This is a genomic window from Streptomyces sp. NPDC006372, assembly GCF_040612515.1.
In the GTDB taxonomy this organism is placed as follows: Bacteria; Actinomycetota; Actinomycetes; order Streptomycetales; family Streptomycetaceae; genus Streptomyces.
Genome location: NZ_JBEXQJ010000044.1, coordinates 1 through 55852 on the forward strand (window position 1 = coordinate 1; position 55852 = coordinate 55852).

Annotated in this window: 48 protein-coding genes and 1 pseudogene; 23 read left to right on the top strand and 26 right to left on the bottom strand. The window is 71.0% G+C overall.

Features of this window, described 5'->3' with window-relative positions; translation table 11 throughout:
* Both ABZ016_RS38015 and ABZ016_RS38020 read right to left on the bottom strand, forming a co-directional pair.
* The coding region (locus ABZ016_RS38015; protein WP_356921317.1) for a helix-turn-helix transcriptional regulator at window positions 1-1156 on the bottom strand (1156 nt) is incomplete at its 3' end.
* Window positions 1157-1231: 75 nt separating this feature from the next.
* Window positions 1232-1831, bottom strand: a complete 600-nt coding sequence (locus ABZ016_RS38020; RefSeq protein ID WP_356921318.1) for a DUF998 domain-containing protein — start codon at window positions 1829-1831, stop codon at window positions 1232-1234.
* 150 nt (window positions 1832-1981) lie between these two features.
* Between ABZ016_RS38020 and ABZ016_RS38025 the strand changes: the two genes are divergently transcribed.
* From ABZ016_RS38025 to ABZ016_RS38045, 5 genes are all read left to right on the top strand, one after another.
* The gene (locus ABZ016_RS38025; protein ID WP_356921319.1) at window positions 1982-2980 is read left to right on the top strand and encodes an inorganic phosphate transporter; all 999 of its coding nucleotides are present in this window, start codon (window positions 1982-1984) and stop codon (window positions 2978-2980) included.
* 58 nt (window positions 2981-3038) lie between these two features.
* Window positions 3039-3842: a DUF817 domain-containing protein gene (locus ABZ016_RS38030; protein ID WP_356921320.1), complete on the top strand. Its 804-nt coding sequence runs from the start codon at window positions 3039-3041 to the stop codon at window positions 3840-3842.
* A 125-nt stretch (window positions 3843-3967) separates the two neighbouring features.
* Entirely contained in the window at window positions 3968-4798 is an 831-nt protein-coding gene (locus tag ABZ016_RS38035) for a PP2C family protein-serine/threonine phosphatase (RefSeq protein WP_356921321.1), read from the top strand.
* Between the two features lie 51 nt (window positions 4799-4849).
* A complete protein-coding gene (locus tag ABZ016_RS38040; protein ID WP_356921322.1) occupies window positions 4850-5860 on the top strand; it encodes an MASE1 domain-containing protein in 1011 nt (336 codons plus the stop codon).
* Window positions 5861-5870: 10 nt separating this feature from the next.
* The gene (locus ABZ016_RS38045; protein WP_356921323.1) at window positions 5871-6380 is read left to right on the top strand and encodes a molybdenum cofactor biosysynthesis protein; all 510 of its coding nucleotides are present in this window, start codon (window positions 5871-5873) and stop codon (window positions 6378-6380) included.
* 21 nt (window positions 6381-6401) lie between these two features.
* Here ABZ016_RS38045 and ABZ016_RS38050 read toward each other — a convergent pair whose 3' ends face one another.
* The 3 genes from ABZ016_RS38050 to ABZ016_RS38060 all read right to left on the bottom strand — a co-directional run bounded on the left by ABZ016_RS38050 (window position 6402) and on the right by ABZ016_RS38060 (window position 9325).
* Entirely contained in the window at window positions 6402-7064 is a 663-nt protein-coding gene (locus ABZ016_RS38050; RefSeq protein WP_356921366.1) for a YceI family protein, read from the bottom strand.
* A 180-nt stretch (window positions 7065-7244) separates the two neighbouring features.
* Window positions 7245-8063, bottom strand: a complete 819-nt coding sequence (locus ABZ016_RS38055) for a transferase (protein ID WP_356921324.1) — start codon at window positions 8061-8063, stop codon at window positions 7245-7247.
* Window positions 8060-9325 (bottom strand): glycosyltransferase family 4 protein, encoded by a 1266-nt coding sequence (locus ABZ016_RS38060; protein ID WP_356921326.1) that lies wholly within the window; start codon window positions 9323-9325, stop codon window positions 8060-8062. Before ABZ016_RS38060 ends, ABZ016_RS38055 begins: the two co-directional genes overlap by 4 nt.
* A gap of 219 nt (window positions 9326-9544) precedes the next feature.
* Here ABZ016_RS38060 and ABZ016_RS38065 point away from each other — a divergent pair, with 219 nt between their 5' ends.
* Window positions 9545-11266, top strand: coding sequence for a VanW family protein (locus tag ABZ016_RS38065; protein ID WP_356921327.1), 1722 nt, complete (start codon window positions 9545-9547; stop codon window positions 11264-11266).
* 127 nt (window positions 11267-11393) lie between these two features.
* A complete protein-coding gene (locus ABZ016_RS38070) occupies window positions 11394-12785 on the top strand; it encodes a Tat pathway signal sequence domain protein (protein WP_356921328.1) in 1392 nt (463 codons plus the stop codon).
* A 46-nt stretch (window positions 12786-12831) separates the two neighbouring features.
* Here ABZ016_RS38070 and ABZ016_RS38075 read toward each other — a convergent pair whose 3' ends face one another.
* The 6 genes from ABZ016_RS38075 to ABZ016_RS38100 form a co-directional block, all read right to left on the bottom strand.
* The gene (locus tag ABZ016_RS38075) at window positions 12832-13614 is read right to left on the bottom strand and encodes a carbonic anhydrase (RefSeq protein WP_356921329.1); all 783 of its coding nucleotides are present in this window, start codon (window positions 13612-13614) and stop codon (window positions 12832-12834) included.
* 164 nt (window positions 13615-13778) lie between these two features.
* Window positions 13779-15995, bottom strand: a complete 2217-nt coding sequence (katG, locus tag ABZ016_RS38080; protein ID WP_356921330.1) for a catalase/peroxidase HPI — start codon at window positions 15993-15995, stop codon at window positions 13779-13781.
* A gap of 51 nt (window positions 15996-16046) precedes the next feature.
* The gene (locus ABZ016_RS38085) at window positions 16047-16484 is read right to left on the bottom strand and encodes a Fur family transcriptional regulator (protein WP_356921331.1); all 438 of its coding nucleotides are present in this window, start codon (window positions 16482-16484) and stop codon (window positions 16047-16049) included.
* Window positions 16485-16641: 157 nt separating this feature from the next.
* Window positions 16642-17577, bottom strand: coding sequence for a CoA ester lyase (locus ABZ016_RS38090; protein WP_356921332.1), 936 nt, complete (start codon window positions 17575-17577; stop codon window positions 16642-16644).
* On the bottom strand, window positions 17567-18784 hold the full coding sequence (locus tag ABZ016_RS38095; protein ID WP_356921333.1) for a CoA transferase: 1218 nt from the start codon (window positions 18782-18784) through the stop codon (window positions 17567-17569). The genes ABZ016_RS38090 and ABZ016_RS38095 overlap by 11 nt, the downstream gene beginning before the upstream one ends.
* Window positions 18785-18894: 110 nt before the next feature.
* A complete protein-coding gene (locus tag ABZ016_RS38100) occupies window positions 18895-19818 on the bottom strand; it encodes a LysR substrate-binding domain-containing protein (protein WP_356921334.1) in 924 nt (307 codons plus the stop codon).
* A 130-nt stretch (window positions 19819-19948) separates the two neighbouring features.
* On the opposite strand from ABZ016_RS38100, the gene ABZ016_RS38105 reads away from it, so the two are divergent.
* Entirely contained in the window at window positions 19949-21286 is a 1338-nt protein-coding gene (locus tag ABZ016_RS38105) for a citrate:proton symporter (protein WP_356921335.1), read from the top strand.
* Between the two features lie 7 nt (window positions 21287-21293).
* On the opposite strand, the gene ABZ016_RS38110 is transcribed toward ABZ016_RS38105, so the two are convergent.
* Window positions 21294-22190 carry a hypothetical protein gene (locus ABZ016_RS38110; RefSeq protein WP_356921336.1) on the bottom strand — a complete coding sequence of 299 codons (897 nt, stop codon included), beginning with the start codon at window positions 22188-22190 and terminating at the stop codon, window positions 21294-21296.
* Between the two features lie 156 nt (window positions 22191-22346).
* Between ABZ016_RS38110 and ABZ016_RS38115 the strand changes: the two genes are divergently transcribed.
* Window positions 22347-23792 carry a glyceraldehyde-3-phosphate dehydrogenase gene (locus ABZ016_RS38115; RefSeq protein ID WP_356921337.1) on the top strand — a complete coding sequence of 482 codons (1446 nt, stop codon included), beginning with the start codon at window positions 22347-22349 and terminating at the stop codon, window positions 23790-23792.
* 54 nt (window positions 23793-23846) lie between these two features.
* Here ABZ016_RS38115 and ABZ016_RS38120 read toward each other — a convergent pair whose 3' ends face one another.
* Window positions 23847-27014 (bottom strand): glycoside hydrolase, encoded by a 3168-nt coding sequence (locus ABZ016_RS38120; protein ID WP_356921338.1) that lies wholly within the window; start codon window positions 27012-27014, stop codon window positions 23847-23849.
* A 206-nt stretch (window positions 27015-27220) separates the two neighbouring features.
* Between ABZ016_RS38120 and ABZ016_RS38125 the strand changes: the two genes are divergently transcribed.
* Genes ABZ016_RS38125 through ABZ016_RS38140 form a run of 4 tightly spaced genes read left to right on the top strand, consistent with a single transcriptional unit; the run spans window position 27221 to window position 32729 of the window.
* Window positions 27221-28762 carry an ABC transporter substrate-binding protein gene (locus ABZ016_RS38125; protein WP_356921339.1) on the top strand — a complete coding sequence of 514 codons (1542 nt, stop codon included), beginning with the start codon at window positions 27221-27223 and terminating at the stop codon, window positions 28760-28762.
* Window positions 28763-28775: 13 nt separating this feature from the next.
* Entirely contained in the window at window positions 28776-29702 is a 927-nt protein-coding gene (locus ABZ016_RS38130; protein WP_356921340.1) for an ABC transporter permease, read from the top strand.
* A gap of 14 nt (window positions 29703-29716) precedes the next feature.
* Window positions 29717-31735, top strand: coding sequence for a dipeptide/oligopeptide/nickel ABC transporter permease/ATP-binding protein (locus ABZ016_RS38135; RefSeq protein ID WP_356921341.1), 2019 nt, complete (start codon window positions 29717-29719; stop codon window positions 31733-31735).
* Window positions 31728-32729: an oligopeptide/dipeptide ABC transporter ATP-binding protein gene (locus ABZ016_RS38140; RefSeq protein ID WP_356921342.1), complete on the top strand. Its 1002-nt coding sequence runs from the start codon at window positions 31728-31730 to the stop codon at window positions 32727-32729. The genes ABZ016_RS38135 and ABZ016_RS38140 overlap by 8 nt, the downstream gene beginning before the upstream one ends.
* Window positions 32730-32784: 55 nt before the next feature.
* On the opposite strand, the gene ABZ016_RS38145 is transcribed toward ABZ016_RS38140, so the two are convergent.
* The gene (locus ABZ016_RS38145; protein ID WP_356921343.1) at window positions 32785-32958 is read right to left on the bottom strand and encodes a CsbD family protein; all 174 of its coding nucleotides are present in this window, start codon (window positions 32956-32958) and stop codon (window positions 32785-32787) included.
* Between the two features lie 7 nt (window positions 32959-32965).
* Window positions 32966-33685, bottom strand: a complete 720-nt coding sequence (locus ABZ016_RS38150) for a TetR/AcrR family transcriptional regulator (protein ID WP_356921344.1) — start codon at window positions 33683-33685, stop codon at window positions 32966-32968.
* 27 nt (window positions 33686-33712) lie between these two features.
* Between ABZ016_RS38150 and ABZ016_RS38155 the strand changes: the two genes are divergently transcribed.
* Together ABZ016_RS38155 and ABZ016_RS38160 are read left to right on the top strand one after the other, a co-directional pair.
* Window positions 33713-34426 (top strand): 2-oxoglutarate/malate transporter, encoded by a 714-nt coding sequence (locus tag ABZ016_RS38155; protein ID WP_356921345.1) that lies wholly within the window; start codon window positions 33713-33715, stop codon window positions 34424-34426.
* A gap of 69 nt (window positions 34427-34495) precedes the next feature.
* A complete protein-coding gene (locus tag ABZ016_RS38160) occupies window positions 34496-35140 on the top strand; it encodes a hypothetical protein (RefSeq protein WP_356921346.1) in 645 nt (214 codons plus the stop codon).
* A gap of 9 nt (window positions 35141-35149) precedes the next feature.
* On the opposite strand, the pseudogene ABZ016_RS38165 reads toward ABZ016_RS38160, so the two are convergent.
* From ABZ016_RS38165 to ABZ016_RS38175, 3 genes and pseudogenes are all read right to left on the bottom strand, one after another.
* Window positions 35150-36838: pseudogene (locus ABZ016_RS38165) on the bottom strand (hypothetical protein).
* 138 nt (window positions 36839-36976) lie between these two features.
* Window positions 36977-37468 (bottom strand): hypothetical protein, encoded by a 492-nt coding sequence (locus tag ABZ016_RS38170; RefSeq protein ID WP_356921347.1) that lies wholly within the window; start codon window positions 37466-37468, stop codon window positions 36977-36979.
* Entirely contained in the window at window positions 37465-39870 is a 2406-nt protein-coding gene (locus ABZ016_RS38175; protein ID WP_356921348.1) for a nitrate reductase, read from the bottom strand. Before ABZ016_RS38175 ends, ABZ016_RS38170 begins: the two co-directional genes overlap by 4 nt.
* A gap of 241 nt (window positions 39871-40111) precedes the next feature.
* Between ABZ016_RS38175 and ABZ016_RS38180 the strand changes: the two genes are divergently transcribed.
* Complete coding sequence (locus ABZ016_RS38180) at window positions 40112-40939, top strand: SAM-dependent methyltransferase (RefSeq protein ID WP_356921349.1); 828 nt, start codon at window positions 40112-40114, stop codon at window positions 40937-40939.
* A gap of 49 nt (window positions 40940-40988) precedes the next feature.
* Here ABZ016_RS38180 and ABZ016_RS38185 read toward each other — a convergent pair whose 3' ends face one another.
* Together ABZ016_RS38185 and ABZ016_RS38190 are read right to left on the bottom strand one after the other, a co-directional pair.
* Complete coding sequence (locus ABZ016_RS38185; RefSeq protein WP_356921350.1) at window positions 40989-41903, bottom strand: helix-turn-helix transcriptional regulator; 915 nt, start codon at window positions 41901-41903, stop codon at window positions 40989-40991.
* 149 nt (window positions 41904-42052) lie between these two features.
* The gene (locus ABZ016_RS38190; protein ID WP_356921351.1) at window positions 42053-42283 is read right to left on the bottom strand and encodes a DUF397 domain-containing protein; all 231 of its coding nucleotides are present in this window, start codon (window positions 42281-42283) and stop codon (window positions 42053-42055) included.
* Between the two features lie 175 nt (window positions 42284-42458).
* On the opposite strand from ABZ016_RS38190, the gene ABZ016_RS38195 reads away from it, so the two are divergent.
* From ABZ016_RS38195 to ABZ016_RS38220, 6 genes are all read left to right on the top strand, one after another.
* Complete coding sequence (locus tag ABZ016_RS38195) at window positions 42459-43037, top strand: ATP-binding protein (protein ID WP_356921352.1); 579 nt, start codon at window positions 42459-42461, stop codon at window positions 43035-43037.
* A gap of 28 nt (window positions 43038-43065) precedes the next feature.
* Complete coding sequence (locus ABZ016_RS38200; protein ID WP_356921353.1) at window positions 43066-43611, top strand: hypothetical protein; 546 nt, start codon at window positions 43066-43068, stop codon at window positions 43609-43611.
* Window positions 43612-43771: 160 nt separating this feature from the next.
* Window positions 43772-46507, top strand: coding sequence for a SpoIIE family protein phosphatase (locus ABZ016_RS38205; RefSeq protein WP_356921354.1), 2736 nt, complete (start codon window positions 43772-43774; stop codon window positions 46505-46507).
* Window positions 46508-46732: 225 nt separating this feature from the next.
* Entirely contained in the window at window positions 46733-48097 is a 1365-nt protein-coding gene (locus ABZ016_RS38210; RefSeq protein WP_356921356.1) for an FAD-dependent oxidoreductase, read from the top strand.
* Between the two features lie 141 nt (window positions 48098-48238).
* On the top strand, window positions 48239-48733 hold the full coding sequence (locus ABZ016_RS38215; protein WP_356921357.1) for a lamin tail domain-containing protein: 495 nt from the start codon (window positions 48239-48241) through the stop codon (window positions 48731-48733).
* Window positions 48734-48828: 95 nt separating this feature from the next.
* Window positions 48829-49803 carry an alpha/beta hydrolase gene (locus ABZ016_RS38220; protein ID WP_356921358.1) on the top strand — a complete coding sequence of 325 codons (975 nt, stop codon included), beginning with the start codon at window positions 48829-48831 and terminating at the stop codon, window positions 49801-49803.
* Between the two features lie 2 nt (window positions 49804-49805).
* On the opposite strand, the gene ABZ016_RS38225 is transcribed toward ABZ016_RS38220, so the two are convergent.
* The 5 genes from ABZ016_RS38225 to ABZ016_RS38245 form a co-directional block, all read right to left on the bottom strand.
* The gene (locus ABZ016_RS38225) at window positions 49806-51311 is read right to left on the bottom strand and encodes an FAD-dependent monooxygenase (protein ID WP_356921359.1); all 1506 of its coding nucleotides are present in this window, start codon (window positions 51309-51311) and stop codon (window positions 49806-49808) included.
* 87 nt (window positions 51312-51398) lie between these two features.
* Window positions 51399-51773, bottom strand: a complete 375-nt coding sequence (locus ABZ016_RS38230) for a hypothetical protein (protein ID WP_356921360.1) — start codon at window positions 51771-51773, stop codon at window positions 51399-51401.
* Between the two features lie 53 nt (window positions 51774-51826).
* A complete protein-coding gene (locus tag ABZ016_RS38235; RefSeq protein WP_356921361.1) occupies window positions 51827-52354 on the bottom strand; it encodes a roadblock/LC7 domain-containing protein in 528 nt (175 codons plus the stop codon).
* A 38-nt stretch (window positions 52355-52392) separates the two neighbouring features.
* The gene (locus ABZ016_RS38240) at window positions 52393-53193 is read right to left on the bottom strand and encodes a hypothetical protein (protein ID WP_356921362.1); all 801 of its coding nucleotides are present in this window, start codon (window positions 53191-53193) and stop codon (window positions 52393-52395) included.
* Complete coding sequence (locus tag ABZ016_RS38245; RefSeq protein WP_356921363.1) at window positions 53190-53594, bottom strand: hypothetical protein; 405 nt, start codon at window positions 53592-53594, stop codon at window positions 53190-53192. The genes ABZ016_RS38240 and ABZ016_RS38245 overlap by 4 nt, the downstream gene beginning before the upstream one ends.
* A 1060-nt stretch (window positions 53595-54654) precedes the next feature.
* On the opposite strand from ABZ016_RS38245, the gene ABZ016_RS38250 reads away from it, so the two are divergent.
* A complete protein-coding gene (locus tag ABZ016_RS38250; protein ID WP_356921364.1) occupies window positions 54655-54963 on the top strand; it encodes a hypothetical protein in 309 nt (102 codons plus the stop codon).
* Between the two features lie 115 nt (window positions 54964-55078).
* On the opposite strand, the gene ABZ016_RS38255 is transcribed toward ABZ016_RS38250, so the two are convergent.
* Window positions 55079-55288, bottom strand: coding sequence for a DUF6243 family protein (locus ABZ016_RS38255; RefSeq protein ID WP_356921365.1), 210 nt, complete (start codon window positions 55286-55288; stop codon window positions 55079-55081).
* Window positions 55289-55852 lie beyond the last annotated feature (564 nt).

A 55852-nucleotide genomic window follows, 5' to 3' on the forward strand; every position in this document is an offset into this window, starting at 1 on the left:
GCGCACAGTCCATCGGGTGTTCGCCCAGCGACCCGGGCCGGTGTTCCCGGTGCCGTCTGCCCGAGTCGTCCGGCTCACTCGCGCGGGTCGGCGGGTTGAGGGCGGTCATCAGTTCCAGGCCGGTGACCGCCGTCGAACCGCACGGCGTCAGCACCCGCGCCGCGTAGGTGCCCAGCACCCGGGCCAGTTCGGCCGGCTCCAGCTCCGCGGCCTGCCCCCAGGAACGGGCGTCGAGCGCACCCCAGGAGGGGACGCACAGTTGCACGCAGTGCCGCCGACCGCCCTCAGCGGGGCGGTAGATCCGTGCCCAGGGTCCGAGCCCGCGCCGGGTCAGCCGCCAGTTCGCCTTGTCCAGTTGCCTGCAGACCTTGTGCTCGTCCGGGAGCCGCCCGGAGAGGCGTTCCGAGTCCGTCAGCCGGACAGGAAGTCCGTAGCGCTCCAAGGCAGCGGCGGTGAGCACCAGCAACGGGTCCGTGTCCCTGCCGGAGCCGTGCAGCTTCTCCGCACCGAGTTGTGCCTCCTTCAGCGTCCACTCCACCAGGGCGGGCAGCGACCTGGCGGGCACGTCCGTCACCAGACCGCCGATGCCGTAGCCGGTCACGCGGCGATCGGCGTCCGCGTCGAGGACCAGCAGGGGGCCGTTCGCGAACCGGGGGGCGTCGTCCGGCCGCGGAGGGCCCGCCTGGGCGTTCGGCTTCCGCGCGGCCGGATGCGGGGGCGCCGGTGAGGGGCCGGAGTCGGCCGGACGTGCGACGGGAACCGTCCGCCGCGGGGGGTTCTTCCTCGTGTCAGCATCGTCGGGGGGCGGCGGTGACGTCGGCGTCCGAGTGGTCAGGTCCCTGGGCGCCTTTGGTGCGGGAGCCTCGGGCGTGAGCGCCTCGGGTGCGGGAGTGTCCGCTGCGGGGGTGTTCGGATCGGGGGGATAGAGCTGGGCCAACTGCTTCAGCAGGCGCGCGTACGCGTCACGTTCCGGCGGACGCGGTTCCGTCTTGCCGGCCTCCCAGCCGCCCACCGTCGCTCTCCGGACCCGCAACGCGGTGGCCACCTCGTCCAGGGTCAAGCCGTGCGCCAGACGCAGCCGCTTGCGCTCCGTCGGCGGTGGCAGTGGCGAACGGGACGCGACGAGTGCGTCGACCGCCTCGAACAGCTCGGACATGCAGGACCTCCCGTTCCGCAACCGTATCGTGAAGCGCACTTTTCGCGTACGGAACACGCACCCATCGCATGGACGTCAAGTGGGGAACTCTTCGCGCGCGGACCCGCGCAGGCAGGAGAGGACGACCATGAGAGGCCAGAGCGACTGAAGAGTCGTCACCGTGCGCTCGGCCACGCCCGCGACGCCTTGGAGGTGCAGCTCGATCAGGAACCACGCCGCGCCCACCGCCATCACGGCGGTGGCCGCCAGGCACGAGAGGGGACGCAGCGCCCAGGGCACGGCGCCGCCCCTCCGGGCGGCCAGGACCGGCCAGGCGGCGAGGAGGATGAAGCCCGCGGTGGCCACCGAACCGTGGCTCAGGGAGCCGCCGCTGCTCGGTGCCGGGAGCCCCGCCACCGCGAGCGCAGCGACACCGCCGGCCGCCAGGGCCACCCGTCCGGGAATCGCGGCCGGGCGAAGGCCCCAGGCGGTGAGGAGGTGGCAGGCGCCCACGGCGACGAACGCTCCCGTCATCACCCAGGACCCCGAGCTTCCGGGAGCCGCCAGGACACTGATCGTCTGGGCGGCGGGGTCGTAGGCGGGGCCTTGCAGTGAGGCCGCCACCAGCCAGCCCAGGATCAGCGCGGCAGGCGCACAGCTCGACGGCAACAGGACCCATTTGGCAACAGAACGCACCAGGACACCGTAAAACGCCTCACCGTACCTCTCGTCCCACCCGTGCGGCTCCGGGCGGGTCTCCCGGAGGGTTTCGCGGCACGATGGGTCCGTGCGGCTGCGGCGGCCGTGGACGTCGGCGCACTGTCCGCGTGGGAAAGGTGATCAGGCATGGAGCTCACTCTGGTGGTGCTGATCATCGTCGTGGGGCTGACGTTCGACTTCACCAACGGTTTCCACGACGCGGCGAACGCCATCGCCACCTCGATCTCCACCAGGGCCCTGACGCCGCGCGTGGCACTGGCCATGGCCGCGGTGATGAACTTCTTCGGCGCCTTCCTGGGGACCGGGGTCGCCGAGACCGTCGGCAGTGGCATCATCGGCGCGCCCGAGGACGACTCGGGCCTGTTGCTGGTCCTGTGCGCGCTCCTCGGAGCCATCGGGTGGAACCTCTTCACCTGGTGGCGGGGGCTTCCCACCTCGTCCTCGCACGCGCTGATCGGTGGGCTGGTCGGTGCCGCGCTCGCCGCCTCCGCGACGGTGCACTGGTCCGGCATCGTGGACAAGGTCGTCCTGCCGATGGTGCTGTCCCCGCTGGTCGGCGTCTTTCTGGGGTACGCGCTGCACACGGCCATCCTGTGGGTGTTCCGCCGCGCGAACCCCCGCCGCACCACGCACCGCTTCCGTATGGCGCAGACCGTGTCCGCCGCCGCCATGGGGCTGGGGCATGGGCTTCAGGACGCGCAGAAGACCATGGGCGTCATCGTGCTCGCCCTGGTCACGGCAGGGTGGCAGGACGGCTTCTCCGTCCCCGTGTGGGTGATCGCCGCCGTGGCGGCCGCCATGGCGGCGGGTACCTACACGGGCGGGCGTCGCATCATCACCACCCTCGGCCGGCGCATCGTGCACCTCGATCCGCCACGCGGGTTCGCCGCCGAGACGGCGGCCGCGACCGTGCTGTACACCACCGCGTTCCTGGTGAAGGCGCCGATCTCCACCACGCAGACGATCACTGCGGCCATTCTGGGCGCCGGCGCCACTCGGCGTGCGTCGGCGGTGCGCTGGCAGGTGGCGCGCTCGATCGTCACCGCCTGGGTCCTGACGTTCTTCGGCGCCGGGATTCCCGCGGCCGTGATCTACCTCGCCCTGCACGCCCTCACCGGAGTGTGATGCCCCGGAGGCCGGCCGGCGCAACCGCCGGCGGTGCGGGCCCGTCCTACTGGGCACCATGATCCCTTCAGGTCTCACCGGCTCCTGGGCCGCACCGGTCCGGCAGCTGCTCGACTTCGCCTGGACACAGACACGGGCGTGCGCGTTCGCCATCGCGCTGCTCTCCGGCGTGGCCGTGTCCACCCTGCTGCCGGAACTTCCCCTGGCGCGGTACGACTTGCTGGTGGTCTACGGCGTGCTGCTCACGCTGCTGTTCTGGCTGCGCGGCTGGGAGAACGGGCGGGACGTCGCCGTCATCACGGCGTGTCATGTCATCGGGCTGGCCTTCGAGCTGGTGAAGGTGGCTCTCGGTTCGTGGAGCTACCCCGAGCCTGCCGTACTGAAATTCGCCGGCGTGCCGTTGTACGGAGGGTTCCTGTACGCGGCTGTGGGCAGCTACGTGTGCCGGGCCTGGCAGCTGTTCGATCTCGGACTGGTGCGTTACCGGCCGCGGGCGACGGCGGTGGTGGCCGCTGCGGTGTACGTGAACTTCTTCAGCCATCACTGGCTGCCCGACGTGCGCTGGGTGCTGGCCGGGCTGCTGCTCGCCGTCACCCTCGGGACGTCGGTGTGCTTCACGGTGCGGGGTGTGCGCCGCAGGATGCCGTTGGCGTTGTCGTTCGTGCTGATCGGGTTCTTCCTGTGGGTGGCGGAGAATCTCGCCACCTTCCTGGGCGCCTGGCGCTACCCCTATCAGGAGCACGGCTGGGAGCCGGTCGGGGTGGAGAAGTTCGGCGCCTGGGCATTGCTGATCAGCGTCACCTTCGTTCTGGCGGCGGTCGGACGGCGTACGGACTCCGAGGCGGACCACTCGGTGGAGTGACGGAGGTCCGGGATGCGCGACTCGTCGCCGGGAGCGTCGCTTGCGTATCATCCTATGGACGTAAATTAGGTGATTTGCCTTCGAGGGTGTTTCACCGACCGTGGCCATCCTCGCCGGAGTGATCAATGTCCCGCACGGGCACGACGGACGACGGCGACGAGCTGCTGACCAGGCTCGGAGCCCTGACGGCACAGGCGCGCGCGCAGGCCGAGATGCAGCGGTCCCGGGTGGAGCTGGCCATCGCGCTGCAGCGCGGCATGCTTCCGCGGGATCTGCCCGTCGCCGACCGGCTGCATCTGGCCGTCCGGTACACGCCCGCGTGCCAGGGGCTCAACGTGGGCGGCGACTGGTACGACGCCTTCACCCTGGGCGACGGCCGTATCGGCCTGTCCATCGGTGACGTCCAGGGGCACAACATCGAGGCGGCCGCCTTCATGGGGCAGGTACGGGCCGGGCTGCGGGCCCTGGCCTCCGTCACCGGCGAGCCGGGCGAGGTCCTGGCCCGGACCAATGAGCTGCTGCTCTCCCTGGGCTCCGACCTGTTCGCCACCTGTACGTTCATGCGACTCGACCCGTGTGCCGGAGTGCTGGAGAGTGCGCGGGCGGGGCACCTGCCCTGTGTATGGGCCACGGCGAACGGGAAGTCCGGTGTCACCGAGGACGAAGGCGGGCCTCCCCTGGGCATCCAGGCGGGCATGCCGTATCCGGTGACCCGGTACGAGCTCACCACAGGCGGGATGTTCGTGCTGCTCACGGACGGTGTCGTGGAGGGGCCGTCGATGCGGCTCGAGGAGGGCCTCGACCAGGCGGTGCGGCTCGCCGGCATCGCGGCGGTGGCGGGCATGGACGTGGACGCGCTCGCTGCGGCCCTGATCAAGGGTGCCGAGCGGGTGGGGCACGACGACGACGCCGCCGTGCTGGTGGTCGGCCTCGACGGGCCGGACACTAGGCCATAGGGCCGCAAGGACCGCGCCGTCACCTCGCCGAGACCACGGCCTCGGTGTCTGATGGCTGCTGTGGAGGCTAGCCAGGATCTGCGCACGCCGGTCGTCCTCGCTCTGCAGACGCTGGCCGTCGCCGCCTGCTACTACGCCTCGGGGCAGCTGGGCCTGTTGCGGGAACTGGTCGTCGAGGGCTCGGTCGTCACCCCGATCTGGCCTCCCACCGGTGTGTCGGTCGCCTTCCTGCTCATCCTGGGGCTGCGCTGCTGGCCGGGGATCGCACTGGGGGCCTTCGGCGTCATCCTGTCCCTCACCTCCCCCACCCCTTCGGCGTTAGGCGTCCTGGCGGGAAACACGGCCGCGCCGATCGTGGGGTACCTGCTGCTGCGCCGGGCCGGTTTCCGCACCGATCTCGCGCGCCTGCGGGACGGTCTCGCGCTGGTGTTCCTGGGCGCGTTCACCGCCATGCTGGTCAGTTCGACCGTGGGGGCCGGGCTCCTGCTCGTCACGGGCAAGGTCGAGTGGACGAGTTTCTGGGCCGTGTGGCTGGCCTGGTGGGTGGGGGACGCGATGGGCGTGCTGATCGTCACCCCGGTGCTGCTTCTGCTGTCCCGCGTCCGCCGGCCGCTGCGGCTGTCGCGCTGGAAGGAGGCCACCGGCCTGGCGCTGATCGCCTGCTGCCTCGTGCCGCTTGCCGCGCACAGCTCGATCAGTGTGCTGTTCCTCGTCTATCCCCTGCTGATCTGGGCGGCTCTGCGCTTCCAGTTGGCGGGCAGCATGCTGGGCGCGCTCTTCGCGTCCGTCCTGGCGACGGTGGCGGCGACGGACCGGGTGGGGCCGTTCGAGCGGCTGACCCGGGTGGAGGTGATGATCAAGCTGCAGGCCTTCAACGGGGCGATGGCCCTGACGGCGCTGATCCTGTCGGCGGTGATCACCGAGCAGATCAACACGCGACGGTCGGTGCAGCAAGCGTGCCAGGAACTGGTGGAGGTCCTGGAGCATCTCACCGCGGGCGAGTCGGCGGACGGCCGGGCGCCTGTGGAGGAGGGCGGGTACGGACGCAGGCAGGACGAATAGGGTGGTCGTCATGACCGAGGCGGAGGTGCTGCAGCTGCTGGTGTCGCCCGCGCACCGGCTGGCCGGACGGCCCTCGGACGGGCCCGCGGCCGGCCCGCCGGACGAGCGGGTCCCCCTGGTGGAGGTACGCCGTGGCCTGGGAATCGTGGGCGACCGCTACTACGCACGGCCCGCCCATCGGAATGCGGCGGTGACCCTCATGGCCGCGGAGAGGCTCCCCGTGGACATCGACGGGTCCGCCGATCTTCGGCACACCCGCCGGAACGTCCTGCTCAAGGGCGTCGACATCGACGCCTGCGTCGGTGCGACGATCGCGCTCGACTGCGGCACCGGGCCCGTCGTGTTCGCCGTGAACCGTCCCGCCCGGCCCTGTGCGTGGATGGACGTGACCATCGGCCCCGGGGCACAGCGCGCCCTGCGAGGTGGGGGCGGTGTGCGGTGCACTCCGCTGAGCGACGGGGTGATCACCCTCGGCCCGGCGACGTTCCGTGTCGCGGCCGGGCCCGACGACACGGCATGAGCCGTACCGCCGCGTAGGGCGTCAGCCGCCCGACGGGGCCAAGCGGATCGCCGCGATGTCGAGTTGCAGGCGTACCTTCTCACTCACCATCGCGCCGCCCTCGGCCAGCCTGCTGTTGTAGGTCAGGCCCCAGTCTGAACGGTTGATGGTGGTGGTGCCGTCGAAACCGACCCTTTCGTATCCGAAGGGGTCGGTGACATGTCCTATGTAGGTCATGTCGAGTACGACGGGACGCGATACGCCTTTGATGGTGAGCTCGCCCGACATGCGAAAGAGGTCGGCGCCCGTGTGTTCCACCGCGGTACTGGTGAAGCGCATACGCGGATAAGTCGCGGCATCGAGGAAGTCACGGCCGACCAGGTGCGCGTCGCGTTGTTCCACCCCGGTGTCGACACTGGAAGTGAACAGTGTGATGTCGGCCCGTGACCGTGCGGGGTCGTAGGCGTCGAAGTAGAGCCTGCTCTCGTACTCGAGGAAACAACCGCGCACGGTGGTCACCATGGCGTGGCGGACGGAGAAGCCGATCCTGCTGTGCGCGGGGTCGACGACCCATTCACCGGTGAGATTCGCCAGGCCGGGGTCGGGCAGCACGGCGGTGGGGGTGGCCGCCGCGCCGGCGGGACGCTGTGGGGGGACGGGCGGCGCCTGCCGACGGGACGGCACGACGCGGTTGAACAGGTTCATGGTCCACCTAGGTACTTGAGTTTGGTTATGGCCGCAAGTCCCCTCCTCGTTCACGTGCGTTGAGAAGGAGTACATAACCCCTCCCGCCGCCGCTTTGCACAGAATCCACACACCCCTGTCGCGACGCACCGACGAAATACCCATCGGAAACGCCATGGTTTTTCATCTCGGGCATTTCGACTATTCGGTCGTCTTCACCTCGATCGCGAGGTCGTTGTCGACCGTGTAGTAAGGGCGCATGACCGATCCGGCCGCCGTCATTGCCGGATACACGTACACGTGCTTGCGGTCCGCCACGTCGTCGAGCAGCCGGGCGATCCTGATCGGCGGTGCGTCCGCGTCGGGCCGGACGAAGGCGTCCCAGATCCCGCCGGGTCCCGCACCCGTGAGCGTCAGATCCTCGGGGCCGGCGGTGAAGGAGAAGCCCCTGCCGTCCTCGTCGATCCGGGGGCGGAGATTCCGCTCGGTGTCACCGCCGCGCAGGCGCAGCCGGACGGTGGCGTCCTGCTGGAGGGCGGCACCGTGCAGGCGGGCCGTGACCGTGACGGCCCGGTCCGTGACGTCGATGGTGCGGGCCTCCGCGTGGGTAGCGCGCCGCCAGGCCCGGAGCGCGAGGAAGCCGTCCTTCGTGACGTACGGGATTCTGACGGTGACCGGGGAGGTCCGGTCGCGGAGGTGCCCGTCGACGAGGGCGCGCAGGTCTCTGAGGCCGGGGCGCAGCCGCTGTCGTTCGGCTCCGGGCTCCGGCAGCAGGTAGAGGTCCCAGCGGCCTTCGTCGAGGGCCGTGCGTGGTTCCAGTACGGCGCGCAGGGGGCCGTCGGTGTGGCCGGGCTCCAGGTCGAGGAGGTGGCGGGTGGTCTCGGGGCGGCCCTTCTTGGGGCGCAGCCGCAGCAGGAGCTGGGGGCGGGCGCCGGCTGCCGCGGGGAGGCGGAAGGCGATGCGGCCGTCGGCGTCGGTCGCGCAGTCGGTGCGCAGGCGGGTGTCGTGCTGAGTGGTCATCGTCGTCCCTTCCGGATCGCGCGCAGGGCCCCGGTGGCCGCGGCGTGGGCGGCGTCGCGGGCGGCATGGCCACGGCCGGTCAGTGCACTGTGGGTGCGGTGGTCCTGCTCGGCGGTGCTGCGGCCCGTGGCTCTGGCCGTGACGGCTTGCTCCAGGATGCGTTCGGCCTGTGCGACGACGGGGCCGGGCGCGAAGCGGCGCGCGTTCTCCAGGGCGGTGCGGCCCATGCGGCGGCGGCGTTCGTCGTCGCCGACGAGTTCCAGCAGGGCAGCGGCGAGGGCGTCACGGTCGCCGACCGGTACCAGCCGGCCGTCGGCTCCGTCCTGGATGATCTCGCCGGGGCCGTAGGGGCAGTCGGTGCTGACCACGGGCAGTGCGCAGCGCATCGCCTCGACGATGGTCATGCCGAACGGCTCGAAGTTCGACGTGGCCGCGCCGATCGAGGCCTTGGCCCATTCAGCCTCCATGGGGGTGGCGGCCCCCATCAGGAACACGTTGTTCCACAGCCCGAGTCGTTCGATGAGCTGCCGCAGCGCGGGCTGCTCCTCGCCCTTGCCGTAGATGCGCAGCTGCCAGTCCGGGAACGCGGCGGCGACCTGGGCGAACGCCTCGATGAGCAGGTCGTAGCGCTTCACCGGGACCAGCCGGCCGGCGGCGATCACGACCTTGGCGGTGCCGTCCGCGGGGGGCAGCGCGGGGTCGGGGACGCTGTTCGGGAGGGCTTCCACGTGGACGCCGGGCAGCCACATCTTGCGCCGGTAGGCGGCGGCGTCCGCTTCCGTGACGGTGGTGATCACATCGAGTCGCCGGTAGGCGCGACGCAGCGCGGTGCGCAGCCGGGGCGAGTGGTTGTCGAGGGTGAGGTGCTCCTGGCCGACGCGTATGACGTGCTGCGGGGCCTGGCGCGCTATGTGCACGTTGAGGCCCGGGCGCGTGCCGATGACGACGTCCGTGTCGAGGGCCTCCAGGCATTCGCCGATCCGCTGGTCGGTGAGCTCGCTGTACTGGTGGTGGCGGTACTCGGCGGCGGGGAAGACCTTCGCGGGTCTCCGGTGCAGCGGATGGTCCGCTTCCTTGCGCAGGTCGACCAGCGCGCGCAGCCGGACCCGGGGGTCCAGGGCGAGGTTCGGGTGTTCCCGGTGGCGTAACGCGGAGACGATCTCCACGTCATGCCGCTCGGCGAGCGCCCCGGCCAGGTTGAACGTGGTGGTGATCGTGCCTCCGATTCCGTAGGCGTTGTGGATCAGGAAAGAGATCTTCATGCAGGCCTAGACCGTGTCAACGACCCCACAGTTGTTCGTCGTTACCACTCTGTGGCCGTGGTCGGCCGACGGACCCGGTCCAGCCGATTTCACGATGATCTAGGACATAAGTGGTCTGGGCCATACCGGTGTGCCGCCCCCGTGTGGATAGCTTGGGGTGTTTGCCCGCAGCAGTGCCGCGTCACCGGGTGCACCCTCGTTTCGATCTTCAGGAGACCCATGCGCCCCCGAACAGCCTCCGTCCCCTCGCGCATCGCCTCTCTCCCGCCCCTGGCCCTGGCCGGCGGGGCGCTGGCCGTGGGCGTCGGCGGTCTGTATCTCACCGGGCTGATGCTCATGGGCGGGGAGATCGACTCCGGCACGACGGTGCGCGGGGTGGACATCGGCGGTCTGAGCCGTGCGGAAGCGGTGCGGAAACTGGAGCGCGCCCTGGGACCGGCCGGTGCGCGGGGCCTGCCCGTGAAGGTCGGTGACCGCACGGGCACGGTCGATCCGCGGCGCGCCGGGCTCTCCTACGACCTCCGGGAGACGGTCGACCGGGCGGCGCGCACCGGCGCCGATCCGATCGGTGTGTTCGGTGGGCTCTTCCGCTCGGGCGGCGCCATCGAACCTGTCGTGCGGGTCGACGAGGGCAAGGCCCGGGACGCCCTCGGACAGCTGGCGAAACGGCTCGGCCAGAAGGTCCGGGACGGTGCGGTCGGCTTCGAGGAGGGGCGGGTCGAGCAGGTGGCACCGCGCACGGGGTACGCCCTCGACGTCCAAGGTGCGGTCGCCCCCCTCCGCGCCTCTTTCCTGCGTGGTGACGCCGGCGCGGTGACGGTCCTGCCCGCCCGGGAGACCCGGCCGAAGGTCACGGTCGACGAGGTACGGCGGGCCGTCCGCGACTTCGCGGAGCCTGCCATGTCGGCACCCGTCACGCTCACCGCCGGCGGCAAGCGGTTCACGGTCCGGCAGGAGGTGCTGGGTGAACACCTGGCCATGCGGCCCGACGGCAGCGGCACACTGAGACCGGAGCTCGACGCGAAGGGGCTGCGCGACGATACCGCCGTGGCCGGGCCCCTGAACGACGTCACCGCCACCCCCGAGAACGCCAGGCTCCGGCCGGACGGCGACAAGGTCGTGGTCGCCGAGGACGCGACGCCCGGCCGGGAGGTCACCGACAAGGCGCTGCGCAAGTCCGTGCTGCCGCTGCTCACCAGATCGGGCGACGCCCGCAGCGGCGAGGTGGAGGTGCGCGAGATCCAGCCCCAGGTGACCCGGGAGAACGCCGCGGCACTGGGACTGACCGAGACGATGTCCTCCTTCACCGTCCACTTCGAACCGGCCGAGTACCGCACGAAGAACATAGGCCGGGCCGTGGACCTCATCAACGGCTCCGTCGTCACGCCGGACGAGACGTGGAGCTTCAACCGGACCGTCGGGGAGCGCACCGAGGCCAACGGATTCGTCGAGGGCATCATCATCCTCGACGACAAGTTCACCAAGGCGTCGGGCGGTGGCGTCTCGTCCGTCGCGACGACCCTGTACAACGCCCTGTTCTTCGCCGGGGTGAAGCCCGTGGAACACGGCGCGCACTCCTTCTACATCGAGCGCTACCCGGAGGGCCGCGAGGCGACGGTCGCCTGGGGCAGCCTGGACCTGAGGTTCACCAACGACTCAGGCAAGGCGATCTACATCCAGGCCGAGTCCACGGACACGTCCGTGACCGTCTCCTTCCTCGGCACCAAGCGGTACGACGAGATCAGGTCGGTCAAGGGGCCGCGCACCGAGGTGAAGGAGCCGGAGAAGAAGGTGAGCCACGACAAGGAGTGCGTGCCGCAGACGCCGCTCGAAGGGTTCGACGTCACCGTGGAGCGGGTCTTCTACGACGACGGCCGGGAAGTGCGGCGGGAGCCGTACCGCACGCACTACACGCCGCGTGACGAGATCGTGTGCGAGTGATCCCCACCGGCTGTTCACCAAGCCGCGCAACTCTCCTTTTCCGAACAGGGCGTTGACCCTCCCCCGGGGCGCCAGCACAATGAGCGCGCATCGCTGAGAGCGCTCTCACGAGCCCAAGGGGAGATCCATGACTGGCAGACAAGGCCCGGCGCTCAGCCGGCGTTCGCTCATCGGGGCCGGGCTCGGTGCGGCGGGAGCCGCCGCGGCCGGATCCGGACGAGCCCTCGCGGCAGGTCCGGCCGGTGCCCGTCCGGCATCGGCTCAGGCCCGGGGGCGGGCCTTCCTCGCCGCCGCCATGGACGCCTACCCCGACCACGGCGGCATCCGCCTGGCCCAGAGCTACACCGACCAGGCCGGACTGTTCAGCACGGCGTTCACGTACGACAACGCCCTGGCGGTCCTGGCCCACCTCGCGGGCCGCACCGCCGACGGCCTGGCCCGGGCCGAGCTGCTGGGCGACGCCTTGCTCCACGCCCAGAGCCACGACCCGGTGTACGACGACGGCAGGCTGCGGCAGGCCTACAACGTCGGCCCGTACACCTTCTACGACGGTTCCCGGCAGCCCGACGGCTTCGTACGGCCGGACGGCACCGCCAACGTCGGCACGCAGTTCGGCTTCACGGGTACCGCGGTGGGCGACATGGCCTGGGCGGGGATCGCGCTGAGCGCCCTCGCCCGTCGCACCGGGGCGCGCCGTTTCCTCACGGGTGCCCTGCGGATCGGCGAGTGGATCGAGCGGACCGGCCGTACGGACGAGCCCCTGGGCGGCTACAAGTTCGGTGTCGACGGGGCGAATCAGAAGCTGCCGTTCACCTCGACCGAGCACAACACCGACCTGGTCTGCCTCTTCGGGCGGCTCGCCCGGCTCACCGGTGACCGGGTGTGGCTGGAGCGGCGTGCACGGGCCGAGGCGTTCGTGCGGCGGATGTGGGAACCGTCCGGGGGCTTCTTCTACACCGGCACGAACGACGGTGTGACGGTGAACAGGTCCCCGGTCCCCGAGGACACCCAGACCTGGACTCACCTCGCGTTCGGGTCCCGCACCGGTCGCTACGCCCGTTCGCTGGACTGGGCCGTGGCCGAGCTGGCCGTCCTGGACCACTCCGGCCGCACGAACAGCACGGTGCCCGCGGGACAGTCGTACGAGGGGGTCACGTTCAGTTCGGCGAGCCTCCTCGCGAACGAGGAAGCGCCGATCGCCGAGGGGCAGCCCGAGCCGGACCGTCAGGGCGTGTGGTTCGAGGGGACGGCTCATCTCGCGCTCGCCCTGCGGGACCGCGGGGCGCGTGGTGACGAGGCGCGGGCCCGGCGTCTGCTCGCCTCGGTCGAGCGGGCCCAGGACCGGCTGGGCGGGAGCCAGACCGTCGGCGGCAGGGCACTTCCCGAACGCTGCGGGGTGGTGTCGGCGAGCAGTCCGCTGGACACGGGGTTCGGCTTCGGCTACTACCCGTACCGGCACACGGGCGCGACCGCCTGGTACCTGATGGCGGCGGCGCGCTTCAACCCGTTGGGGGTCTGACAGGGTGGCCCGGTCCGCTGTCGCGTGCAGCGGACCGGGCGGGTGCTCAGGCGACGCGGTGGACCGCCTGGGTCGTCAGTTCGTATCGGGCACCGACGATCGCCAGCCGGCCGGCGGCGACCCGGGCGGCGAGTTCGGGCTCCGCCGCCAGCCGGGAGCGTACGAGGCGGACGTTGGCGCTCACCGTGGCGTCGATCCGCGCGTCCCCCTCCTCGCCGTGGTCTATGGCCGGGCCTATCTGGTCGACGAGGTACTGCATGTGGGCGGGCAGGCGTTCACCGGACTGCTCGGCCTCCACGGCCGCGCGGACCGCGCCGCACGACTGGTGGCCGAGTACGACGACCAGAGGTATGGCGAGTTCCAGGACGCCGTAGGCGACGCTGCCGAGGACGGCCTCGTCCAGGACCTCGCCGGCGGTACGCACGGTCATCAGGTCCCCGAGCCCCTGGTCGAAGACCAGTTCCGGGGGTACGCGCGAGTCGATGCAGCCGAGCACGACGGCGAAGGGGTGCTGGGCGGTCGCCAGCGTCCGTCGCAGGGCGGGGTTCTCGTGGGGGTGGCGTTCGCGGTAGGCGCGCCAGCGGCGGTTGCCTTCGGCCAGTTCCCTGAGGGCCTCGTCCGGTGTGCCGGGCCTCGGAGGTGTGCCCGGAGCGGGGGTCGTGGCGGTGGCCTGCGGGGCGGCTGCGAGGCCGACGCCGAGGGCCACGGCACCGGTCAGCGCGGTGCGCAGGACGGTGCGGCGAACGGTGCCCTCGGGGATCGGCCGTGAACCGTCGACGGGGTGCGGTTCAGGCCCGCTGCCTCTGTGGGAGGTGGTGTGTGAGTTCACGACCAGAACGTATGCCCGAGTCCGGGAACGGCCCGGTTCCTTGCCGTTTCATGGTGAGAGTTGGGTAAGTGATGTTCTTACCTTGAACGGCCTTTGACGGTGCTTCAGCGAGAACGCGGGACGCCCCGGGCGGTGGCCCGGGGCGTCCTGTCATGCGGAGGTGCTCAGACCAGGTCGAACCGATCCAGGTTCATGACCTTGACCCACGCCGCGACGAAGTCGTTCACGAACTTCTCCTTCGCGTCGTCGCTCGCGTAGACCTCGGCGAGGGCCCGCAGCTCGGAGTTCGAGCCGAAGACCAGGTCGGCGCGGGAGCCGGCCCACTTGACCTCGCCGGTGGCGGCGTCGCGGCCCTCGAACGTGGTCTGGTCCTCGGACGTGGCCTTCCACGTCGTGCCCAGGTCGAGCAGGTTGACGAAGAAGTCGTTGGTCAGCGAACCGGGCGTCTTGGTGAGGGCACCGAGCGGGGACTTCTGGTAGTTGGCGCCCAGCACCCGCAGGCCACCGACCAGGACGGTCATCTCGGGGGCGCTCAGGGTGAGCAGGTTCGCCTTGTCGAGCAGCAGGAACTCGGCCGGCAGGCGGTTGCCCTTGCCGAGGTAGTTGCGGAACCCGTCGGCGACCGGCTCGAGCGCCTCGAAGGACTCGGCGTCGGTGTGCTCCTCCGTCGCGTCCACACGGCCCGCCGTGAACGGGACCTGCACCGCGAAGCCGGCTTCCTTGGCGGCCTTCTCGACCGCGGCGGTGCCGCCGAGGACGATCAGGTCGGCCAGGGAGACCTTCTTGGCGCCGGTGTTGAACTCCTGCTGGATGCCCTCCAGGACGCGCAGCACCTGGGCCAGCTCGTCGGGCTCGTTGACCTCCCAGCCGCGCTGCGGCTCCAGGCGGATGCGGGCGCCGTTGGCGCCACCGCGCTTGTCGCTGCCGCGGAAGGTGGACGCCGAGGCCCAGGCGGTGGACACCAGCTGCGAGACGGACAGGCCCGACTCGAGGAGCTTGGTCTTGAGGATCGCGATGTCGCCGTCGTCGATGGGCTCGCCCTCGGCCACCGGCAGCGGGTCCTGCCAGATCAGGGTCTCCGCCGGGACCTCCGGGCCGAGGTAGAGGGACTTCGGGCCCATGTCACGGTGGGTCAGCTTGAACCAGGCGCGGGCGAAGGCGTCCGCGAACTCCTGCGGGTTCTCGTAGAACCGGCGGGAGATCGGCTCGTAGATCGGGTCGAAGCGCAGCGACAGGTCCGTGGTGAGCATCTTCGGACGGTGCTTCTTCGACGGGTCGTGCGCGTCCGGGACGATCTCCGGGGCGTCCTTGGCGACCCACTGGTGAGCGCCGGCCGGGCTCTGCTCGAGCTCGTACTCGAACTCGAAGAGGTTCTTGAAGAACCCGTTGCTCCACTGGGTCGGGGTCGTGGTCCAGGTCACCTCCAGGCCGGAGGTGATGGCGTCCCCGCCCTTGCCGGTGCCGTAGGTGCTCCGCCAGCCCAGGCCCTGCTCCTCCATGGAGGCGGCCTCGGGGTCGGCGCCGACGTTGTCGGCCGGGCCGGCACCGTGGGTCTTGCCGAAGGTGTGGCCGCCGGCGATCAGGGCGACGGTCTCCTCGTCGTTCATCGCCATGCGGCGGAACGTCTCACGGATGTCGCGGGCCGCGGCGAGCGGGTCCGGGTTGCCGTTCGGGCCCTCGGGGTTGACGTAGATGAGGCCCATCTGGACGGCGCCGAGCGGGTTCTCCAGCTCGCGGTCGCCGGTGTAGCGCTTGTCGTCGAGCCAGGTGGTCTCGGGGCCCCAGTAGACGTCCTCCTCGGCCTCCCAGACGTCCGCGCGGCCACCGGCGAAGCCGAAGGTCTCGAAGCCCATCTGCTCCAGGGCGACGTTGCCGGTGAGGATCAGCAGGTCGGCCCAGGAGAGGGACTGGCCGTACTTCTTCTTCACCGGCCACAGCAGACGGCGGGCCTTGTCGAGGTTGCCGTTGTCCGGCCAGCTGTTGAGCGGGGCGAAGCGCTGCTGGCCGGCGCCGGCGCCGCCGCGGCCGTCGCTGATGCGGTAGGTGCCCGCGCTGTGCCAGGCCATACGGACCATCAGGGGGCCGTAGTTGCCGAAGTCGGCCGGCCACCAGTCCTGCGAGGTGGTCAGCACCTCGGCGATGTCCTGTTTCACGGCCGCCAGGTCGAGGGCCTGGAACGCCTCGGCGTAGTCGAAGTCCTTGCCGAGCGGGTTGGCCACCTCGGGGTTCTTGGCGAGGATCTTCAGGTTGAGGCGCTCCGGCCACCACTGACGGTTGCCGCCACCCTGGGTGGGGTGCAGGGCACGGCCGTGCGCGACCGGGCAGCCGCCCGTCTCCTCCGGCTTCGCGTCAGTGACGATCGCGTCGTGGTTCTCGGTCATGGAAATCCTTCCGGACGGGGTACATCACGGTGCTCGGGTGGATCACATTGCTCAGGAACTGCGGGCGGTGGAGCAGGCAGGGCACAGGCCCCAGTAGATGACCTCGGCCTCGTCGACGGCGAAGCCCCGGTCATCGGACGCGGTCAGGCACGGGGCGTGACCGACCGCGCAGTCCACGTCGGCGACGGTCCCGCACGACCGGCACACGAGGTGGTGGTGGTTGTCGCCGACCCGTCCCTCATAGAGGGCCGGGCTGTTCGGTGGGTCGAGGCGGCGTATGAGTCCCGCCGCGGTGAGTGCGTGGAGCCCCTCGTAGACGGCTTGGACGGAGATGTGGCCGACGCGGCCGCGCACCTCGGAGGCGATGGTCTCGGCACCGAGGTGGTCACCGTCCCGCACGGCCTCGAGCAGCGCGACGCGGGCGGCCGTCACTCGCAGGCCGGCACCGCGCAGCTCCTCGGCGGTGGTCGGGGTCGGGGATGCGGTCATGCGGGACAACCTATCCACACAAACACGAGCCGTTCAAGAAAACGAACGGTTCAATTTCGGTGTCGCGGACGTGACCCCTTGTGCGGCCGCTCACGCGGCAGTTGTGAGCTGTGCCACAGTCAACATGATCGTGCTCCGGAGCGGTGCCGGGATGGTGTCAGCCGTGTCCGTGTCGCGCCAGCACCGCACGTGCCGTTTCGGCCATGGCCTCGTCGACCATCCGGCCCTCGAAGGTCAGGGCGCCGATGCCGTCACGCTGGGCCGACTCGACGGCGGCGACGAGGCGGGCGCAGCGGTCGAGTTCTTCGGGGGTGGGGGCGAAGACCTCGTTGATCACCGGGACGTGGGTCGGATGGATGGCCATCATGCCGTCGTACCCGAGGGCGCGGTTCTGCTCGGCGAAGGCGCGCAGGCCCGTCAGGTCGGTGATGTGCGTCCACAGTCCGGTCACCGGGTACGGCGCTCCGGCGGCGCGGACGTCCAGCAGGACGCGGGAGCGCAGGGCCCGGGTCTCCGTGCCCTCTCGGCTCCAGCGGTAGCCGACCGCGCGCTCCACGTCTCCCCCGGGTGCGGTCAGCGCCCCGACGTGTGCGACCCGAGGGGCCGTCGCGGAGATGTCGTAGGCGTCGTGCAGGGCGCGGGCCGACTCCAGCAGGGGGACGAGTGCCGTCGCTCCGGTGGGCAGGCCGTGCTCGTGTTCGCACCAGCCGAGCAGGCGGTCCGCGAGTCGTACGTCGGCGGCGGTGCGCACCTTGGGCAGGACGACGCCGGCCAGTCCCGGGCGTACGACGGCACGCAGTTCCCCGGCGGCGGTCCAGTCGTCGAGCGGGTTGATCCGGACGAACAGGGCCATGTCGTCGGCCGGTTGCGCGGCGGCCTCCGCCAGGGCCTCGGTGACCCGGGCACGGGCGAGCGGTTTGTCGACGGCCGGGACCGCGTCCTCCAGGTCGAGGATCACGGCGTCGGCGCCGGCGGCACGGGCCTTGGGGAGCCAGTCCGTGCGGTGGCCGGGGACGAAGAGCAGGGAGCGGAGCGGGCGGCGAGGCGAGGGGTGGGACCGGAGGCGGGGTGAGGTGCGGGGGTCAGACGACATCGTTCTTCTCCAGGTCGGCCAGTTCCCGCTCGCTCAGTCCCAGCCAGTCGCGGTACACGAGGTCGTTGTCCTGACCGAGTGCGGGCCCGGTGCGCCAGACCTGCCCGGGGCGGCGGCGGAAGTGCGGGATGACCGCCTGCATCCTCACCTCGCCCAGGTCGGGGTCGTCGACGGTGACGATGTCGCCCCGTTCGGCGTAGACCGGGTCGGCCGCGATGTCGGCGGCGTCGAAGACACGGGATGCGACGACCTCGGCGCGGGCGAACTCCTCCAGGCACTCGGCGCCGGAGCGGTCCGCCACCCAGGACCGCAGTCCTTCGTCCAACTCCCCGCTTCGTGCGTGTTGTTGCTCCGAGGTGGCGAACTCCTCCCCGGGCAGGCCCAGCAGCCGTGCCACGTTGCGTACGGAGCGCAGGGTCGCGGAGGTCACCGTGATCCACTGCTCGTCGCGGGAGCGGTAGGTGTTGATCACGGCGGCGGGGGCGACGGCCAGCTGGTTCCCGGTGCGTTGCGGCACCACGCCCAGCTGGTCGTGGACGATGACCTGCCACTCGACCAGCCGGAACAGGGGCTCGAACAGGGCGAGGTCGATCCACTCGCCGTCGAAGTCGGGGTCGTGGTCGCGCCGGTGCAGGGCGGCCAGGACGGCGTAGGCGCCCATCAGGCCGGTCACGGCGTCGCCGTGCGAGAAGCCGGTGTGGACGGGCGGCCCGTCCGGGTGACCGGTCAGGTGCACCACGCCGCTGCGGGCCTCGCCCATCTTGCCGAAGCCGGGGGCGTCGGCCTGACTGGAGGTGGCGCCGAAGCCGGAGATCTGCAGCAGCACCGCCTTCGGGTTGATCCGGTGCACGGCCTCCCAGTCGAGACCCCAGCTGCGCAGGCGCCCGGCGCGCAGGGTGACGATGACGACGTCCGCCCAGGCGACGAGGCGGTGGGCGACCTCCCGGCCGGACGCGTGGTGCAGGTCGAGGGTGACGGAGCGCTTGTTGCGGGCGGCGACCTTGAACCACAGGGGAACTCCGTCGCGTCGGGGGCCCATCGCGCGGGCGGCGTCCCCGGCGCCGGGGGGTTCGACGTGGACCACGTCCGCGCCCTGGTCGGCGAGCATGGAGCCCGCGAGCGGGCCGGCCACCACGTGGGCGAACTCGACGACCTTCAGTCCTCGCAACTGCCCTTGTCCCGTGGTGTTCCGCTGGTCGTCCGACACTGACGTGTCCCCTCTCGGCTGCTCCGGTTCTTCTTCAGACTGCCGAGCCGGAGAAATGCCTGTCCAGCAAAAGAGAGCCATCAATCCATGCGTGAAGCGCATCAATTGACTCAGGCCCAGGACACTCCGGGCGGCAGTTCCCTGCCCTGGCCGCGGAAGTGGTCGAGCGTCTCCAGGAAGTGCTCGGTGACGCGCGGGAGGGTGCGGCGGGCACGCAGCGCGATGTCCAGGCGCCGGTCGACCACGGGGTCGACGAGCGGCCGGAAGACGAAGGGTCCGGTGCCCAGCAGGGGCAGCACCAGGGCGGGCAGGGCGCTCACGCCGAGGCCGGCCGCCACGAGTCCGCCCACCGTGGCGACACTGCCGGCCTCCGCCGCGGGGGCGGCGTGTGCGTCGACCTGACCGAAGGCGGCGTCCGTCAGCCGGCGCACGCTGGAGTCGCGCCCGACGGCGAGGAAGGGCTCGCGCGCCAGGTCCGCCCAGCCGACCTCGTCGCGGGTGGCGAGCGGATGGTCCTCGCGCAGGACCGCGACGAACCGGTCCCGGACGAGGGGGCGGTGTTCGAGGCGGTCCGGCGGTACGCCGACCGTGGTGATCGCGAAGTCGGCGTCGCCGGACAGGACCCGGTTCAGCACGGCCCGCTCCAGGCCGTCCAGCAGACGTACCGCGACCCGCGGCCGGGCCTCGCGGAAACCGGAGATGACCTGCGGGAGAAGGACGGCGGCGACGGAGGGCAGGGTCGCGACGGCGACGGTGCCCGACTCGCCGAGCAGGAAGCGGTCCAGTTCGTTCATCCCGGCCCGGTGGGCGCCGAGGATCTGCTCGGCGATGCGCAGCGCCTCGGCTCCGGCGGCCGTCAACTGCACGTTGCGCGTGTCGCGTTCGAGCAACTGGGCCCCGACCTGCCGTTCCAGGTCGGCGACGGCGCGACTGAGGGACGACTGCGAGACGCCCAACCGGGCGGCGGCCGCGGTGAAACTCGTCGCCCTGGCGACGGCCGCGTACGCCGAGAGCTGACGCAAGGTGGCCTCCATGGCCGGGAAGCGTACGTCAACGCGGACCGATTGATGCGCGGATCGCATGAAGAGATCCCGGTTTGATGCTGGACATGGATCTTCCGGCGCTCGGACACTCTCGGCTATCCCCGAGAAAGCGAGCATCGCCATGCCGGCAGCCCTGGGCTTCGCCACGATCGCCCTGTTCCTGTTGCTCACCATGACCAGACGGGTGTCGGTGCTGGTCGCGCTGGTGGTGCTGCCGGTGCTGGCCGCGCTGGCGGGCGGGTTCGCGGGCGACTTGGGCGGAATGGTGCTCGACGGGCTGGCGAAGGTGGCGCCCACCGGCATCATGATCGCGTTCGCCGTTCTGTACTTCAGCCTCATGGTGGACGCCGGCCTGTTCGATCCGCTGATCCGCGGCCTGCTGCGGCTGGCCAAGGGCGACCCGATGCGCATCACGGTCGCCACGGCGGTCCTCACGCTGTGCGTGGCCCTGGACGGCGACGGGGCCTCCACATTCCTCATCACGGTCTCCGCGCTGCTGCCCGTCTACCGGAAGGTGGGCATGAGTCCGCTCGTGCTGTCCGGGGTGGTCTGCCTGGGGGCGGGCGTGATGAACATGGTTCCCTGGGGCGGTCCGACGGTGCGGGCCATGGCGGCGCTGAAGCTGGAGAGTTCGGACGTCTTCACGCCGGTGCTGCCCGCGATGGGCTTCGGCATCGCGTGGGTTCTGGTGGCGTCATGGCTGATCGGCCGCCGGGAACGGCGGCGTCTCGGCGTGCTCACCGAGGCGCGTGCGGAGCCGGCCGCCGACCAGCCTGTTCCTACGGCGGCCGCGGCTCCCGGTGACGGGCCGGGGGCCGTCCGGGTCGGCGCGCCGGCGCCGCTCTGGCTGACCGTCTTCAATCTGCTGCTGACCGTCGTGCTCGTCGTCTCGCTGATCCTGGAGCTCATGCCACTGCCCGTGCTGTTCGTCCTCGGGTTCGCGGTGGCTCTTCTCGTCAACCACCCCACGTGGGAACAGCAGCAGGCGCTCCTCGACCGGCATGCGAAGAACGTCGTCCTGGTGACCACGATGATCTTCGCGGCGGGGGTGCTCACCGGCGTTCTGACCGGGACCGGAATGATCGACGCGATGGCCGAGGCGCTGGTGTCCGTGATACCGGACGCCCTCGGTGGCCATCTGCCCGTCCTGGTGGCCGTCACGGGCATGCCGCTGAGTCTGGTCTTCACCCCGGACGCCTACTACTTCGGTGTCCTGCCCGTCCTCGCCGAGACGGCGAACGGCTTCGGCACCGACCCCGCCGAGGTCGCCCGGGCCGCCGTTCTCGGCCAGATGACGACGGGCTTCCCGCTCAGCCCGCTCACCGCCGCCACCTTCATCCTCGTCGGGATGAGCGGTGTCCAGCTCGGTGAGCACCAGCGCTTCATCTTCCGCTGGGCCTTCGCCACGACGCTCGTGATGACCGCCGGCGCCCTCCTCACCGGCGCCTTGTCCCTCTGACCAAGGCTCAGGTGTCCGCCGAGGTCAGGCGTTCGAGCTGGGCCGCCGTCTTCGCCGCCCGGCGGTCGGCCTCGCGGACGCGGCGATCGGCCGTGCGGGCCCGTTCCCGGGCCGTTCGCTCGGCGAAGCGGGCCTGCTCGTGTTCGCCCCTGGCGCTCTCCAGCTCCTCCGTGAGCTCCCCCACGCGCCGCTGGAGGCGATCCACCTCCTGTTTCGCCTCGTCCGCGTCCTGACCGGCGACTGCCGCCTCGTCCTTCAGCGTCCGCAGCTCACGCTCGGCGGCCTCGGCGTCCCGACGGGCCTGAGCCAGTCGCCGCTGTCGCTGCTCGTCGGCCTCGCGGTCCTGCCCGGAGGAGGCCTCGGCGGAGCCGCGGCGCCGCGTCCCGGCGTTCGGTCCGACGGTGCTCTTCGGGGCGGCGCTCTGCGCGACGGCCGGGAAGCCGACGGTGGCGCTCAGCGGCTTGGCCAGCCGCGCGCTCGCCCATGCCTGGGCGGCCTCGGGGTCGGCCAGGACGGCGTGCAGGGTGTTCTCGACCTCACGCTGCACGGCCTCACCGACCGGATGACCGGCATCTGCCGCGAGCCGACGGGCCTCGGCGGACAGGGCGCGGATGAGCGCGTGCTGCTGCCGGCTCAGTTCGCGCAGCTGCGTGCCGTCGAGGTCCTGGTGGGCCTGGCGCAGGCCTTCCCCCAGCCGGAGCAGCGGCTCCACCTCGTCGGGCCGGCTGCGGACCAGGAGGTTGCTGACCCAGGCGGCGAGGCTGGGCTTGCGCACGGTGCCGATCCGCTGGGCGAGCTCCCGGTCGCCGGCGGTGCGGGCGGCTGCCACGGCCGAGGCACGGGCGGCGGTGAAGTCCTCCGGGCGCAGGGCGTACAGCTCGTCCACCACGGAGTCGTAGTCCATGAGCGTCCCTTTCGCGTGGAGGCTCCGTTCCGATCGTCTCAGGCCGGGCGGCCGGGGTCTCGCGGAGCGGGGCCGGCCCGGAGTGCGGGGCCCCGTTCATGATCCGGAAATCGACGGTTTAACATATGAGCGCCGCCTAGCTCGAAAGATGGATTCGTGACTCTCAACGACGACTCGTTCACCAACTGGAAGAACCGCGAGGAGATCGCGGAGTCGATGATCCCGATCATCGGGAAGCTGCACCGGGAGCGGGACGTGACCGTCCTGCTGCACAGCCGCTCCCTGGTGAACAAGTCGGTGGTCAGCATCCTCAAGACCCACCGGTTCGCCCGGCAGATCGCCGGTGCGGAGCTCTCCGTCACCGACACCCTGCCGTTCCTCACGACCCTCGCCGAGCTCGACCTCGGGCCGTCCCAGATCGACATCGGCATGCTCGCCGCGACGTACCGCGAGGACGACCGTGGTCTGTCGGTCGCGGAGTTCACCGCCGAGGCCGTCGCCGGTGCCACCGGAGCCAACAAGATCGAGCGCCGCGAGGGGCGCGACGTCGTCCTCTACGGCTTCGGCCGCATCGGCCGGCTCGTCGCCCGGCTGCTGATCGAGAAGGCCGGCTCGGGCAACGGTCTGCGGCTGCGGGCCATCGTCGTCCGCGGGGGTGGCGAGCAGGACATCGTCAAGCGCGCCTCGCTGCTGCGCCGCGACTCCATCCACGGCCAGTTCCAGGGCACGATCACCGTCGACGAGGCCACCAGCACGATCTTCGCCAACGGCAACGCGATCAAGGTCATCTACGCGAACGACCCGTCCGAGATCGACTACACGGCGTACGGCATCAAGGACGCCATCCTCATCGACAACACCGGCAAGTGGCGTGACCGCGAGGGCCTCTCGCAGCACCTGCGCCCGGGCATCGACAAGGTGGTGCTGACCGCGCCCGGCAAGGGCGACGTCCCGAACATCGTGCACGGCGTCAACCACGACACGATCAAGCCGGACGAGCAGGTGCTGTCCTGCGCGTCGTGCACCACGAACGCGATCGTGCCGCCGCTGAAGGCGATGGACGACGAGTTCGGGGTCCAGCGCGGTCATGTGGAGACCGTCCACTCGTTCACCAACGACCAGAACCTGCTGGACAACTACCACAAGTCCGAGCGCCGGGGCCGTTCCGCGCCGCTCAACATGGTCATCACCGAGACGGGTGCCGCCTCCGCCGTCTCCAAGGCGCTGCCCGACCTGAAGGCGAGGATCACGGGCAGCTCCATCCGGGTCCCGGTGCCGGACGTCTCCATCGCGATCCTCAATCTCCAGCTCGCGCGCGAGACCAGCCGCCAGGAGGTTCTCGACTACCTCCGTGACGTCTCCCTGACCTCGCCGCTGAAGCGCCAGATCGACTTCATCAGCGCGCCCGACGCGGTCTCCAGCGACTTCATCGGCTCGCGCCACGCCTCGATCGTCGACGCCGGCGCCACCAAGGTCGAGGGCGACAACGCGATCCTCTACCTGTGGTACGACAACGAGTTCGGCTACTCCTGCCAGGTCATCCGTGTCGTGCAGCACGTGTCGGGGGTGGAGTACCCGACGTACCCGGCTCCGGCGGTCTGATCCCGGAGGACGACGCGGGGCGTGTCCGGCTGCCACGCCCCGCGTTCTCCTGTGTCAGGAGCGGGTCACGTCGATCCTGTACCGCCGGGTGTGCGCACCGTCCTCACTGCGGACGGTGACGACCTGGGCCGCCCCCTGCCCCGTGTCCTCGCGGACCGTCACGGTCGCGTACGGGTCGCGGGGCGTGGCGGTGATCCTCGCCCGGTCCGGTCGGTCGGCGGCCACCCGGTAGTCGTTCCGGTCGGGGTCGAAGCCGTCGATCGGTACGCCGTCCACCTCGATCGAGGCGGCCGCTGCGTCCTCGGACGTGCCGGGTGCCTTGGCGCGCAGTTCGATCTCTCCGAGGGTGATGTAGCCGCCCGGGCGGGCCGTCATGACGACGCGCACGCCGGTCACCGGGCCGGAGGCGCGCACCGGGACGTCGACGACGGGTGAGCCCTCGGCGCTGACGGGGACGGAGTCGCTCGCGTCGGCCCAGGTGCCGTCGGTTCCGCGCACCTGGATCTTCAGGGATTCGGCGAAGCTGACGTTGCCGCCGTCCCGGTGGAAGTGGGTCACGACCCGGGTGAGATCGCGTGGCTCCGGCAGGGTGAAGGTGATGGTGTCGGACGGGTTCTTGGTGCCCGACTTCCAGTTCGACCAGGCTTTCTCGGTGGTGTTCCCGTTGCGCAGGCCCTCGGCGGAGTAGCCGCTCTCGGTGAACGTGGCGCCGGCCGTCACGCCCTCGTCGAGCGCGGCGTTCGTCTCCCGGGGTTTGGTGACCTGGACACGTACGGTCGCCGCCGCCGTGGTGCCGCCGGGGACGTGCGCGGTGCCGCGCAGGGTCACCACTCCGGCGTCGTCGAACGCCTTGCCGGGCGCGGCGTCCCAGGTGACCCGGAGGTCGGCGGTTCCGCCGTGACGTCCCACGCCGGTGACGGTGGCGGGCAGGTCGGGCCGGCCACCCGTGTAGGTCTTGGCCCGGGCCGGGAGCGTCGAGGCGATGGTGTCCACGGTGACGACCGCCTGGGCGGGCACGGTCCGGCCGAGCGCGTCGGTCGCCCTGCCTTTCACCCGCACCGTCCCCGGCTTGCTCCAGCGTGACTCGGAGGGCAGCGTCCACCGCACGGGGATCGCGCCCCGGGCGCCGTCGCGGAAGACGGGGGTCACGGTCGCGGGCAGTTCGGGCGCCCGGCCGGGCACGGTGAACGCCTCCGCCGGCCGGGTGCGCAGGACGGTCTCGTCGGTCACGGCCCATCGCTGGTTCGCGTGGGAGGTCGGCAGGTACGCCGACACACGGGCGCCGTCCGCCGTCGACTGGCCGACGACGTCGAGCAGCCGGCCCGTGGCGGAGTTGACGAAGGTCCAGGTGCCGTCCCCGGTGGTCGACATGATCCACTGCGCGGCAGGGGTGTCGCTCTCTTCCAGTACGGCTTCGTCGTCGCGCACGGCGAGGCGTCCGCCGGTGGCGGCATTGACGAGTGCGTAGCGGTCCCGGTTGCCGTTCCCGCGGGTCAGCCGCTTCACGGACCACAGCTGGGACTTGGCGCTCGGGTCGTCCGTGCGGACGACGACGCCGTCGCCGTCGGTGGACGGGGTGAGGGACTTGCCGCTCTGGGCTCCCTGGAGGCGGTAGACGTGGCCGGGCTGCACGAGGGCGGCGTCCCCGGCGGTGCCGGACACCCCGTCGACGAGGAGGGTGGTGACGGACTTGGCCGGGACGGTCACCGTGGCGGAGCCGTCCTTCACACGTACGGGCGTGCCGTGGACGAGGGCGCCGTCGCCGCTGGTCACCACGGGTGTGACGGTGGCGCCGGGGGCGATGCGCCGGAAGCGCGAGAGGTCCAGGGTCACGGCGCGCGGGGTCGTGCCGTTGTTGACGTGCACGACGGTCGCTCCGCGGCCGGACTTGCGTACGGCGGCGACGCTGGAGGGGTCGTCGGCCTTCACGAAGTGGTCGCCGGGCCGGATGTGGTGGGTGAAGTTCCGCAGCGTGTGGAACTTGGTGTTGGCCCGGATCGGGCAGGTCTCCAGGGTGTCCTTCGCCGTGCAGTTGAACGGGATGTGGATGCTGCCCCAGTTCTTGCCGGCCTGCGCCTGCGGGAGGGCGTCCTCGACGGGCTGCCACAACACCCAGGCGGACGGCTCGAGTTCACGGATGTCGTCGACGATCCGGGTGGCGATGCCGAGCCCGGGTTCCATACCGGTGAAGTCGGTGCCGGTCCCCCAGGTGCCCTCGACCTCGCTCATCCAGAAGGGCCGGTCGGCGGCCTTGGCGCTGTCCCGGGCGCTGGTGCGCATGCCGGTGCCGTAGGTGTGCACGTTGAGCTGGTCGACGGCGGAACGGGCGGCGCTGTCGTAGGCGTTCCAGTTGCGGACGAAGGTGCTGGGGTTGGTCTCGTCCATCGCGGAGACCGTGGCGCGGGTCCTGGCCTTGTCGAGGGCACGGCGCAGCGCCAGGACGACCTTATGCTGGAGTTCGGGGCCGGCGTGCGCACCTTCCTGACGGCCGCCGGTGGGCTGTCCGTCGGGGCCCAACTGGGTGCCCCAGTAATCGGTGTTGGGCTCGTTGAGCGGGGCTATGGTGTCGAACTTGATGCGGTGCTTCTTCTCCAGGTGCTCGGTCACCTTGACCAGGTAGGTGGCGAAGTCGTCGACGCGGTCGGGACGGATCTGGTCGGTGCTCGCGTCGAATCCGCCCGAGACGTAACCGCTGACGGTCTGGAACCAGGGCGGTGAGTTGCTGAACGCCTCCCAGCGGGTGACCTTCTTCTTGACGCGGTCGACCCACCAGCGCTGGCCGGCGTCGGCGGACCAGTCCCAGTGGTCCGGGTCGTCGGGGTTCCACCAGTCGGTGTCCTCCCGGGTGGTGCCCTCGGGGGCCTTCCAGAAGCCCTCCATCGTCGCGCCGACCTTCATGTAGTCCTTGCGGACGTCCGGGGCGTTGCCGCCGCCGATGTTGTAGCGCGCGATGTTGAGGCGGAGGCCGTCGTCGCCGAAGAGCATGTCGGCGAGCTTCTGCCGGATGGGCTCGGGGTAGCGGCCGGTGATGTTGGCGAACCAGACGAGGCTCGTCCCCCACCCTTCGAACTCCTGCTGGCGGTAGGACGGGTCGATCCGTACCGTGACCGCGCTGCCGGGCGGTTCGGCGGCAGCGGCGGGAGGCACGGCCACGAGTCCCGCGCCGAGTACCAGGGGGACGGTGATCGCCGAGGCCCGGGCGAGGCGATGTCTGCTGGACATGGATTCCCTTCGGGAGCGAACAGAACCGCGCAGAACCAATCGAGTTTCCCGAATGTTTTAGGACGGCAATCAACACGTCAAGAGGTGGGGCGTGTTGGGAACCGACGCAGACCCCTTGACGCGTTCCGTCTCGCCGCCCCAATAATGACCGTCCACATATCTAAACGCCGTTCTCTGTTGTGTACGCGAGCGAGCGCGGAGGCGCAGTGACCCTGTTAGGCCCGGCCCGAAGTCGTCCGATCGTCGCGTCCCTCGCCGTCGTCCTCGCCGCCTCCGGCTGCTCGGTGGCCGGTGCCGACCCCATCGGCGGCGGCCCGGACACCCTGCGCATCGTCCTCCCCGAGGAACCGCCGACACTCGAACCCTGTGACGCCTCGCTGACCGCGACGGGCCGGGTGACACGGGCCAACATCACCGAGGCCCTCACCGAGCGCGAACCGTCCACCGGAGCTCTGGAACCCGCCCTCGCCACCAAGTGGACCCACGACTCGGCCACTTCCTGGACCTTCACCCTGCGCAAGGGTGTCACCTTCCACGACGGCTCGCCGTTCACGGCCGCCGCTGCCGCGTTCTCGGTCAAGCGCGCCACGGACTCCGGCATCGACTGCAACGTCGACGGCTACATCTTCGCGGACAGCGAGCTCACCGCCACGCCCCTCGACGACAGCACACTCCGTGTCACCACGGCGAAGCCCGACCCGATCCTGCCGCTGCGCCTGTCCTTCGTCGAGATCGTGCCGACGAGCACCGACCCGGCCTCCCGGGTGCGCGAGCCGGTCGGCACGGGGCCCTACCGGATCGAGGACTGGAACCAGGGCCGGTACCTCAAGCTGAAACGCTTCCCCGGCTACTGGGGCAAGACCCCCGACTTCGCCGCGGCCACCTACGTCTGGCGCGCCGAGGGCAGTGTACGGGCGGCCATGGTGACGAACGACGAGGCGGACATCGCGATCGGGCTCGCCCCCGAGGACGGGGCGGGCGACCGGGCCGTCGAGTTCACCACCAACGAGGTCTCGTACCTGCGCATGGACGCCACCGAGCCGCCCCTGGACGACATCCGGGTCCGACGGGCCGTCAACTACGCGATCGACCGGGAGGGACTGGTCACCGCGGTCTTCGCGGGCCGGCCCAGCGGCCAGCTCGTGGCCAAGGGCGTCACCGGCCACAACCCGCGCGTCCGGCCCTGGCCCTACGACCCGGGACGCGCCCGGCAACTCGTCGCCGAGGCCCGTGCCGACGGGGTCCGGACCGACACCACCCTCACCCTCATCGGCCGCAACGGCATCTACCCGAAGGCCGCCGAGGCCATGGAGGTCGTCCAGGACGGCCTGATCAAGGCCGGGCTGAAGGTCAGGATCAAGATGCTCGACGTCAACGCCTGGCTGGAGTACCTGCTCCGCCCCTTCCCGGCCGGCGACACCGGCCCCACCCTGCTCCAGGCGCAGCACGGCAACCAGGCGGGCGACGCCGCGTTCACCATGGGTCAGATCTACGGCAGCAAAGGCGCCCAGAGCAGCTACGGCACCGAGGCGTTCGACAGGCTGATCCGGGACGCCGAGCAGGCCTCGGGCGGCACACGGCAAAAGGCGTTCGCGGACGCGTTCGCGTACCAGAACGACAAGGTCGTACGGGATGCCGTCATGGCCAACATGACCGGCCTGCTGGCCGTCTCCCCCAAGGTCCGCTACCGGCCCGACGCCGCCACCAACGACGAGATGCGGCTCGCCGACATGCGGCGAGCGGACTGAGGGAGGAGATCACGTGCTGTCCCTGTTGCGCCGCCGTGCGGTCTCCAGCGTCGTCCCCCTGCTGGTGGTGGTCCTCGGCGTGTTCTTCCTGGCCCGCCTCACCGGGGATCCCGCCAACCTGTACCTGCCGTTGAGCGCCACCCCCGAGATGCGGGCCGAGTTCGCCGCCCGCAACGGCCTGGACGACCCGCTGGTCTCCCAGTTCGGCGACTATCTCGCCCAGGTCGCCCACCTCGACTTCGGGGAGTCGCTGCGCACCGCGCAGCCGGCGGGCGAGGCCGTCCTGCGGGCCTTCCCCGCGACCCTGCAACTCGCCGGCTGGACGATGCTGCTGGCCGTCCTGGGTGCCGTGGTCATCGGCAGCCTCGCGGCCTACCGCCCCGACTCGGCGACCGACAGGATCGCGAGCTTCCTGTCCGCCACGGCGGCCAGTGTCCCCGACTTCTGGATCGCCATCATGGGCGTGCTGGTCTTCGCGGTCACGCTGGGCTGGCTGCCCACGTCCGGGACGAGCGGCGCGGCGGCCTGGGTACTGCCCGTGGCCACGCTGCTGATCCGGCCGTTCGGAGTGCTGGTGCAGGTGGTGCGGGGCGCCATGGTGTCGGCACTGTCCGCGCCGTACGTGAAAGTGGCGCGCGGCAAGGGGGCGTCCGAGCCCCGGGTGGTGTTCGGGCACGCCCTGCGCAACGCGGCGGCACCGGCACTGACCGTCGCGGGTGATCTGGCCGTGGGGCTGGTCAACGGGGCCGTCGTCGTCGAGACGATCTTCGGCTGGCCCGGTATCGGCAAGCTCATGATCGACTCGGTCCTTCAGCGGGACTTCGCGGTACTGCAGGCGGCGGTGCTCGTGACCGCTCTGGCGATCTTCGCCCTCAACATCCTCGTGGACCTCTGCCACGCGCTCCTCGACCCGCGGGTACGGCAGCGGGCGGCGGCATGAGACAAGGACGGGACATGCTTGTCGAAGCCACACCCCGGCCGACCGCACGGCGGCGATGGTTCGCCCTGCTCCTCCGGGACCGGTTCGCCTGCGCGGCGGCCGTGGTCCTGATCCTGGTCGCGCTCTGTGCGGTACTGGGACCCCTCCTGGCCGGGGACCTGGCGACCCGTCAGAACCTGCGCGCCCCGGGTCGGCCTCCCTTCAGTCTCGAGCACGGCTGGGCCTTCGTCCTCGGCAGCGACTCCCTCGGCCGGCCGGTGGCCGCGCGGCTGCTGGCCGCGGCCGGGACCACGCTGGCCGTGGCGGTGCCCGCCGTCCTGTGCTCGCTCGCCGTCGGCTCGGTGTGGGGCATGTGGGCGGGGTATCACGGCGGCCGGCGCGAGAACGTGTCGCTGCGCGTGGCCGACGTGATCCTCAGCTTCCCCTCCCTGCTGCTGGCCGTGGTCGTGCTGTACGTCTTCTCGCCCAGTGCCGCGAGCATCGTGCTGGTGCTGGCCGTCGCCCGTGTCCCCGTGTATCTGCGCACCGCGCGGGCGGAGGCCGCCGAGCTGCGCAGCCGGCTGTTCATGGACGCGGCCCGCACCTTCGGCACGAGCAGCTGGGCCGCCATCCGCCGGCATGTCGCGCCGAGTGTGCTTCCCACGCTGCTGACCGTCGCCGCGCTCGACTTCTGCTTCGTGATGCTGGCCGAGTCCTCACTGAGCTTCCTGGGCATCGGCATCCAGCCACCGGACGTCAGCTGGGGGTTGATGGTGGCCCAGGGCCGGCAGGAGTTGCAGAGCGCGTGGTGGATCGCGCTCTTCCCGGGGCTGGCGATCGTCGTCACGACGGTCTCGGCGACCGTACTCGCTTCGTGGGCCCGGCTGACGACCGATCCGGGGCAGCGGTGGCGGGAGGGGGTGCGGCGCGGTGGACGGCGTGCTCGGCGGTCGCGCGCGACGGCGGGTCCCGGCGGCCGCTCCGCGAGGGCCGGTTCCCGCGCCGCTGCGGCGCCCGAGCCGAAGGGGGCTCCTGCCCGGGCCGGCGATCACCCCACCGCCACCGGTCGGCCCACGGTCGACGACGTCCTGGTCGTGGACGGTCTGTCCGTCGACGTCCACACCCCGGACGGGCCCGTCCGTGTCGTCCGGCAGGTCGGTTTCACCGTGCGGTCGGGCGAGACGCTGGCGCTGCTCGGCGAGTCGGGTTGCGGCAAGAGCATGACCGCACACGCGGTGGCCGGGCTGCTCGACCCGGTCGCCGAAGTGGCGGGCGGGCGGGTGCGCCTGGACGGCACTGACCTGCTCGGGCTGGGAGCACGGGCCAGACGCCGGCTGGCCGGGCCCGGTGTGGCCATGGTCTTCCAGGACGCGCTCAGCGCGCTCAACCCCGTTCTCACCGTCGGTACCCAGCTGGCCGAGCCGTTCCGTATCCACGAGGGCATGTCCCGGCGGGCGGCGAGGGCCAGGGCGGTGGAGCTGATGGAGCGCGTGGGCATCCCGGAGGCCGGTGCCCGGGCGGACGCGTATCCGCACCAGTTCTCGGGAGGGATGCGTCAGCGGCTGCTGATCGCCACGGCGGTCGCCCTGCGGCCGAAGGTGCTGATCGCCGACGAGCCCACGACGGCCCTGGACGTCACGGTGCAGGCGCAGATCATGGACCTGCTCGGCGAGTTGCGCGCCGAGCAGCGCACGGCGCTCCTCCTCATCACGCACGACCTCGGGCTCGCCGCCGAGCACGCGGACCGGGTCGCCGTCATGTACGCGGGGACGGTCGTGGAGACCGGGCCGGTGGGCGAGGTGTTCGGCACGCCCCACCACCCCTATACCCGCGGCCTGTTGGCGTCGGTACCGGCCGAGCAGCGCCGGGGATCGCGGCTGAGTTCCATCCCGGGCGGTCCGCCGGAACCGGGCGCGCTGCCGGCCGGGTGCGCCTTCCGTACGCGCTGTCCCCTGGCCCGGGAACGATGTGTCACCGACCGACCGGTACTGATCGGCACGGGAGCGGGCCGTGCCGTCGCCTGCCACTTCGGGAAGGAGCCGGCCGATGCCTGAGGACGGGGCGCTGCTGGAGGTCACTGGTCTGTCCAAGAGCTTCACGGTCCGGCGGACGCTGAGGGGCAGCACCCGGCTGCGGGCCCTGGACGGGGTGGACCTGACGCTGGGGCGCGGGGAGACCCTGGGCCTCGTGGGAGAGTCCGGCTGCGGCAAGTCCACTCTCGCCAGGGTCCTGCTGCGGCTGGAGCGGCCCGACGCCGGCACCGTGCGGTACGAGGGGATGGACCCGTTCGCGTTGTCGGGCGCGGAGTTGCTCGCCTGGCGCCGGAAGGTGCAGATGGTGTTCCAGGACCCGTTCGGCTCGCTCGACCCCCGCCTGAGCGCGGCGGACCTCATCGGCGAGCCCTGGCTGACCCACCGTGAGCTGGTACCGGGCGGGCGGCGGGCGGCGCGTGCGGCCGAACTGCTGGAGATGGTCGGCCTGCGCGCCTCGGACGCGGGTCGTCATCCGCACGAGTTCTCCGGAGGGCAGCGGCAGCGGATCGGGATCGCCCGTGCCCTGGCGCTGGAGCCGGAGGTGATCGTCTGCGACGAGCCCGTCTCCGCGCTGGACCTGTCGGTGCAGGCACAGGTCCTCAACCTCCTGTGCGACCTGCGGGACGAGCTGGGACTGTCGTACGTGTTCATCTCGCACGACCTCTCCGTGGTGCGGCACCTCGCCGACCGGGTCGCCGTGATGTACCTGGGCAGGATCGTGGAGACGGGTCCGACCGAAGAGGTCTACGAGCGGCCGCGCCACCCGTACACCGAGGCGCTCCTGTCGGCCGCCCCCTCCCCCGTGTCCGGTCCGGGACGCAAGCGGCAGCGCATCCTGCTCACCGGCGAGATCCCGTCCCCGACGGACCCGCCGTCCGGATGCCGCTTCCGGACCAGGTGCCGGCGGGCGCAGGACCTCTGTGCCGAAGCCGACCCCGCGCCACCGCCCGGCGAGCTCCTTCACGCGGCGGCGTGCCACTTCCCTCTGGCGCAGACCCCGCCGGTCACGGCTTGACGGACGGAGTGCCGCGTCCCACAGGGGGACGCGGCACCGCCACGGGTTCATGACCTCAGTGCTTGAAGACGTCCTTCGTCTTCTCCTTGGCCTGCCGGGCATCGCCCTTGGACTGCTGCGCCCGGCCCTCGGCCGTCAGCCGTTCGTTGCCGACCGCCCGGCCGACCGTCTCCTTGGCCTTGCCCTTGGCCTGCTCGGTCTTCGCCTTGGCCTTCTGCTCTCCAGCCACGATTCGCTCACTCCAAGCCGTGTCCGACTTCGGGGTCGCCACTCGAGTGACCTTGGAGCGGCGGTCCAAACCTGCCCAGGAGTTCCCGCACCAGTGCCTCGCACCACCACCGCTCCACCCGGTCGGGCGACCACCCGCGTTCGCCGGTCAGCACCGTGTAGACGTCGATGTTGCACAGGGCCGCGTAGACGTCGACCGCGGACGGCACATCGAGGCCGGAGCACAGGACGCCGGGCGGCCAGGACGAGAAGACCTGCACGCGCGTCCGGTCACCGCGGATCCGGCTGTCGTGGTACAGCGTGGCCAGCTCCGGTTCGGAGCGGCCCGCTTCCCTCACGAGGGTGATGACGTCGCCTGCGCGCTCGTAGAGGCGCCGGTCGTAACCGGCCATCGCCGCGAGCTGCCGGGCGGGGTCCGTGGTGGGCGACTCCAGCTCCGCGATCAGCCGCGGCACATCGGCGGAGAGGTCCGCCGCGTCGGCCAGGGCCCGGGTCAGGCCCGTCTTGTTCCCGTAGGCCGCGTAAACGGTCGGCACGGACACCCCGGCCTCGCGTGCCACGTCCCGCACCGTCGTCGCCGCCCAGCCGTGGGAGACGAACAGGTCCAGCGCCGCCCGGGCGATGTCGGCGCGGGTCTGCTGCGCCTGCGCCGTCCGGCGCAGGGAGTCGTAGCGCCGTCGCCCCGGCTCCTCACTCATGTCCTCGGTGGCCTTCCTGTCGTCCGTCATTCATTTTACGCTGCTTATAATCAATACATGTTACGTCAACGTACGGTGGCCGTTCCGGCCGCCACGAGTTTCGCCCGGGCCAGCGGCCTCGCCGCCCTGGGCTTCGCCTTCCTCATCGTCGCCGGGAACGTGGTGCTGGTCCCGGCAGGTCTGCCGCGCACCGGTGCGGGCATCGAGGAGGTGGACAGGTTCTTCCGGGCGCACGGTGACCTGGTCGGTCTCGGTTCCGCGGTCACGCCCGCGGCGTGGGTCCTGGCCACGTTGTTCGGGGCCGGCGCGGTGCGGGTGCTGTGGCGTTCCGAACGGGACCGGGGTGAGGCGTGGGCCCTGCTCGGATTCGCCGGGCTCGTCCTCCAGAACGCCGTGTTCACCGCGGTCATCGCGATCCGGCTGGCGCTCGCGTCGACGGCCGCCGACGGCGTCGGGGCGGACGCGGGTCTGTGGGCGCTGCACGACGCCCTGTTCACCCTCAACGGCACCTTCCTGGCGCTCGCGCTCGTCGGCCTGTCCGTCGGCGGACTGCGCGCGGGGCTGATCCGGCCGTGGCACGGCAGGTGGGGTCTGGTGTCGGCCTCGCTGCTGTTCGGTTCGGCCGTGCTCACCCCGCTGGTCATGGACCACTCCGGCCCGCTCGGCCTCCTCGGTCTCGCCGGCTGGCTGATGTGGGTGGTGTGGATCGTCGTCTACGGGCTCGCCCTGATGCGCCGGGCGCCGGCTCCCCGGCCGTCAACCGGGCGCTGAACCAGGGCGGTTGGGTCCATGAGAGCCTTGTCCCGATCATGATCGACGTTGCGAGTCCGGAGGACAGGCATGACCATCAACCGGCCGGGGCTGCCCGGGGACCTGCCGTCGGCGGAGACGCTGTGGGCGCGCTGGGCGCTCATCGCCGTACTGGAGGCCACCGCGGAGGACGAGGAGGCGGGCCATCACCGCACGGGGACCTGGGTGGACGACAGGGGGCTCCATCTGGACGACTCCGGCAGCACCTGGTGGGGCTTCGCACGGCGCGGCGAGGGGCGGTACGTGCTCTTCGGCGAGGACGAGTCGAGCGACTGCAAGTGGCACGAGCCACCGGTCGACATGCTGGTCGGCGCCCCCGACTGGCTGCCCCACAAGAAGCTGCAGGACCTGCTGAGCGGCGATGAACTGGGGTGTGTCTACTGGTTCGAGAACGGGGCGTGGGCCCGCGCCCCGTACCCCGGCACCCTGAACGACGACGGGCTCGACTGCGGAATGAGCCGCTTCGCCGACCGGGACGAGGTGCTGCGCACGGTCGCCGACGAGGAGCACGCCGCCACGTCGGCCCGCGACGCCGAGGTGCTGCTGACCCACGCCGAGAACCACCGGCTCACGCCGGAGCTCCTGATGTCCCTCACCACCGACCCCGACGGACGGAAGCGGGACCGGGCGGCCATGACCAGGGCGTTGGAGCGGGCGGGCCTGAACCGGCCGTGAAGCCCGGCGTCAGTGGCAGCACCCGTCCGCACCCGCTTCCCCGGGGCCGGGCGTGGTCTGAAGGCGGCAGTAGCAGGACGCTTCGATGGGTACGTCGGCCAGCGCGGTCGCCAGTTTGAGCTGGTGGGCCACCAGGGCCGCCTCGCCTGCCCGGCCCGTCCGGGTCAGGCACTCGTGGAAGCCGTGCAGGGCCCAGACGTTGCCGGGGTGCTGCAGGGGGCGGGGCAGGGTGTCGTCGAGGCCGAGGTCCGCGCGGTAGACGGCCTCGGCCTCCACCAACCGGCCCTGTTCCAGCAGCAGTGCGCCGTAGACGTGGCGGGTGGGCTGCATCCAGCCCCAGGGCTCGTCGTAGGGCAGGCCGTCGTCCAGCGCGATGGACCGCTCCAGAGCGGCGAAGGCGAGGTCGTGACGGCCCCTGCGGTACTCGAGTTCTCCGTCCAGCATGGCCGCCGCGACGGCGAGGATGTCGCGGCAGGTGTTGTTGAACAGCATCCGCGTCTCGGGGACCCTGCCCACCGCCTCGCGGAACAGCTCGCGCTCGGTCTCCGCACGCCCGACCTGGCCGGTGGCCGACAGGGCGACGCCGCGGGCGTAGTGCCGCATGGCGGTGGTCACCGCGTACAGCTCCGGGTCGGTGGGGGCCGGCAGGGCGAGGATGTCGGCCCAGCGGCCGAAGCGGATCAGTACGTGGACGCGCATGGCGAGGAAGCCCTCGAGCCAGTCGGCCATCGGCGGGCTCTGTACCCGCAGCAGGTCCTCGGGGATGGCCGCTTCCAACTGCGCGGCGGTGTCGAGGGCGACCTGAGCCTGGCCCAGGAACATGGCGCCGTAGATCTTGAAGTGGTAGTTGTGCGCCCGGTAGAGGGTGTAGAAGTTCATCGCGCCGGCCCGCCGGTGGAACTTCTCGTCGGCGGCGATGGCGTCGCTGTTGGCGGCGACGACCCGGCGGTAGTCGCCGCACAGGACGTCGAGGTGCGAGGGCATGTGGTGCAGGTGCCCGGCGTCGGGCACGAGGCCGCGCAGGCGGTCGGCGACGGTGAGGGCCCGCTCGGGCGTCGGGGACATCTCCATCAGGTGGATGTACAGGTGCAGGACCCCCGGATGCCGCGCACCGGCGGCGGTCCCGAGAGCCCCGTCCAGCGCGGCCTTGGCCTCGATGGTCCGTGCGCCCTCGACCGGCTGACCTGTGCTCAGGTCCCACAGCTGCCAGGGGGTGAGGTTCATCAGGGCGTCGGCGTAGAGGGTGGCGATGTCCGGGTCGTGCGGCGCCAGTTCGTACACCGCGCGCATCGCGTCGGCGTAGGGCTCGTTCCACACCGAGCAGTCCTCGACCGCCTCCGACTGCGGGTAGCGGGCCCGCAACGCGCCGATCAGTGCTTTCTCGACCGGGGTGGCGTGGACGGCCTTGTCGTGGGCCCGTTCGACGGCCGTGTGCGTGCGTTCGACGGTCCGCGCCAATTCGTCGCCGTCGAAGAATTCCCAGGGCTTGTTGTAGTTCGGGCCCAGCGCGTAGGCGATCCCCCAATACGCCATCGCGCACTCCGGATCGGCGTCGGCCGCCCTTTCGAAGCAGGCCACGGCCTCCTCGTGATGGAAGGCATAGGTCCACATCAGGCCGCGATCGAATCAGAGCTGAGCCGTGGAACAGGACGTGGTGACGGGGCGGCTGTAGGTACCGAGGTCGTAGTAGTCGTCCATGGTTGCTCCTGGAAAGCGGCCGGTTCCTCAGCCATATCTTGTATCGCGCCGACGCGGGCCTGCATGAGCGCACGACTGATGTCCCGAGATTTCCGCCCGTCTTCGTGTTCCGCACAGCCGCGGTGAGGGCCAGGGGCGTCAGACGCTGGTCAGGAGCTGCGGGGCCAAGACCTTGATCATGGTGTTGGTCCAGCGGAGCTGCCGGAGCGTCTGCGGGTGGCAGTCGCTGACCAGGGCCAGGAGCCGCTCGTCCCGGGTGGCCTGCGCCGCTTGGGCGAGCATCTCCCAGTGGAGCGAGTTCCGCGCCGCCGCCAGGTGCAGGTCGCGCAGGTCGTGCAGGAGGAGCAGGCCCGTCTCGGGGCGCCGGCCGAGCGCCTCCGACGCCTTCTCCCGGAGCGCGGCGAACGCGCCGTGCGATGCGTCGCCGCGCGGGCCGGACAGGTCGAGGCCGTGGTCGCGGCCCGCGTCCGCGAGGCGGGTGGCGTGCTCGTGGGACCAGCGGGCCACGTCCAGGGCGACATGGTGGAACTCGTGGTCGGTGCGGTGCCGTGCGGCAGCGGCCAGCAGGTCCTGCTCCAGGTCGCGTTCACCGTCGTGGAGGAGGCGGAGGGTGATGCCGATGCCGGTCATGTGCTGCTCCCCGCCGTGTCGGTGCTGGTGGTCACGGGCCCCGCCCCGGTACCGCTGTCACGGCGGGCGACGAGGGTGATGCGCGCCGCACCGGTCTTGAACAGCGGCTGCTTGGAGACCGGGTCCCAGTCGGTGACGGTGGTCTCGTTGGCGGCACGGCCCGGGCCGTCGTCGGGCGGGCGGTGGCCCCCGGGGGTGTCCCAGTAGCCGTAGTGGAACGGCAGGAACACCATGCCGTCGCGGATCGCGGTGGTGCGCAGCCGGGCCCGCACCGCTCCGCGCGGGGTCGTGACCTGCACCATGTCACCCTCGACGAGCCCCTGGGCCGAGGCCTCGGCGGGTGAGATCTCCGCCCAGACGTCCGGCGCGGCGGCGTTCAGTTCGGGAGCGCGGGCGGTCTTCGTCCGGGTGTGGAAGTGGTACACGGTCCGGCCGGTGATCAGCTGGAGAGGGTAGTCGGCGGAGGTGTCCTCGTGGGGCGGCAGGTACTCCGCCGCCTTGATGACCGCCTTGCCGTCCGGGTTGAGGGACCGGTACTCGACCGGTTCCACGCTCGCGCCGGTGACGAGATCCTTGCCGAAACTCTCGCACACGTCGGGGTGGGCGAAACGGATGCCGTCGGTGTAGAGGCGCGCGGTGCCGTCCGGGGCCTGTTCCGTGCAGGGCCACTGGATGCCACTACCGCCGCGCAGCCGGTCGTAGGACAGGCCCGTGTAGTCGCAGGGGCGTCCGGCGCTGCACCGCTGCCAGGCCGCGAACGCCGACTCCGGATCGTGCCAGCTGATGAGCGGCCCGTCGTCCTTGTCGCGGAAGTCCATCCGGGCGGCGAAGTCGAGGAAGATGTCCAGGTCGGAGCGGGCCTCGCCGGGCGGTTCGACGGCCTTCTCCGAGAGGTGGACGGTGCGGTCGGCATTGGTGAAGGTGCCGGTCTTCTCGCCCCAGGTCGCCGCCGGCAGCACCACGTCGGCGAGTTGCGCGGTCTCGGTGAGGAACAGGTCCTGCACGACCACGAACAGCCGTTCCTGGGCGAGGATCGACCGGATGCGGGACAGCTCGGGCAGGGACACGGCCGGGTTGGTACCGGTGATCCACAGCATCCGGACCGAGCCCTGCTCGGCGTAGCGGAAGATCTGCATGGCGTGCGTGGGCGGCCCGTAGTGCGGGATCGTCTCCGGGGCCACGTTCCACACGGCGGCCAGCTCGGCCACGTGCTGGTCGTTCTGCCAGTTGCGGAAGGCCGGCAGGTCGCCGTCCGCGCCGCACTCACGGGTGTTCTCGGCGCTGGGCTGCCCGTTCATCTGCAGCAGTCCGCGGCCGGGGCGGCCCAGCATGCCGCGGATCAGGTGCAGATTGTTGACCTGGACGGCGGCCGCGCTGGCCTGGTGGGACTGGTAGACGCCCTGGAGGACGGTGGACAGCAGGCGATCCGCCGTGCCGAGGATCTCCGCCGCCCGCTCGATCTGGGCCGCCGGCACATCGCAGATCCCGGCCGCCCACTTGGGGGTGCACTTCTCGACCATGACCGCGAGTTCCTCGAAGCCGACGGTATGCGCGTCGATGTAGGCCCGGTCGATGCGGCCGGTGCGGATGATCTCGTACAGCAGCGCGTTGAGCAGCGCGACGTTCGTGCCCGCGCGGGGGGCGAGGTGGACGTCGGCCCGCCGGGCGACCTGGGTGAACCTCGGGTCCACGCACACCAGCCGGGGCGGATCGCCGCCCTCCAGGCGGTCCAGGAGCCGCATCCACAGCACCGTCTGCGTTTCGGCCATGTTGTGCCCGAACAGGGCGACCGTGTCGGCATGGTCGACGTCCTCGTACGAGCCGGGCTGCCCGTCGCAGCCGAACGTCTCCTTCAGCGCCTCGGCGGCCGTCGCCGTGCACAGACGGGTGTTGCCGTCCAGGTGGCTGGTACCGATACCGGCGTGGCCGAGGACGGCCAGGGTGTAGTACTCCTCCAGGAACAGCTGCCCGGTGGTGTAGAAGCCGATCGAGCCGGGTCCCTTGTCGTCCAGCAGATTGCTGGTCCGGCCCGCGATCCGCGCCATGGCGGTGTCCCAGTCGGACTCCACCAGCCGGCCGTTCTCGCGGACCAGGGGCCGGGTGAGCCGGTCCGGGGAGGCGTTGGCCTGCCAGCCGTAGAGGTCCTTGGGACCGAGGCGTCCCCGGTTCACCCGGTCCGCGGCCCGGCCGCGGACTCCGACGATGCTGCCCTCGCGCACCGCGATGTCCATGGCGTCGCCGTTGGAGTGCAGCAGCGAGGCGGTCTGCACCCACCGCTCGACGTCCTGCTCGGCGATTCCGGCCCGCAGGTGCGTGTCCACCCGTTCCGGCCAGGGCGTGCCGGGCCGGTACGGGGTACGGGCGCCCCACGGATCCGCGATCCGGTCGGCCGAGGTGTCCACGGTCCCACCTCCCACAGGAGTACGACTCTCCCCTGGCGAGTACCCCGCTCCGACCACCGAAGCATCGTGACCCAGCGTACACGAAGGCAACACTGTGAGTGCAGAGCGTAGCGGCACACGATCATCTTTTCGTTCGATCGTGGGCACGTTCGCCACTGGGCTGGCACGGCCCAACTGCCCCTCCCTAGGATGTACTTCCTGTCCGGCCAGTCCGTTGGCGCGGCGCCACGCAGGGGGATCGATGCACTCCGAGAAGCAGTTGTCGACCGAGATCGACGCGAGCGTGCCGACAGCGGCCCGTATGTACGACCACTACCTGGGCGGCAAGGACAACTACGCGGCCGACCGCGCCGCGTGCGAGGAACTGGACAAGGTCGTGCCGAGCACGCGCCGCCTCGCCCTGAACAACCGGCGCTTTCTCCAGCGTGTCGTGAAGACCCTCTCCGAGGAGTTCGGCATCCGGCAGTACCTGGACCACGGATCCGGTCTGCCGACACAGGACAACGTGCACCAGGTCGCCCAGCGCATCGACCCGTCGGCCCACGTGGTGTACGTCGACAACGATCCGATGGTGCTGGTCCACGGCCGGGCACTGCTGGAGCAGGACGAACGCACCACCGTCATCCACGCGGACCTGCGCGAGACCGACCTGATCCTCGACCATCCCGAGACCGAGCGGCTGATCGACTTCTCCGAGCCGGTGTGCGTGCTGTTCAACTCGGTGTTCCACTGCATCCCGGACAGCGACACCGACGGGCCGCTCGCGGTGGCCCGTCGGGTGCGGGAACGGCTGGCGCCCGGGAGTTTCATGGTGATGTGCCAGTTGGTCAGCGAGGACGCCGAGGTCCGTGACTTCGTCACGAACTTCATGGACCAGGCGACGCAGGGACATTGGGGCCGCGTGCGTGAACCGAAGGACGTCGCCGCGTACTTCGAGGGCCTGCAGATCCTGGAGCCGGGACTCGTGGAGGTGTCCACCTGGCGACCCGACACCGAGGTGGCGCCCCGTCAGCTCACTCACGAGTGGATCGAGTTCGGCGGCGTGGGGCGGATCCCGCTGGAGAAGTGACCGCGACGCCTCGCGCGGGACGCCGGGTCCCGCGGTAGGCGCCCGTGCGTCAGGGGTAGCGCTGCTCCATCGTCTGACGCAGCAGCTCCAGGGAGTCGCGGGGCTTGAGCGCCTCGTCCGCGAGCCGGTCCAGCGCGATCCGGTACTCCTCCGTCTCGTCGCGGTCCTCGAGGAAGTTCGCGCTCTTGATGTGCTCCAGATAGACCACGTCGGGAAGGTCGAGGCCGCCGAAGCGCAGATAGGTGACCGGGATGGACGGCGCCGAGGCGTTCGTGACGCTCAGCGGCACGATCTGCAGGGTCACGTTGGGTCGTCCGGCCATCTCCACGAGGTGTGCGAGCTGCTCCCGCATCACGTCGGTGCTGCCCAGGACGCGCAGCAGTACGGACTCGTCGATCACCGCCCAGAGCTGCGGAGCCTCGGGCCGTGACAGCAAGCTCGCCCGGCGTTCCCGGAGTTCGACGCGTCGCCGCACCTCACCGGCCGGGGCGGTCGGCAGGCCACGCTCCACCACGGCCCTGGTGTAGGCGGCGGTCTGCAACAGACCGGGCACGTACTGGATCTCGAAGGTACGGATGGTGGCGGCGGCCTCCTGAAGGCCGACCAGCCGGTCGAACCACTCGGGCATCAGCCGCTTGTCGTACCGCTGCCACCAACCCGGCTCACCGGCGCGCTGCAGCAGTTTGAGCAGCACCGAGACCTCGTAGTCGTCGGTGCCGTAGAGCTGCAGCAGTGCGCGGACGTCGTTCTCCGTCGGTGGGCGGCGGCCCTTGCCCGACTCGATACGGGACAGCTTCGCGGCACTGAAGCCGACAGCGCGTGCCGCCTGGTCCTGTGCGAGCCCGGCGTCCTCGCGGAAGCCTGCGAGCTGCACACCGACCAGCATCTTCAGCAGAGTCGGCGCGGGCTCGGACCTGTCCAGGTAGGGTTCCAGACGGGAGATGCGATGCGACGCGGCGGACATCCTGACTCCCAGCAGACCGGCACAAGGGCGACTTACATTATCGCACTCTGCCCGGTCCCCCGCAGCAGCCCGAAGAGGCCGCTGGAAAAAGGACAGTTGAGCTCCGCTTCACCGTCGTAGGTTCATCGCGCCGCGCTCCGCACCGGCTGTCACAGCAGGTGGTCGAACTCGCCGTCCTTCGCCCCGGCCACGAACGCCGCCACTTCCGCCGCCGTGTAGACGAGGGCGGGCCCGTCGGGGTCACGGGAGTTGCGCATCGCGATCCCCCCGTCGACGAGAGGGGCCACTTCGACGCAGTTGCCCTCGGCGTTGCTGTGCCGGCTCTTGATCCAGCAGGCGTCCAACGAGCTCGCCCGCACTCCGTTCTGCACTGGTGGCACCGCAGTCTCCTTGCTGTTCTCGTTGCTCTTCTCGTCCCGGCTCGCGTACCCGCAACGGCTTGATGTGTGCGCAATTTCGCGTGCAATTGCACGCGGGGGCCGTCAGCGTGGATAATAGCTGCGGCGTCAACCCCCGGGCGGACGCCGAGTCCTGACGTCGCATCGGGGAGATGCCGTGTCATCAGCTGCGCAGCACGTGCTCCGTCCGCCGAGCGAGGTGGCGGCACACACCGGCGCACCCGGCACGAGCGACACACACACGTCCGGGCCGCGCCCGGCGGCGTCGCACGGGATCTCGCCTTCGGTACCGGAGACGCTGCCGCAGTTCTCCGGCGCCCTGTCCGCCTCGGCCAACCTGCTCGTCGAGTGCGGCCGGGAGGGGTTCTCGCGGGTCCGCTCCTTCACCCGTGACACGCTGCACGACTGGTCCCTCGACCACTGCTGCGACGACACCACCCTGGTCGTCACCGAGCTCACCGCCAACGCCGCGACCCACGCGGCGCCGGGGACAGCGGGCGCGCAAGGCGCGCCGGAGATCCGGCTCGGTTTCCTCCTGGACCCCACCCATCTGCTGATCACCGTCTCCGACCCCGACGACCACCCGCCCGTGTACGCACCCACGGACACCGGCCTCGTGGAGCACGGCCGGGGCCTGTACATCGTCGACGCCCTGGCCGCGGAGTGGGGCTGGACCCCCTGCCCTCCGGCGGGCAAGACGGTCTGGGCCAGGTTGTCGACCCGCCCACCCCTCTGACACGACTGCCGCGGAAAGGCCCCTCGCCATGCGCAGCGCTTCGACAGAACACCCGAGCAGCGAGCGCCCACAGCGCCCCGACGTCCCCACCGGGGTGGCCAGGAACGCGCCGCTCATGGCCCTGGACCGCGTGCCCTGGGGCGAGATCCGGGACTCCACCGGTTCGGCGACAGCCATCCCCCTGCTGCTCAACGGCATTGCCTGGGGCGATGCCGACACCGCCCGGTCCGCCCTCGACGACCTGCGGAAACGGATCTGCCAGTTCGGTTTCGTCGTGGAGCAGGCGACGGCCGCCACGGTCCCCTTTCTCTGGGAGCTCGCGAAGCTGCCTCAGGTGACCTGCCGACCCCAGATCATCCGGCTGCTCAAGAACATCGCCGACGCCCGGCAGTGGGAGAGCACCGCCGCCGCCTATCCGAAGCTGCTCAACCGCCGGGAGAACCCGGTGGTGTGGGAGCGCGCGGCGCGTCAGGCGGTGCGTGCGCGGCGCGGCGAGATCGGCCGGCTGCTGGAGGACCAGGACACGGAGATCGCCCGGGCTACCTCCGAGCTCGCCCGCTCCCTGGACACCTGACGTTCCCCGGCGGCCCTCGGGCCCGGCGGCGCGACCGGCCGGCCGGACACGGAACGCGGACGCCCCCGGGCGCCGGAAGAGGTGATGAAACGGTGAGAGCCCCTTGTCACCATGGGTGATGCCCCTCGCCTCCCGGGGCCTGGCAGTGTAGACATGGCACATGGTCCGACTCTTGGGTCGATCCGGGACTCGATCGCCCCTGCGGCCCGGCGCTGCGCCGCCCACGCGGCAGCGGCGGGAGGCGGGCCCGTCGCGGTGGAATCCGGTGGCGGTGCTGCGGCCGGCGCTGGGGGGACGCAGCGTCGCCGGACAGGTGTTCCTGCTCGTCGTGGTGATCGTGCTGCTGCTGGTGGTGGCGGCCGTGGTGGCACTGGTCCTTCAGGTGCGCCACGACACGACCCAGGAGGCACGCAACCGCTCACTCGCCGTCGCGCAGACCTTCGCCAACGCTCCGGGCACCGTCGATGCGCTGCAGGGCCCCGATCCCACGGCCGTGCTCCAGCCACGTGCCGAAGCCGCCCGTGAGCAGTCGAAGGTCGACTTCATCGTCGTCATGAACACCGACGGGATCCGCTACACCCATCCCAAGCCGGACCGCATCGGGAAGAAGTTCGTCGGGACCCTGGCGCCCGCCCTCGCCGGGAAGACGGTGGTCGAGCAGATCGAAGGCACCATCGGCCCCCTCGTGCAGGCCGTGGTGCCGGTGAAGGCCCCGGACGGCAAGATCGTCGGGCTGGTGTCGGCGGGGATCACGACGAAGAAGGTCGGCGGCACCGCCGACCAGCAGCTGCCGCTCGTGCTGTCCGCCGCCGCGGTTGCGCTGGCCCTCGCGACAGCCGGCGCCGCGCTGGTGAGCAGGCGGCTGCTGCGCCAGACCCACGGGCTGGGGCCGCACGAGATGACCCGGATGTACGAGCACCACGACGCCGTGCTGCACGCCGTACGCGAGGGCGTGCTCATCGTCGACGACGGGGGCACCCTGCTGCTCGCCAACGACGAGGCGCACCGCCTGCTCGGGCTGCCGGCCGACGCCGAGGGCCGGCACGTCCTCAGTCTGGGCCTGGACCCGGGCACCGCCGACCTGCTGGCCTCCGGACGCGTCGCCACCGACGAGGTGCACCTCGTCGGGGACCGGCTGCTGGCCGTCAACCAGCGCACCACGGACCGTGCGGGCGTCCCGCCCGGCAGTGTCGCCACCCTGCGAGACTCCACGGAACTGCGGGCCCTGTCCGGCCGGGCCGAGACCGCGCGGGAACGGCTCAACATGCTGTACGACGCCGGGGTGGGCATCGGGACGAGTCTGGACGTGACCCGCACGGCCGAGGAGCTGACCGAGCTGGCCGTGCCGCGGTTCGCCGACTTCGTCACCGTGGACCTGTTCGACGCGGTGCTGGGCGGCGGACAGCCCAACGCGGCGGCCGCGCTGAGCCGGACGGCGCTGAGCGGGATCCGCAAGGACGCCCCGCTCTATCCCGTCGGCGAGCGGATCAGGTTCGTCGACTCCTCTCCGCAGGGCCACAGTCTCGTCACCGGACGGCCGGTGCTGGAGCCGCGGCTGGGCGAGGCCCCCGGCTGGCAGGCACAGGACCTCGAGCGCTCCGCGCAGATCGTGGAGTACGGCATCCACTCCCTGATCACCGTGCCGCTGCGTGCCGGCACCCTGGTGCTGGGCGTGGTCAGCTTCTGGCGCTACGAGAAGCCGGAGCCCTTCGACCCGGACGAGCTGGCCCTGGCGGAGGAGCTGGTGACGCGGGCCGCCGTGTCCATCGACAACGCGCGCCGCTACACCCGTGAGCACAGCATGGCGGTGACGCTCCAGCGCAGTCTGCTGCCCCGGAACCTGCCCGAGCAGGACGCTCTGGAGATCGCGTACCGCTATCTGCCGGCGCAGGCCGGGGTGGGCGGCGACTGGTTCGACGTGCTCCCGCTGTCCGGGGCCCGGGTCGCGCTCGTGGTCGGGGATGTCGTCGGGCACGGGCTGTACGCCGCGGCGACCATGGGGCGGCTGCGCACCGCCGTGCACAATTTCTCCTCCCTCGACCTCCCGCCCGACGAGCTGATCAGCCTGCTGGACGAGCTGGTCGGCCGTATCGACCAGGACGAGACGGAGGTGGAGGGCAGTGCCCCGGTCACCGGTGCGACCTGCCTGTACGCCGTCTACGACCCGGTCTCCCGGCGCTGCACCGTCGCTCGGGCCGGGCATCCCCCGCCGGCCCTGGTCCATCCCGACGGCAGCGTGGAGTTCCCGGACGTGCCGGCCGGTCCCCCGCTCGGGCTCGGCGGTCTGCCGTTCGAGACGGCGGAGCTGGAGCTGGCGGAGGGCAGCCGCCTCGTCCTCTACACCGACGGGCTGGTCGAGGACCGTGAGCGGGACATCGACGTCGGGCTGGAGATGCTGCGGGAGGCGCTGGGCCGGGCCGGCGAGTCCCCCGAGGACACCTGCCGCGTCGTGCTCGACTCACAGCTCACGGCCCGCTCCAGCGACGACATCGCCCTGATCGTCGCGCGCACGCGGGCGCTCGCCGCCGACCGGGTCGCCGAGTGGCCGGTGCCGGCCGATCCGGCCGCCGTGGGCGAGGTACGGGCGGCGGTCTCCCGGCAGCTGGCCGAGTGGGGACTGGACGAGCTGACGTTCACCACCGAGCTCATCCTGAGCGAGCTGGTGACCAACGCGCTCCGTTACGGCGGCGGCCCCATCCACGTGCGGGTGATGCGCGACCGCAACCTGATCTGCGAGGTGTTCGACAGCAGCAGCACCTCGCCGCACCTGCGGTACGCGACGATGACGGACGAGGGTGGACGAGGCCTGTTCCTCGTCGCGCAGCTCACCGAGCGCTGGGGGACGCGTTACCTGCCGGCGGGGAAGGTGATCTGGGCGGAGCAGCCGTTGCCGTGAGCGGTCCGGCCCGCGCGACGTCCCCGAGGCAGCGGCGGCCCGCAGGCGCGGCGGACGGCGGCCACCCCAGCCGTGCGGTGCCGCCGTCATGGCGATAAGGCCAGCTGTGACCGGCCATAAAGTCGCCTTATGAGCTCATAGACCGGACCCGCGTACCAACTTAGGCATGCCTCAGTTTAGGCTTCACAGCGAGATCGCTTGTCGCCGCTCGAAGGGAACCTGACCATGCCCCGCCCCCTGCGGGTAGCCATCGTCGGATCCGGCCCCGCCGGGATCTACGCCGCCGACGCCCTGCTCAAGTCCGAGGTGGCCGCCGAACCCGGCGTGTCCATCGACATCTTCGAGCGCATGCCGGCACCGTTCGGCCTGATCCGCTACGGCGTCGCCCCCGACCACCCGCGGATCAAGGGCATCATCACGGCCCTGCACCAGGTGCTCGACAAACCGCAGATCCGGCTCTTCGGCAACGTGGACTACGGCACCGACCTGGGCCTGGACGACCTGCGCGCGTTCTACGACGGCGTGATCTTCGCCACCGGTGCGACGGCCGACCGGGCGATGTCCGTCCCGGGCATCGACCTGGACGGCTCGTACGGCGCCGCGGACTTCGTGTCCTGGTACGACGGCCACCCCGATGTGCCGCGCACCTGGCCGCTGGAGGCGGAGAAGGTCGCCGTGCTCGGCGTCGGCAACGTCGCGCTGGACATCGCACGCGTCCTGGCCAAGACGGCGGACGAACTGCTGCCGACGGAGATCCCGCCGAACGTCTACGAGGGTCTGAAGGCCAACCGGGCCAAGGAGATCCACGTGTTCGGCCGACGTGGCCCGGCGCAGGCGAAGTTCAGCCCGATGGAGCTGCGGGAGCTGGACCACTCCCCCAACATCGAGGTCATCGTCGACCCCGAGGACATCGACTACGACGAGGGCTCGATCGCCACCCGGCGCGGCAACAAGCAGGCCGACATGGTCGCCAAGACCCTGGAGAACTGGGCGATCCGCGACGTCGGCGACCGGCCCCACAAGCTCTTCCTGCACTTCTTCGAGTCGCCGGTCGAGGTCCTCGGCGAGGACGGGAAGGTCGTCGGCCTGCGCACCGAGCGCACGGAACTGGACGGCACCGGCAACGTCAAGGGCACCGGCACCTTCAAAACCTGGGACGTCGGCGCCGTCTACCGTGCGGTGGGCTACCTGTCGGACAAACTCCCCAAGCTGCCCTGGGACATCGACTCCGGCACCGTCCCCGACGAGGGCGGCCGGGTCATGCAGGAGTCCGGCGAGCACCTGCAGTCCACCTACGTCACCGGCTGGATCCGGCGCGGCCCCGTGGGTCTGATCGGGCACACCAAGGGCGACGCGAACGAGACGGTGGCGAACCTGCTGGACGACTACGCGGGCGGTCGGCTGCACACGCCTGCCTCCCCCTCCCCCGAGGCCGTCGACTCGTTCCTCGCCGAGCGGAACGTCCGCTTCACCACCTGGCAGGGCTGGTACGAGCTGGATGCCGCGGAGAAGGCGCTGGGCGAGCCGGAGGGTCGCGAGCGCGTGAAGATCGTCGAGCGTGAGGACATGCTGCGGGCCAGCGGCGCCTGACGTCTTACACCTGCGGGGCGGGTTCGGTGGCAATGTCACGGGACCCGCCCTTCTGTGTACTTGAAGCGTGTACGATCCGGATGCTTCACCGAACCATCACATCGCCTTCACCAGAAGGCCATGCAGGGGGGACGAACGTCCATGCGTATACGCCTTGTCGCCACCACGGCCGTCGCCGCCGGAGCCCTGACCGCCTTGACGGCGGTCCCGGCCCAGGCCGCCGAGTACGACTCCGCACTGAAGATCCGGGGCATCCAGTACGACGCTCCCGGCCGCGACTCCAACCGCTGCTCGACAGGGAACACCGACGAGGAGTACCTGACGATCAAGAACTACTCGCGGTCGACGACGGTGAACCTGAAGGGGTACGTCGTCAAGGACGCGGCGGGCAACAGGTTCACCTTCACCGCGAGCCACACCCTTCAGCCGGGTGACTACGTGAAGCTGCGCGGCGGCAACGGGACCGACTCCGACGCCGGGAACGTCGTGTACCGCGACAACTGCAACTTCATGTGGAACAACGACAAGGACACGATCTACCTGTACAAGCCGTCCGGCAGCCGTGCCGACGTGCACTCGTACACCAAGAGCGGCTCCGACCGGGACGGCAACGGGTACATCACGTACCACGGCTGACCCTTTGCCGAACCGGCAACAAGGTTCGTGGGCGGTGCGGCGGACGCCGGATGATCGGTGGACCGAGCGCCCCTTTCTGGACCGCGGGAGGATCCATGCCGCAGACATCCGCCGTCGACCACAAGCACCGCCTCGTGCCTTCACCGGCCGGCCGCATCCACCTCGTCGAGCAAGGTGACGGACCGCTGGTGCTGCTGCTGCACGGATTCCCCGAGTCCTGGTATGCGTGGCGTCACCAGCTTCCGGCGCTGGCCGCCGCCGGCTACCGCGCGGTCGCCGTCGACGTGCGCGGCTACGGCCGCTCGTCCCGGCCCGCGGCGGTGGACGCCTACCGGATGCTCGAACTGGTGGCGGACAACGTCGCCGTGGTGGAGGCACTGGGCGAGCGGTCCGCGGTGGTCGTCGGGCACGACTGGGGTGCGACGATCGCCGCGACCTCCGCGCTGGTCCGGCCCGAGGTGTTCCGCGCGGTGGGGCTGCTCAGCGTGCCGTACACGCCGCCCGGCGGCCCCAGGCCCAGTGAGGTCTTCGCGCGGATGGGCGGCGAGGAGGAGTTCTACGTCTCCTACTTCCAGCGGCCGGGCCGGGCCGAGGCAGAGGTCGAACCCGATGTACGTGGCTGGCTCGCGGGTTTCTACGCCGCCCTGTCCGCCGGCACGACACCCGAATCCGACCCGCACTTCGTGACCCGGGGAGGGCGGCTGCGTGACCGGTTCCCCGCGGGCCGCCTGCCGCGCTGGCTGAGCGAGGCCGATCTGGACGTCTTCGCCGGGGAGTTCGAGCGGACCGGGATGACCGGCGCCCTGAACCGGTACCGCACCATGGACCGGGACTGGCAGGACCTGGCGGGCTACGCCGGTGCCCCCGTCACCCAGCCGTCCCTCTTCATGGGCGGCGCCCTGGACGCGTCCATGACCTGGCTGGCCGACGCGATCGAGGCGTATCCGGCCACGCTGCCCGGGCTGATGGGCTGCCACGTCCTCGACGACTGCGGGCACTTCACGCAGCAGGAGCGGCCCGACGAGACCAACCGAATCCTGGTCGACTGGCTGTCCGCTCTCGACCGCTGAGGTCAGCGGCCGGGTAGCCACCGGTCCAGGTAGGCCCACAGGTCGGTCAGATCCGTGCCACGTGCCACGTAAGCCACGTAGCCGTCGGGTCGTACGAGGGCGTGGGCGGTACCCGGCCACGGGCTGTCCGTGCCCAGGTGGTGGACGCTCACCAGGCCCTGGGTGAGCGGGTCCCGTGCCCAGTGGTGCAGGGGGCCGGTGAGCAGGAGGTGGTAGCCCGGCCCCGAGGTTCGCCGTTGCAGTCCGGCCGGGAGGTCGGGGAGCCGGTCCCCCGCTCGTGGGCCCGCTGCCGGGCGGCGCGGTCCGGTACGGGAGACGGGACCACGACGGTAGTTGACGCCGAGTTCGGAGACCGTGCGGAAGAGGCGCGTGCGGAGGCCGGTGGCGCGCAGGAACAGGGGCGCGAAGCGTGGGGCGAGGTGAGTGCGGGCCAGCCGAAGGGCCGGATGGCTGTTCGTGCCGACCGTGAACGCCCGGTCGGTGAGGCGCCGAACACCGTCTCCGACGGGAGCGCGCTCCGCCTCGTACGTCTCCAGCAGTTCCTCCGGCGCCGCGCCTCGGCAGACGTGGGCGAGTTTCCAGCCCAGGTTCAGCGCGTCCTGGATGCCGGTGTTCATGCCCTGGCCCCCGGCCGGGCTGTGGATGTGCGCCGCGTCACCGGCCAGGAAGAACGGGCCCTTTCGGTAGTGGGTGGCGCCGCGGTTGTGGAGCCGGAAGGACGTCATCCAGACCGGGTCACGCAGGGTCAGCCGGTCGGTCGTCCAGTCGTCGGCGAGCCGCTGAAGCAGTTCCAGTGTCACCTTTTCGGCCGGAGCGCCCGGCGGGTGCATCGCGATCATCCGCCAGGTGGCGGGCGTGCCGAGCGGGAAGAAGAACAGCAGTCCGGCCGCGGTCATGAAGGTGTGCGCGGCTCCCGGCTCCAGCCCGTCGGCCTCCAGGTCGGCCAGCAGGAACGTCTGCGGATAGGAGTGTCCCCGGAAGCCGATGCCGGCCTGGGCGCGCACAGTGCTGTGAGCGCCGTCGCAGCCGACGACGTAGCGAGCCCGCAGGATTTCCTCGCCACCGTCCCGGTGTCGCAGCCGGCAGGTGACGAGTCCGTCCCGCGGCTCGGCGCTCAGCAGCTCCGCGCCCCGCTCCACCGTCGCGGCCCGCTCGGCCAGACGCTCCGCCAGGACCGCCTCCGTCTGCGACTGCGGGAGGAAGAGGAGGAAGGGATACGGCGAGTCGTCACAGCCGACGTCGAACACCGGTACGTGCAGCAGCCGGCCGGGCAGATGCAGCTGAAGCCGGACCGTCGTACTGCCCCGGTCGACCAGGTCGTCGGTCACGCCCGAGCCGGCCAGCATCTCCAGGGTCCGGGGCTGGATCGCCGGGGCACGTGACTCCCGCGCACGGTCCAGCGATCGGTCGACGATCCGGAACGGGGTGTCGTACGCGCGCAGTTGGGTCGCGAGGGCGAGTCCGGTGGGGCCCGCACCGACGATCAGGACGTCCAGGGGTGCCGTCATGACATCCACGGTAGACGCGGCCGTACGGCGTGCCGGGGCCCTCCGCGACGTGTCCGTGGCGGAGGACTCCCGTCCGGTGGCGCGGGTTCAGACCTCCAGGTCGGCCTCGATCCGGCGCAGCTGGTGGCGGGCCATCGCCAGGTTGGCCCGGCTGCCGTCGAGCACGAGGTAGAGGAACAGCCCGCTGCCGCCGCGTCCCTTGAGCAGCCGGATGAGGTGGTACTGGGAGTTCAGGGTGATCAGGATGTCCTCGATCTCCTCCTTCAGGCCGAGCAGTTCCATGGTGCGCAGCTTGGCCCGCACGACGTCGGTGTTGCCGGCCGCGGCGACTTCCAGGTTGAAGTCCTTGCTGCCGCCGAGGGTGCCGAGGGCCATGCCGCTGGTGTAGTCGACGAGTGCCACGGCCGTCGCTCCTTCGATGGAGCTCAGGCATTCCTTCAGTGCGGTCTCCGTGTTCGCCATGGGTGGTTCCTTTCGTTCGGTGTCTCTTCGATCGGTGTGGAGGTTCAGGTGGCTCAGGTGCCGGTCTGCGGGCGCGGCTGGTGGGTGGGCCGCTGCGGGGTGCGTACCGGGAGGGTGCCGATGGGGCGGGCCGTGGCCGGGGGCGCCATGGCGCGGTGCTCGGCGGGCTCGGGTACGAGCCGGTCGGCGTGGCGGCCGGTGCCCGGGCCGACGCGCGTGGCCACGAGGTCCGCGATCCGGCCTCCGCTGCGCCGGCCCTCCAGGTGCAGGCGGCCGACGTTGACGCGGTCTTCGGCGAGGAGGGTGAGGACGGCGGTCGTGCCGGCCGCGTACGTGGCGACGTAGCCCCCGGCGCCTCGCACCAGCAGTTCACGGAAGTCTCCGCGGCCGGCGGCGTCGGTCAGGCGGTAGGCGACGCCGAGGGCGGCGGCGGTGAGGGCCGCGAGTCCCTCGGGTTCCGTCTCCGGCACGTCGTGGGCGAGGACGAGTCCGTCGACGGTGGCCGCGAGGGATCCGGTCAGCCGGGGTACGCGGGTGCGGAGCCGACGCAGTTCGTCCAGGACGTCGGTCTCGACGGCCATGAGCAGTCTCCTTTCGGCACGCTGTCGTCGCGCGCGGATCACAGTGCCTCCAAGGCGTGCAGGAGCCGTCGCAGCAGTGCGGTGTCGGGCTCGTCCGGTGCCGCCGGACGAGGGGCGGGGCCCGGCTCGGCGGACGCGGGGGCGGGGGCTGGGGCTGGGGTGGGGGCTACGGGGACGACCAGCCCGGCGGCGGCCAGGCGGCGGAGTTCGACCAGGGTGTGGAAGGTGCGGCAGGCGAGGGCACCGGCGATCTGGGCGGCGGTACGGACGCCGTCGACCTGGGCGAGGGTGCGGCCGCGGCGGGCCGGTAGGTCCACGGTGTCTCCACGCACCCGGGCGAGCGGGGCGAGGTCGATGGCGGGCTCGGGCCATATGCGGTGCAGCAGTTCGCGGCGGCGTCTCGACTCGCGCAGGACGGTGTCCACCGGTACGGAGCGGACCGCGCCGAGCCAGTGCGTGACTCCGGGGCGGAAGCGGAGCGCCGGTCCGTCGTGGGCGAGGACGAAGTACGCCGCGTCGAAGAGGGCGCCCAGGTGGCACAGTTCCAGCGCCCCGGTGGTGAGTTGGCCGCTGTCCACCAGCTGCCGCCCGACGCGGCAGCCGCGTCCGGCCTGGTCGATCGCCTGCCACCAGCCGTCCGCGGCGAGCGCGCCGCTGTGGGTGAGCAGGTCGCCGAGGTCGGCTGTGACGGCGGACTCGACGTGGACGACGTGTCCCGAGGAGAGGTAGAAGATCCCCCACTCGGTGGACAGGGCGCCGCTCGCGCGCTCCGCGGCGAGGGTTCCGAGCAGAGCCGAGGCCGGTTCGTCCGTACGTGGGGTCAGGGCCGACGCGATCATCCGAGCACCAGTCTGTCCGCCATCTCGGCCAGCCGGATGCGGGCCAGCGCGAGGTTGCCCTCGCCTCGGTCGAGCCATAAGTGCAGGAACACGGTGCTGTCGAACGTCGTGGTGACGAACCTGAGCAGGTGGTACGAGTCGGCATTCGTGATGATCAGGTCCTGTACGGGTGGTTCCTTGCCGGACGGCCCGCCTGGGTCGTCGCCGGCCGGGGCGAGCGCGCCGCTCTCCGTGGCGAGGCGGGCGAGTTCGGCGGTCTCGGCGGCCGTGGCCTCCGCGTCTCCGCCCGGTGCCTCGCCCACCGCGCCCAGGGCCAGACCGCTGATCCAGTCGACCACCGACGCCCCTCGAGCACCAGGCAGCCGCATGGCTTCCAGCAGACTCTCGTCAATTCCGGGCACGCCGAATCCCCTCCCCTGCACGGCCGTTCCCGCGAACGTGAGCACGACACTACGGTGTGTGCTCGGCGCTGGTGAACGCTTTGGCATTTTCCAAAGGAATGTGCAGTGGAGCGGGCAGGGGGTGAACGGGGTTGATCGGAAATGGGCAGGATGCATCGAAGGGCACCACAGGGCGGTTGGTCACTGACCCTGACCTGCACCTTCACGACCTAGGCACACCAGGGAACCCCCGCCGCGATTCGCAGGTTCGGCAAGCCTTCGCAGGCCTGTGGACCGAAGCGCTTGCTCATCTGCCGGCGTCGGCTCCCCCTCACAAACTTCGCCGAGTGGTGCGTAGCAACCTGAGCGAACTCGGTGACTACCCCATGTAGGAGTACTTGTGGCACGCGCTGCGCGCCACCATCTGTTCCACGCGCAGGAACCAGCAGATGGTAGGCGGGATGTCGAACGTTCCGTGAGCGTTGCCCGACCTCACGGAGAGGCCTGCTTCGACTGCGGTGCTGTCAACAAGACGCTGCGCGGGGCTGGAAGCGTGGTGGTCCGTGACGGCGGTCGCGTGTGGCAGATCGTCACGTGCGGTTGCCGGAGCAGTGTGGCTGCCGCGTGACAACTGCAACCACGAGATCCAGAACACCGGCGGGCGCTCGCCACTGCACCGGGACTGGACCACAGAGCGAACAGGGAGTTCCCGTGACTCAGATGGTAAACCCCGCTCCAGTCTTCTCCTCGGAGAGCGCACGCACCGCCCAGCCCTCGGGGTTTGACGGCGAACACATTCCCATCCAACTCGACGCCCGCAACGCTTCACGCGTCGATGGCCGCTACGGCCCGCGGCCGTGAGGCTGGCTCGGATTCACGCCCGCACGATGCTGCCGGCTAGGCGCTGGGCCGGAGACCAAGACGATGCCCGAGCGAGTCGATCCGGCCCTCGTGGACCGCCCCCGTGTCCGCGCGGAACAGCTTCAGGCGCGACACCTTCCCCTCCTCGGCTCGGAGATCACCACCGCCGAGCCGGGACAGGATTGTTTTTCGATGCCCCGTGGACGGTGGAGTGTATGCAGTGCACCGTCACGCTCTGCATCCGGCTGTCCGATGTCGTTCGCGCGGGCCGCGTGCCGGGTACTCCTGGCTCGCGCCGAAGAAGGAGAAGACGCTCAAGAACGGCCCCGGCCGGATGACCGCCGCCGTGCTGCGCCCCGTCGCCAAGCACCCGGCCGCCACGCTCACCGTCACCGTCGTCGCGCTGCTCGCCCTCGCCGCCCCGGTCCTCGGCCTCAAGCTCACCGACATGGCCGCGAGACGCACTCCCGGAACATCGAGGCCATGCAGGAGTGGTCGGCTGAGACGCGGGTGCTCGGCCGAGAGCTGAGCGGGGCCCGGCCGCACCCGCTACGGCAGCAGGCCCCGGCACGGCAGCAGGGCCCGGACCACGCGTCGCGGTCCGGGCCCTGCCCCGTGCGGTGCCGCCCTGCGGCGGCGGTGCGTCAGCTCTGTGCGGTGTCGTCGCCCGTCTGCCCGGCGCCCTCGGCTGCGCCTGCCCTCTCGCGCATCTTGCGCACCAGCTCCGCCTTCCGGTCGGCGGCACCCTGGCGGTCGAGGTTGCGGTACGGACCGTTGTTCTGCCGTTCGGCGCGGGACAGCTTCCTGCGCTGGCCGCCGCCCATGCCCACAGGGTTGTTGATGTTCTTGCTCACGGGTTCTCCCGGAATGATGTGAAGTGATCTACGGACTCATCGGTGGGACGGGCGCGGCGACGTCGAGGGACGTCAGCAGGGGCCCATCACTCTCTCACTCGTAAATCGGCGTCTGGAAGAACATGACCACGACGTTACCCGGTTCCGTCGCCCCGCACACCAAGGTTTTCGCCGTCCCGGCGTCGGCCGGGCCTTCGGCGAGCGCCCAGGGTCGGCCGTTCCTTCCAGAGCCCGGTCTGACCAGGCTGAAGACCTCGCGGGCTGCGTAGCGCCTGAAGGAACGGGAGGCGACTCGTCGGCTCCCGTTCACGCAAGACCGGTGACGTCGGCGAGACGCCTACGCGTGACTCCTCCGAGCCCGGAGGTGTCACGGCGTTCTGGGTGCCGGTCCGAGCTGCTGGACACGGCTAAGGAGTTCACCGACTCCGCGAACCGTTCCTCATCAGTGAGCAGGAGTGAGTCTTGTGCTCATACCTGTGCACTGCGGACATCCCGAACGGTTTTGGGTGTCCTGGTCGCCCGCTTTCGCTCCGCGTCCGGCGACACGGATCGTGTCCGCGGTCC

Bases quoted from the DNA above. Each gene is read 5' to 3' on its own strand.
- ABZ016_RS38025 (WP_356921319.1), top strand. From the start codon at position 1,982: ATGGAGCTCACTCTGGTGGTGCTGATCATCGTCGTGGGGCTGACGTTC.
- ABZ016_RS38030 (WP_356921320.1), top strand. From the start codon at position 3,039: ATGATCCCTTCAGGTCTCACCGGCTCCTGGGCCGCACCGGTCCGGCAG.
- ABZ016_RS38035 (WP_356921321.1), top strand. From the start codon at position 3,968: ATGTCCCGCACGGGCACGACGGACGACGGCGACGAGCTGCTGACCAGG.
- ABZ016_RS38040 (WP_356921322.1), top strand. From the start codon at position 4,850: ATGGCTGCTGTGGAGGCTAGCCAGGATCTGCGCACGCCGGTCGTCCTC.
- ABZ016_RS38045 (WP_356921323.1), top strand. From the start codon at position 5,871: ATGACCGAGGCGGAGGTGCTGCAGCTGCTGGTGTCGCCCGCGCACCGG.
- ABZ016_RS38050 (WP_356921366.1), bottom strand. From the start codon at position 7,064: ATGAACCTGTTCAACCGCGTCGTGCCGTCCCGTCGGCAGGCGCCGCCC.
- ABZ016_RS38055 (WP_356921324.1), bottom strand. From the start codon at position 8,063: ATGACCACTCAGCACGACACCCGCCTGCGCACCGACTGCGCGACCGAC.
- ABZ016_RS38060 (WP_356921326.1), bottom strand. From the start codon at position 9,325: ATGAAGATCTCTTTCCTGATCCACAACGCCTACGGAATCGGAGGCACG.
- ABZ016_RS38065 (WP_356921327.1), top strand. From the start codon at position 9,545: ATGCGCCCCCGAACAGCCTCCGTCCCCTCGCGCATCGCCTCTCTCCCG.
- ABZ016_RS38070 (WP_356921328.1), top strand. From the start codon at position 11,394: ATGACTGGCAGACAAGGCCCGGCGCTCAGCCGGCGTTCGCTCATCGGG.
- katG (WP_356921330.1), bottom strand. From the start codon at position 15,995: ATGACCGAGAACCACGACGCGATCGTCACTGACGCGAAGCCGGAGGAG.
- ABZ016_RS38085 (WP_356921331.1), bottom strand. From the start codon at position 16,484: ATGACCGCATCCCCGACCCCGACCACCGCCGAGGAGCTGCGCGGTGCC.
- ABZ016_RS38090 (WP_356921332.1), bottom strand. From the start codon at position 17,577: ATGTCGTCTGACCCCCGCACCTCACCCCGCCTCCGGTCCCACCCCTCG.
- ABZ016_RS38100 (WP_356921334.1), bottom strand. From the start codon at position 19,818: ATGGAGGCCACCTTGCGTCAGCTCTCGGCGTACGCGGCCGTCGCCAGG.
- ABZ016_RS38105 (WP_356921335.1), top strand. From the start codon at position 19,949: ATGCCGGCAGCCCTGGGCTTCGCCACGATCGCCCTGTTCCTGTTGCTC.
- ABZ016_RS38110 (WP_356921336.1), bottom strand. From the start codon at position 22,190: ATGGACTACGACTCCGTGGTGGACGAGCTGTACGCCCTGCGCCCGGAG.
- ABZ016_RS38120 (WP_356921338.1), bottom strand. From the start codon at position 27,014: ATGTCCAGCAGACATCGCCTCGCCCGGGCCTCGGCGATCACCGTCCCC.
- ABZ016_RS38135 (WP_356921341.1), top strand. From the start codon at position 29,717: ATGCTTGTCGAAGCCACACCCCGGCCGACCGCACGGCGGCGATGGTTC.
- ABZ016_RS38140 (WP_356921342.1), top strand. From the start codon at position 31,728: ATGCCTGAGGACGGGGCGCTGCTGGAGGTCACTGGTCTGTCCAAGAGC.
- ABZ016_RS38150 (WP_356921344.1), bottom strand. From the start codon at position 33,685: ATGACGGACGACAGGAAGGCCACCGAGGACATGAGTGAGGAGCCGGGG.
- ABZ016_RS38155 (WP_356921345.1), top strand. From the start codon at position 33,713: ATGTTACGTCAACGTACGGTGGCCGTTCCGGCCGCCACGAGTTTCGCC.
- ABZ016_RS38160 (WP_356921346.1), top strand. From the start codon at position 34,496: ATGACCATCAACCGGCCGGGGCTGCCCGGGGACCTGCCGTCGGCGGAG.
- ABZ016_RS38170 (WP_356921347.1), bottom strand. From the start codon at position 37,468: ATGACCGGCATCGGCATCACCCTCCGCCTCCTCCACGACGGTGAACGC.
- ABZ016_RS38180 (WP_356921349.1), top strand. From the start codon at position 40,112: ATGCACTCCGAGAAGCAGTTGTCGACCGAGATCGACGCGAGCGTGCCG.
- ABZ016_RS38185 (WP_356921350.1), bottom strand. From the start codon at position 41,903: ATGTCCGCCGCGTCGCATCGCATCTCCCGTCTGGAACCCTACCTGGAC.
- ABZ016_RS38200 (WP_356921353.1), top strand. From the start codon at position 43,066: ATGCGCAGCGCTTCGACAGAACACCCGAGCAGCGAGCGCCCACAGCGC.
- ABZ016_RS38205 (WP_356921354.1), top strand. From the start codon at position 43,772: ATGGTCCGACTCTTGGGTCGATCCGGGACTCGATCGCCCCTGCGGCCC.
- ABZ016_RS38210 (WP_356921356.1), top strand. From the start codon at position 46,733: ATGCCCCGCCCCCTGCGGGTAGCCATCGTCGGATCCGGCCCCGCCGGG.
- ABZ016_RS38215 (WP_356921357.1), top strand. From the start codon at position 48,239: ATGCGTATACGCCTTGTCGCCACCACGGCCGTCGCCGCCGGAGCCCTG.
- ABZ016_RS38220 (WP_356921358.1), top strand. From the start codon at position 48,829: ATGCCGCAGACATCCGCCGTCGACCACAAGCACCGCCTCGTGCCTTCA.
- ABZ016_RS38225 (WP_356921359.1), bottom strand. From the start codon at position 51,311: ATGACGGCACCCCTGGACGTCCTGATCGTCGGTGCGGGCCCCACCGGA.
- ABZ016_RS38230 (WP_356921360.1), bottom strand. From the start codon at position 51,773: ATGGCGAACACGGAGACCGCACTGAAGGAATGCCTGAGCTCCATCGAA.
- ABZ016_RS38235 (WP_356921361.1), bottom strand. From the start codon at position 52,354: ATGGCCGTCGAGACCGACGTCCTGGACGAACTGCGTCGGCTCCGCACC.
- ABZ016_RS38240 (WP_356921362.1), bottom strand. From the start codon at position 53,193: ATGATCGCGTCGGCCCTGACCCCACGTACGGACGAACCGGCCTCGGCT.